Raw genomic sequence first — 56,578 nt, 5'->3', positions numbered from 1 at the left:
CGCCGCGCGATCAGACCGGGCTCCAGCACATGGCGGAAACGAATACCGACGTCGACATCTTCCCTCAGATGGTCCACATTCCGATCCACCATCAGCATCTCCAGATGCACCTGCGGATAACGCGCCATGAAGCTCGGCATCAGCGGCGCCACCACATGCCGGCCAAAAGCCACCGAACAGGACAGCTTGAGCCGGCCCTGCACCGCGTCCTGCAACGCTGACAGTTCGGAATGTGCTTGGGCCAGGCCGTCGAGCAGCGGGCTGACCTGGGCGAAGTAGACCTCGCCAGCCGCCGTCAACGCCTGCGAGCGGGTGGTGCGGCTCAGCAGCCGTGTGCCAAGTTCTTTCTCCAGCCTGGCCAGATTCTGACTCGCGGCTGCAGCGCTAATGCCCAACTGCCGTGCCGCAGCGGCAATGCTGCCACCCTCTACGGTGCGCACAAAGGTCTCTATGCCACGCAGGTTGGACATGGCTGAGATTAGGAATGAGCTACCTGATTCATAAGCCAAGCTTAGCAGTGAAAGTGCTTGCGCCGGGCTAGTGCACAAACGCCGCGGCTTTTACAGTGGCAGCCATCAGATCTAATCCGCGCCCCAAACAAGCCAATGTCTCAGCCATCCCCACTCGCCGCCGCCGCACGTCCGGCTTTCTGGAAGATCCCGAAACGCTTCGCGCCGCTTGTCTTTGCCTTCTACATGGCCGGCATCATGGCTTTTCTGATGTGTGCGGTCATCGTGGCCGCCGGCTCAGGTGTGGCCAACGGCTATTTCTGGCGCGTGCTCACCGCCTATGCACTGGCCATGCCGGTGGCTTTTGTGTGTGTACTGTTTGTGCGCCCCCTGGTGGTGAGGCTGACGGCCGCCAGTCTGCGGGCTTAGAACCCTGGTGCAAGCGCGCGGTGCGCTGGCTGTCAGGACTTTCCTATCAGCAGCGAAAACAGCCCCGCAGCAATCAGCGGCCCCACCGGTACACCGCGGAAGAACGCCACACCAAGCACCGTGCCCACCATCAGCCCGGCCACCACGCCGGGCTGCGCGCCCATCAAGGAAACACCCCGCCCGCCCAGCCACGCCACAAAGACCCCGACCGCAATGGCAGCGGCCGATTTCCAATGGGTGAATGATTTCAGGAGGTCCATGGGCGCGATCTGGCCATTGGCGATGGGCACCATCACCGCGACCATGAGCAGCGCAATGCTGAGATTGAGGCCGTGTTTTTGCACCCATGGAAAATACGCCGCGAGTGGCGTCACGCGGATGACGATCAACACCAGCATGGCAGCCGCCACGGTGTAGTTGCGGGCAAAGATGCTGAGGCCGGCGATGGCCAGCAAGACCAGCACGGTAGGGTCGAAAAAGGGCATGAGAAGAATCGTCGCGTAAAAGCAAAAGCCCTTGATTCCAGAAGGAATCAAGGGCTTGCTGTTCTTGGCGGAGAGGGTGGGATTCGAACCCACGGTACCTTGCGGTACGCCTGATTTCGAGTCAGGTACATTCGACCACTCTGCCACCTCTCCTAGGTGTCGAAGCCTACGATTCTAGCAGGAAATTAGGCTTTCAAAACCGCTAGGCCGCCCATATAGGGGCGCAACGCTTCTGGCACGGTCACCGAGCCGTCTTCGTTTTGATAGTTTTCCAGCACCGCCACAAGTGTGCGGCCCACCGCCAGGCCGGAACCGTTCAAGGTGTGCAGCAACTCATTCTTGCCTTGCGCGTTCTTGAAACGGGCTTGCATGCGGCGCGCCTGGAAGGCTTCGCAGTTGGAGATGGAGCTGATTTCGCGGTAGGTGTTTTGTGCGGGCACCCAGACTTCCAGGTCGTAGGTTTTCGCCGCCCCAAAGCCCATGTCGCCGGTGCACAGCGACAACACGCGGTAAGGCAAGCCGAGCTTTTGCAGCACGGTTTCGGCGTGGCCGGTCATGGCCTCCAGGGCTTCATAGCTTTTCTCGGGATGGACGATTTGCACCATCTCCACCTTGTCGAACTGGTGTTGGCGGATTAGGCCACGCGTATCGCGCCCGGCGCTGCCGGCTTCGGAGCGGAAGCATGGCGTGTGTGCGGTGAGGCGAATCGGCAAATCTGCCTCAGGCACCACGGTGTCGCGCACGAAGTTGGTCAGCGGCACTTCGCTGGTAGGGATGAGGTAGAGCGCGGTGCTGTCGGGCACGGGCTCGCTGTCCTGGCCGCCTTTTTTGGCGGCAAACAGGTCGCCTTCAAACTTCGGCAACTGGCCGGTGCCGCTGAGTGAATCGGCGTTGACGACGTAGGGCACGTAGCACTCGGTGTAGCCATGTTCATTGGTCTGCAGGTCCAACATGAACTGCGCCAGCGCGCGGTGCATGCGGGCGATGGGGCCCTTCATCACGGTGAAGCGCGAGCCCGACAACTTGGCGCCCATTTCAAAGTCCAGGCCCAGGGGTGAGCCCAGGTCAACATGGTCTTTGACGGCGAAGGTTTGGCTGCCGGGCGCACGCTCGCTGGGGTTCCACTTGCGCACTTCGACGTTGCCGGATTCATCGGCGCCCACGGGCACACTCTCGTGCGGCAGGTTGGGCACGGCCACCAGCAAGGCCAGCAACTCGGTTTGGATCTGGTCCAGACGTGCGGCCGAGGTGTCCAGCTCGGTCTTGAGTCCGCCGACCTCGGCCATGATGGCGTCGGTGCTTTCACCTTTGGCCTTGAGCTGGCCAATCTGCTTGGAAAGGCTGTTGCGGCGCGCCTGCAGTTCTTCAGTGCGCGTCTGAATGGTTTTGCGCTCGGACTCCAGCGCGCGGAAGCTGTCCACGTTGAGGAAAGCCTGCGGTTGCTTGCGGGTTTCCAGTCGTTGGATGACGGAGTCGAGGTCTTTGCGAAGAAGGGTGATGTCTAGCATGACGGCATTTTAGGTGGCCGCCCGAGCAGGCGCCCACCAGCTTGGAGATTTAGAGGATGCTGGAGGGATCGACGTTGGCGCCGCAGATCACCAGGCACACATGTTCGTCGGGTTGGGGCTGGTAGGCACCGGTCTGCAATGCCGCCAGACCGAGTGCGGCCGCAGGCTCCACGGCCAGCTTCAGTTCCTTCCACAGCCACTGCTGGGCACGGCGAATCGCTTCGTCTTCCAGCAGCAAGGCATCACGCACAAACTGCTGTGTGACGGGCCACGACAGCGAGCCAATACGCTTGGCACCCAACGAGTCTGCCGCGATGCCCGACACCGCCACGTCCACCGGTTCGCCGGCTTCGCGGGCGCGGAACAGCGTGGGCGCGTTGACCGGCTCCAAGGCCACAACGCGGCTGCGCTGTTCAAACCAGGCCGCAATGCCACCGATCAAACCACCACCGCCGACGCTCACCAGCACGCTGTCCGGCAAGCCGCCCTGCTCTTCAATCTCGGCCGCCAGGCTGCCGGCACCGGCCAACACTTCGGGCTGGTCGTAGGCATGTGTCAACAACGCGCCGGTGGCTGCCTGGCGCGCCAGGCAGGCCTCCAGCGCTTCAGCGTAGGCGTTGCCAACCACCACCACTTCGGCCCCGAGATCGCGCAGGCGTGCACGTTTGGCTTCGGGCGACACACCAGGCAAAAACACTTCGCAGCGCACACCCAGCGCCTTGGCCGCCGCCGCCGTCGCAATGCCGGCGTTGCCACCGGACGCCACAATCACACCGCTGGCCGGAATCGGCTGGGCCAACAAGCGGTTCAACATGCCACGCGCCTTGAAGCTCCCGCCAACCTGCAGGTGCTCGAGCTTGAGCCAGACCTCTGCACACGCAACACCCAAGGCTGCACCCGGCAACTTCAGCAACGGTGTTTTACGCAGAAAACTGCCGTAGTGCTTTTCCAGCCTGCGCAAGGCGCTATCAATTTCTTTTTTATTCATGAGCGTTATTTCAGTAAGAAACGCAGACAAAACGGAGCTCCTGCCTTAACCATGGGATGTCGCGGAACTGGCTTCGCCAGGCCGCAGACATCGCCCCCTGCAAGGGGGTTGGCGCAGCGACACGCAGTGCGCGAAGACTGGGGGTGAGCCTCAGTCCCCGCCAGAGTCCCAGCCAGGCGCCAGGCTCTCAAACTTGGTGATATTGCGCAAGAACGCCAGTTTGACGGTGCCCACAGGCCCGTTACGGTGCTTGGCGATGATGACCTCGGCCACGCCCGGCTCTTTACACGCGTCCTTGGTGTAGTACTCGTCGCGGTAGATGAACATGATGATGTCCGCATCCTGCTCAATGGCGCCGGATTCACGCAAGTCACTCATCATCGGACGCTTGTCGGGGCGCTGCTCCACCGAGCGGTTGAGCTGCGACAAGGCGATCACCGGGCATTGCAGTTCGCGGGCCAGCATCTTCAAGCCGCGCGAGATTTCGCCCAGCTCGGTGGCACGGTTGTCGCCACCGCCGCTGGAGCTGGAGCCGCTCATCAGCTGCAGGTAGTCGACCACGATCAGGCCAAGCTTGCCACACTGGCGCGCCAGCCGCCGCGAGTTGGCACGCAGCTCGCTCGGTGACAGGCCGGGCGTTTCGTCGATGTGCAGCGAGATGGTGCGCAGCCGCTCGATGGCGTCGCTCAGGCGCGGCCATTCCTCGTCGGTCAACTTGCCGGTACGCAAATGCCCCTGGTCGATGCGGCCAATCGAGCCGACGATACGCACAGCCAGCTGAGCGGCGCCCATTTCCATCGAGAAGATGGCGACCGGCAGGCCTTCGTTCAGCGCCACGTGTTCGGCGATGTTCACGGCAAACGCCGTCTTACCCATGGACGGACGCGCGGCCAGCACAATCATGTCGCCCGGCTGCAGGCCAGAGGTCATGCGGTCCAGGTCATGGAAACCCGTGGCCACACCGGTCACGTCGCCAGCGCTGTCGGCCATCTCCTGCACGCGGTCGAGCAGGTCCACCACTAGGGTGTCCATGGACTGGAAACCCTGTTTGTTGCGTGCACCTTCTTCGCCGATATTGAAGATCTTCTGCTGGGCCTCGTCGAGGATCTTCTCCACCGGCCGGCCTTCGGTATTCAGCGCATTGGTGGCGATCTCGTCGCTGGCCGTGACCAGCTTGCGCAGGATGCCGCGCTCGCGCACGATCTCGGCGTAACGGCGGATGTTGCTGGCGCTGGGCACATACTGCGCCAACGAATTCAGGTAGGCCAGTCCGCCAACCTCTTCGGCCTTGCCCGTGCTTTGCAAACGCTCGAACACCGTGATCACGTCAGCCGGTTTGCTGGCGTTGATCAACTCGCGGATGGCCGCAAAAATCAGCCGGTGCTCAAAACGGTAGAAGTCCGTATCCTTGAGCAGGTCGCCCACACGGTCCCAGGCGTTGTTGTCGAGCAGCAAACCGCCCACGACGCTGGACTCAGCTTCAACCGAATGAGGGGGAATGCGCAGTTGCGCGATTTCAGGATCTTGCCCGTAGGCTCCGGGCTCGTCCAAATCAGGGAAAACGGCAGACATTGAAGGTTCCAGGGGGAAAACGTGATGCTACGCCGCCACAGATGTCGCGTCGAGGGATAAGCCTGGGGATAACCACCGCAGGAGCTGTGCATAAGCGACATGAAAGCTGTGCATAAGCCTTGCATAACATGTCGTCGCACCATGAAAAAAGCCGCCAGGGCTAGACACCCAGGCGGCTTTCACGAGAAACGGCTGATTAAGCGGTTTCGCCGTAGACGGACAGGTTGATTTCAACCACGACGTCGGTGTGCAGACCCACGGCAATGGTGGAGTCGCCAACCATCTTCACCGGGCCGTTAGGCAGGCGAATTTGCGACTTGGCCACAGCGTAGCCCAGCTTGTTCAGTTCTTCAGCAACGTCGCCATTGGTGACCGAGCCAAACAGACGGCCGTCAACACCAGCCTTTTGCGTCAGCTTGACGGTCGTGCCGGCCAGCTTTTCGCCTTGGGCTTGTGCTTCGGCCAGCTTTGCAGCAGCAGCCTTTTCGAGTTCGGCGCGCTTGGCTTCGAACTCAGCCTTGGCGGCTTCGGTGGCACGGCGTGCACGGCCGCTAGGGATCAGGAAGTTACGGGCGTAGCCGTCTTTGACCTTGACGATTTCGCCGAGGTTGCCAAGGTTCACAACCTTGTCGAGCAGAATGATTTGCATGGTTGTGGCTCCTTAGACGCGGTGCTGGTCGCTGTATGGCAGCATGGCGAGGAAACGCGCACGCTTGATAGCGGTGTTGAGTTGGCGCTGGAAGATCGCGCGCGTGCCGGTCAGGCGTGCGGGGATGATCTTGCCGTTTTCGGCGATGAAGTCACGCAGTGTGTCGATGTCTTTGTAGTCGATTTGTTCAACACCGGTCACGGTGAAGCGGCAAAAGCGCTTGCGCTTGAACAGCAGCGACTGGGTGTTGCGCTTTGGGCGCTTGTCTTTGTTATTGAAACGTTTTGGTCCGGCCATGATGGACTCCTAATCTTGTTGAAACTCTTGAATATGAAATACGACGTTCTTGCCCATTCGCGGTGTGGCCAGAAAGCCGGCGAATCGCCAGCGACTGCCCAACGGTTGCTGCTGAAGTCTCTCGGCCATTGCGCCTAGCGCGTTGGCCTTGACCACTGCCTTGACCTGCCGGGTCTGCCCTGCGTGCTCCAACATGGATTCATGCTCTAACACGAGATCCAGCATGGGAATGCCGGCGGGGGTGTATCGAAGGGCCTTGGCCTCGGCGATACAGGCGGTCAATTCAACGTGGTTCACTCCAGAACGGTCAAACCGTCGCGATTACTTAGTGGGCAGCGTATTCAGCCTGCTGGGTCTTGCGGGCTTCTTCACGCTCAACCGTCTTCATCATGGACGATGGGCCGGTTTCAGCCTTCTTCGTTTGCACGGTCAGGTGGCGCAGCACGGCGTCGTTGAACTTGAACGCGTGTTCCAGTTCAGCCATCACGGCCTGGTCGGCTTCGATGTTGACGCACAGGTAGTGGGCCTTGGCCAGCTTGTTGATTTGGTACACCAGTTGACGGCGGCCCCAATCTTCTACGCGGTGGATCTTGCCGTTGCCAGCCGTGATCATGCCCTTGTAGCGCTCCAGCATGGCTGGAACCTGTTCGCTTTGATCCGGGTGGATCATCAAAATGATTTCGTAATGACGCATATGCACTCCTTGAGGTTGTAGCCACCCACTGCGTCCGTAGTAGTGTGGCAAGGCAAAGCCGATGATTATAGCCCAGCACCCGGGAATGTTCAAATTGCGGCGCTTCGAGGCGCTGTTTCGGGCGGTGTGAACAGGCTGACCGCCACCACGGCCACGGTTCCGGCCAGGGCGCCAAAGACCCCAGCCGAGACCGGGTAGATGCCAAACCACAGGCCGGAGCCCGTCAAACCCAGGAAAGAACGCACTGCCGCCGCGTTGGCGAGCATGTAGCCCACCGTGATGCCCAGCCCCACCAGCATGCCCGCCACCGCGCCGCTACGTGTGGCGCGTGGCCAGAAGATGCCCAGCACCATGGCCGGGAAAAAAGCCGCGGTCGCCAGCGAAAACGAGGCTGTGACCAGCATCAGGATGTCCGCCGGTTTTTGCGCCGCCACATAGGCCGCCGCCAGGGCCAGCAACATCAGCGCGAATTTCGACAGCATCACCCGCGCCATCGCACCCACACGGTCTTTTTTGCCTTTGAAGTACAAGTCGTAGGCCAGGGCATTGCCCATGGTCAAAAGCAATCCGTCAGCGGTCGACAGCGCCGCCGCCAGCCCGCCCGCCGCCACCAGCCCGGACACCACATAAGGCAGGCCACCCAGTTCGGGCGTGGCCAGCATGATGATGTCAGCCTCCAGCCTGAGTTCGGCGAATTGCAGGATACGGTCGCCGTTCACGTCGCTGACCGACAGCAAACTCGGGTCGACGCGCGACCATTGCGCGATCCAGCTCGGCAATGCGTCAAAACTCTGCCCAACCAGCTGGCTCAATACTTCGTATTTCACCAGCACCGCCAAAGCCGGCGCTGCCAGATACAGCAGCGCTATAAAAAACAGCGACCACGCCACCGAGGTACGCGCCTCGGCCACCGAAGGTGTGGTGTAAAAGCGTGTGAGCAGGTGCGGCAGGCTGGCCGTGCCCACCATCAAGCAGAACACCAGCGCCAGAAAGTTCAGCCGCGAGTTGCTGAACACCGCCTGCTCTTCGGCGCTGCCCTCCGGATCGCCGGCAAACGCTTGCGCGTGGGGCAACATGCCGGCCATGGGTTTGGCGCGCTCCAGGTTTTCCGCCAGCGCACGCGACCAGACCTCTTGTGCGGTTTCGACATCTCGCGGAAGCGCAGCGAGTTCGCGGTTTGCCGCCAGAATCAGCGCCGGGTCTACACGCTCCAACTTCATGCGGCGCAGCTTGGCCTGCACCGCCGCACGCTCACGCGCCAAGGTACCCGGAACATCTTGCAGCATGGCCCGGTACACCTCGGCTCGGCGGGCAAACTCGCGCCGCACCGACAACTCGGCCGGTGCATTCGCCAGCTCGGTTTCCAGCGCGGCAATTTTGGCCAGTTGCTGCCCATACACCACAGGGGCCAGCGGATTGCCCAGTTGTTTGTAGGCCAGCCATGACACGGGAATCATGAAAGCCAGGATCAGAATCACGTATTGCGCCACCTGCGTCCAGGTGACGGCCCGCATGCCACCCAGAAAAGAGCAGACCAGCACCCCGCCCAAGCCCATCAGGATGCCGATTTCGAACTGCACACCGGTCAGCCGCGAAGCGATCAGCCCCACCCCGTAGATCTGCGCCACCACGTAGGTGAACGAGCACAACACACTGGCCGCCGCCGCAATCCAGCGCGGCCAGCGACCGCCATAACGCACACCAAAAAAATCGGGCAAGGTGTAGAGGTTCATACGCCTGAGATGCGGCGCGATCAATAGGGCCACCAGGCAGAAGCCACCGCTCCAGCCCATGATGTAGGCGACGCCGCCCACCTGCGTGGGTGTGCCCGAAAACCCCTGCAGATAAAGCCCGCCGGCCAGGCTGATGAACGAAGCCGCGCTCATCCAGTCGGCGGCCGTGGCCATGCCGTTGTAGATGGCGGGAATGCGCCGGCCCGCGACGTAATACTCCGCCTCGTTCGAGGTGCGGCAATAAACACCAATGCTGGCGTACATGGCCAGCGTGGCAAACAGAAAGGTGCCGCCTATCCAGTAGCGCGAAAGACCGCGCTGCTCGGCGATCGCCATTGCCAGCAGAAAGATCAGCAAGCCCGCCACATAGAGCAGAAAGTTACGGTGCAAGCGGCGGCGGCCGGCGCGGTCTAGCGTGACGCCGGGCGCCAAACCGCTGGGATTTGTACCGTCGAAACGGCGACGCCAGGCGTAGCTGACGATGATCAGGATGTAGCACAGCACCACGCCTTGGGCGCAAAACCAGTAGTTCAGCGGCCAACCGGCGACGGTGACATTCAAGTCACGCGCAAAGTACACCACGCCAAAGGACAACACACTCCAGATGCCCAGCAGGGCAAAGCGCAAACGAAAAATCTGAGCCGGAAGCATTGCGAGTGGGGAGTCGCTAACGTAGAAAAGAAACCTGACACAGCAAAACGCAGAAAAGCCATTGCACTGCCAGATGTGTGCGTTGCATAAACGAGATCGGCGCCATCCTAGCGCAGCCGTTGGGGCCACGCGACAGGTGTTTTCCCACACGACGCAAGCGCGCAGCAAACATGGGTGCGTAGTAGCATGCCTGCGGAGGCGTTTGCATGACATTCATCAAGACCGAGTTGGGGCAGCGTGTTTTCAAAGAGCGATCCCGCCAGTTGGCCACGCACCAACGGGCCGCTTTTATTTTGTTTGACGGGCATAGATCGGTGCAGGATGTGATTGCCGCCACGGCTGGCATGGGCATGACCATGGACGACATCGCGCACATGCTCGATGAGGGCTTGATTGCCGAGGGCACGCCTGCAACCCAGCCGTCTGCAGCGCCCGCTACCACTGGAACACCAGCCACGCCCCCCCTGCTGGCTGATGGTGACGCCCCCGAAGCCCTGTCGGAACAAGACCGCTACAAACGCGCCTACCCCATCGCCACGGCGCTGGTCGCCAGCCTGGGTTTACGCGGCTTTAAGCTGAACCTGGCGGTAGAAAAAGCCAACGGTTATGCCGACCTCGTGGCCCTGGCGCCGCGCCTGCATGAAGCCTTGGGCGCCAAGCGTTGTGAAGCGCTGGACGCTGCGCTGGGCCTTCGCCCTTAATCACAACTAAGACTGCACACACACCAAAAAAGAAAAACCGGAGCCAGGGCTCCGGTTTTTCTTTTGCATCAGCCCGTTATTTCTAACAGCCTCAAACCATCAGCTACCGGCCAAACGTTTCCAGGTGGCCACCACGCTGTCGGGGTTCAGCGAGATCGAAGAGATGCCTTCGTCGGCCAGCCATTGCGCAAAGTCTGGATGGTCGCTAGGGCCTTGGCCGCAAATGCCCACATACTTGCCTTGTGCCTTGCAGGCGTTGATGGCGCGGCTCAGCAAAGCCTTCACGGCCGGGTCGCGCTCGTCAAAGTCGGCGGCCAGCAGTTCCAGGCCGGAGTCGCGGTCCAAGCCCAGGGTCAACTGGGTCAGGTCGTTAGAGCCGACAGAGAAGCCGTCGAAGTACTGCAGGAACTCATCGGCCAGCACCGCGTTGCTAGGCACCTCGCACATCATGATGACCTTGAGCTCGTTCTCGCCGCGCTTCAGGCCGTGTTGCGCCAACAGCTTGGTGACCTTGTCGGCCTGGCCCAGCGTGCGCACAAACGGCACCATCACCTGCACATTGGTCAGGCCCATGTCTTCACGCACACGCTTGAGCGCAGCGCATTCCATCGCAAACGCTTCGCCAAACTCGGCACTCACGTAGCGCGCAGCACCTCGGAAGCCAAGCATGGGGTTTTCTTCCTCGGGCTCGTAACGCGAGCCACCGATGAGTTTGCGGTACTCGTTCGACTTGAAGTCGGACAAACGCACGATCACCGGCTTGGGCCAGAAGGCCGCGGCGATGGTGGCCACACCTTCGGCCACCTTGTCGACGTAGAACGCACGTGGCGAAGCGTGGCCGCGTGCCACCGACTCCACCGCCTTCTTCAAGTCGTTGTCGATGTTGGGGTAGTCGAGAATCGCCTTCGGGTGCACACCAATATTGTTGTTGATGATGAACTCCAAGCGCGCCAGGCCCACGCCCTGGTTGGGCAACTGGCAGAAGTCGAACGCCAACTGCGGGTTGCCCACGTTCATCATGATCTTGGTGTCGATCTCGGGCATGGTGCCGCGCTGCACTTCGGTCACTTCGGTTTCCAGCAGGCCGTCGTAGATGAAGCCGGTGTCGCCTTCCGAGCAACTCACGGTGACCAGTGTGCCGTTGGTCAAACGTTCGGTCGCATCGCCGCAGCCGACCACGGCCGGAATGCCGAGTTCACGCGCGATGATGGCCGCGTGGCAGGTACGCCCGCCACGGTTGGTGACGATGGCGGCGGCGCGCTTCATCACCGGTTCCCAGTTCGGGTCGGTCATGTCGGTGACCAGAATGTCGCCGGGCTGCACTTCGTCCATCTGGCTGATGCTGTGCACCAGACGCACCGGGCCGGTGCCGATCTTCTGGCCGATGGCGCGGCCTTCGGCCAACACACTGCTCTTGCCCTTGAGCTTGTAGCGCAGCTCGGCCTTGCCCTGCTGCTGGCTCTTCACGGTCTCGGGGCGCGCCTGCAAGATGTAGAGCAGGCCGTCGGTGCCGTCTTTGCCCCACTCGATGTCCATGGCGCGGCCGTAGTGTTCTTCGATCACCAGCGCGTAGTGCGCCAGTTGTTCGACTTCGGTTTCAGACAGCGAATAACGGTTGCGCTGCTCGGTGGGCACGTCGGTGGTCTTGACGAGTTTGCCGCTGGCGGCTTTTTCCGCTGCAGTGGAAAACTCCATCTGTATCATCTTCGAGCCCAGGTTGCGGCGGATCACGGCGCGCTTGCCGGCCTTGAGCATGGGTTTGTGCACGTAGAACTCGTCGGGGTTCACGGCGCCCTGCACCACGGTTTCGCCCAGGCCGTAGCTGGAGGTGATGAACACCACCTGGTCGAAGCCGGATTCGGTGTCCATGGTGAACATCACACCGGCTGCACCCAAGTCCGAGCGCACCATGCGTTGCACACCGGCCGACAAGGCCACCACGTCGTGTGCAAAACCCTTGTGGACGCGGTAGCTGATGGCGCGGTCGTTGTAGAGCGAGGCAAACACCTCTTTCATCTTGTGCAGGATGTCGGCCAGGCCGGTCACGTTCAAGAAGGTTTCTTGCTGGCCGGCGAACGAGGCGTCGGGCAAGTCTTCAGCCGTGGCCGACGAACGCACGGCAAACGAGGCCTCGGCATTGCCCGCGCTCAGCGTGGCAAAGGCCTCGGCAATCGCCTGCTCCAGGTCCTTGGGGAACGGTTGCGACTCGACCATGGCGCGGATTTCGGCGCCAGCCTGGGCCAGCGCGCGCACGTCTTCCACGTCCAGCGAAGCCAGGCGGGCGCTGATCTTGTCGGCCAGGCCGTCGTGCGCCAGGAACTGGCGGAACGCATGCGCCGTGGTGGCAAAGCCGGTAGGCACCCGCACGCCGGTGGGCAGCTGCGAGATCATTTCGCCGAGCGAGGCATTTTTACCGCCTACCGACTCGACGTCGCTCATTCTCAGGTTTTCAAACGGTACGACCAGGGCGGTCGGGCTGAATAGTGCAGACATGGGAAGACTCCAAAGGTTGAAACCGGGTCTGGGCACCACGGCCGCGCCAATTGGGCTGCGGCCTCGCCAATGCCTGCAGCACAACTTGCTTGTTGTTCTAGTGGGTGTGTGCAGGGCATTTAAATTTGGGAGCGGATGAATCGCGTTGCGCTGATTGTAGAGGCCTCGGCCACCAGATGGGTTGCCGCAAATGTGACCCCATCCTGCAAAATAGCCACACCATGGCCGAACCTACCACCCCCACCCATACTGTTTTCTTCATCTCCGACGGCACCGGCATCACCGCCGAGACCTTTGGCAACGCCATCCTGGCGCAGTTTGAGTTGCGTCCGCGCCACGTGCGCCTGCCGTTCACGGATACGGTGGACAAGGCCCACCAGGTGGTGCGGCAAATCAACCACACAGCTGAAATGGAAGGTAAGCGCCCGATTGTTTTCACCACGCTGGTGAACATGGAAGTGCTGAAGGTCATCAACGAAAACTGCAAAGGCCTGCTGCTCGACATGTTCGGCACCTTTGTGAACCCGCTGGAAACCGAGCTGGGCATCAAGTCGAATCACCGCATTGGCCGCTTCAGCGACGTGAGCAAAAGCAAGGCCTACAACGACCGCATCGAAGCCATCAACTTCTCGCTGGAGCACGACGACGGCCAATCACACCGCGATCTGGAGCAGTCGGACGTGATTTTGGTGGGTGTGAGCCGCAGCGGCAAAACCCCCACTTCGCTCTACCTGGCCATGCAATACGGCCTGAAAGCCTCCAACTACCCGCTGATTCCCGAAGACTTTGAACGTCGTGAGTTGCCGCCAGCGCTGGTGCCACACCGCCGCAAAATCTTCGGCCTGACGATTCACCCAGACCGGCTGAGCGAGATCCGCAACGAGCGCCGGCCGAACTCGCGCTACGCCTCGTTGGAGAACTGCCGCATGGAGGTGGCCGAAGCCGAATCCATGATGCGCCGCTGCGGCATACGCTGGCTCAGCACCACCACCAAGTCGATAGAAGAAATCGCCACCACCATACTGCAGGAGATTCGGCCCGAGCGGCTGGACTACTGAGCGCCATACATCCGCTACCATTTAGATAGCTGCCATCACTTGCATGGCAAGCATCAAAGGCCTATTTCCCTTGGAAATCTGGCCTTTTCCTGTTTTCAACCCGTCAAACCACTGTCACAAAACAGACATGCATCACCGGTAGCGTACGAGCCAAACCTCCGGCCCTGCCCCGCTTTTTATCCAACACATTCGCCACACCGTCATGGGCCAAAACTATGGGTCGGACCGCCACGGCCTCATCTGCGGCTACCGCTTTTGCGCCGGCGGCATAGGCACGCCCGTCACGCTGGAAGAGGCTCACGCCTGGCTGAAAGACGCACAACCCAGCACGCCACGCGGCGAGGGCGACTTTGTCTGGCTGCACTTCAACCTGGGCGACGCGGCAGCAGAAGCCTGGATGCGCTCACATCTGCCCGTGGTGCCCGAGTTTTTTGCCGCGCTGCACGAAGGCTCGCGTTCGACACGTATTGAAGACGCCGACGACACCCTGGTCGCCGTGGTCAACGACGTGGCCTACTCCTTCGCTTTCGACCCCGGCGAGATCGAAACCCTGTGGCTCAATGTCAGCCCGCATCTGGCGGTGAGCGCGCGCCTACATCCGCTGCGCTCCATAGACGTGTTGCGCCAAGCCGTGAAAGACGGCCTGCGCTTCGCCTCATCGGTTGCCTTTCTGAACCGCCTGCTGCACGACCAGGGCGACGTGTTGGTGCGCATCGTGCGCCAGGCCACCACGCTGGTCGACACCGTCGAAGACCAATTGCTCGTGGGCCGCCTGAAACACAAACGCGCCGAACTCGGCCAGCTGCGCCGTGTACTGGTGCGGCTGCAACGCCTGCTGGCCCCCGAGCCGGGCGCCCTGTTCCGCCTGTTGCGCCGCCCGCCGCCCTGGGTGCCGGTGGACGACCTGGAAGAACTGCGCCAGGCCACGGAGGAGTTCTCACTGGTGCTGCGCGACGCCGCCGACCTGCAAGAACGTATTCGCCTGCTGCAGGAAGAAATTGCCGCGCAGGTGGGCGAACAGACCAACCAAAGCGTCTACACACTGACCGTGGTCACGGTGCTGGCCCTGCCAATCAACCTGGCTGCCGGTTTGCTGGGCATGAATGTCGGCGGCATTCCGCTGGCCGAGAACAGCCACGGCTTTTGGTGGATCGTGGCCTTGGTCATAGGTTTTACCGCGCTGGCCGGTTGGTGGGCCATGCGCAAGAAAGACGACTAGCCCGTTAGAACGTTAGCGCCGCAGCCGCAGCAGTGCGCTCGGCAGGCAGTTGAGCAAGCCAATCAGCCAGCGCATCTGCCAGGGAAAAACACACACCGCCTGGCGCTGCTCTATGGCCCGTGTGATGTGCGCCACGGCTTGCGCCTCCGACAGGATGAAGGGTTTGTGGCGGGCATCGCCACCATTCAAGGCCCGCAGCTTGGCCGTGTCCACATAGCCTGGAACTATGGCCGTGACGGCAATGCCAAACGGCTTGAGCCCCGCACGGTAGCTGTCGCAGACACTCAGCACACTGCGTTTGGTGGCGCTGTAGAGTGAGGCGCCGGGGTAGTCGTGCAGCAAGCCGGCGACGGAAGAAATCGCCACCAGATGGCCACTCTTTTGCGCCAGCATTTTTTCTGCGGCCAACTCGAATGCATGGCCCAGCCCGCCCAGATTGGTTAGCAGCATACGCAGCGTGGTGGCCGCATCCAGCGGTTCGTGGCGGGTGTTGAAGTAGAAGCCAGCACACACCACCAGCAAGTCCAGCCCGTGGGCGGCAAAGCCATTGAGCACACTGGCCAACGCGCCATGGTCGGTGATGTCCAGGGCCATGGCTTGCAGTCGCGGCTGCGCGCCCAGCTCGGCCGGCAAGCGCGACAGATCACGGCCACACACCGCAACCTCTTCGCCGCGCGCCAGGTAGTGCCGCGCCAAAGCCAGGCCAATGCCACTGGTGCCGCCCAGGATCAAGATACGCATGGCGTCAGTTCTTTTGCGCTGTTGTAACGATCGACATGGCGCATCGCGGATTTGTCTGCGGGTTGTGGCCGCTGCAAAGCCTCTTGCACACGCTGGTAACCGTATTGCCACTGGGCATCGATGGCGCGCTGATAGTCGGCATAACTTGGCGGCAAACGCAGGCCAATGCGGTTGCCGCGCCAGTCGAGCTTCTTGCCCACCTGGTTGCGCGCCAGCGCGGTAGAAATGTCGGAAGTGTCTATCCACACGTCCAGCGCCTGGCTGTTGACCTGGCGCAGCCGCTGGTTGCCATCCAAGCCCAATACCGAGCGCCAGGCCGGAATGGAAAAGTTCTGGTCGAACGACTCCTTGAACTCCATCATCACCTCGCCCGCCAGCCGCTGCGCCAGCTCGACGGGGAACAGGTCGACCACACCACCGATGTAGCGCTGGCCAGCATGGGCATAAGGTGGAAAGTAGAAAAAATCGATGATGGACAAGCGCGCCGCAGCGTCCAGCGGCAAGCCCTGCACGGTTAATACCGCGTCGGCCACGGCGTGTGGGCCCCAGCGCGGGTCGTTGAATGGAGACCGCATGCCCTGCAGCAGAGCGGCCACACGCGCATCACCAAACACCGTCTGCACAAACAACTTGCGCGTACCACGTGGCTGGCCCGCATCGGCCGGGCCGAACAACAACTGGCCGCCGACGGTGGCCACGGTCACCTCAGACGTTTCGGCCGGTGGTGGCAACGGCAGATGGTGCGGCACCTCAAACAGGTAGTCGTTGAAAAGATCGGGCACCGTCGGTGCGGCCTGCTGCGCCAGTTTGCGCTGCGCGGCCAGCCACAAGGTGCGTGCAATGGTGGCCTGCGGCGCGGGCTGCAAGCCGCGCCAAAAGTCGTACATCTGCGGCGACGCAAGCCAGGCCTTGCGCTGCGCGTCATCGGGCAAAGCTTGAATCACCGCTGCGGCCAGCGCACCGCCGCATGTGGCCAGCAACAGGTCGGGCGCACGCCCCGCATCGCGCGCGGCGGCCACCATGCCCAGGTAGATGCCAAAACGGAAACCACCACCGGCAAACACCATGCATCGCTTGAACTTTTGAGGCTGATCCATGTTGCTAAGATAACCTAACCCCAGGGCCTGTTAACACTATGAGTGCAAGCGCGAACGTGATTAAAAAGCCACCAATCAAGGCGCAATGTCATAAGAGCTTTGGCGGCCAGGTGTCCACTTGGCCTAGAAGTGCAACGCCGAGTGGCGACTTTTTAACCACGTTCCCTTCGGGTTGCGGCCCAAAAGACCAGCCGCGTCGTTGCAAAGCCTTGCCGGGGTTCACCCCGGCTACGTTTTGCGCCTCGCTGCTGGCCCTTTGGACTCGCAACGCGCCTTGCACTCATAGTGTTAACAGGCCCTAGACAACGCATGACTTCAGCAAACAGCGTGACGACTCAACAGCGTTTGCTGCATGTGTGCGTCAACGCTGCCGTATTCAGCCTCTGTTATCTGCTGGCGAACAGGCTGGCAGAACAGCGCGGTATCACACGCCATGTGGCGCTGACGTTGGACAGCCACATCCCGTTTCTGCCGTGGATGGTGTTGCCCTACCTCAGCAGCGGCCTGTTTTTGGTGGCGGCGTTTTTTGTGCTGCGCAGCCGCGACGACCTGCGGGTGCTGAGCCAACGGTTACTCATGGCCAGCGTGTTGGCCGGGCTGGTGTTTGTGCTGTGCCCGCTGCGCTTCAGCTGGCCGCGCCCAGCGATAGACACACCGTGGCTGGCCAGCCTGTTTGGCCTGCTGGGCCAGATGGATGCACCCTACAACCAACTGCCGTCCTTACACGTGGCGTATTGCGTGATCTTGTGGGTGGCGCTGCGCTCGCTACCCACACACTTTGCGGCGCGTGCCTTGCTCGCGGCATGGCTGGTCTTGACCGCCGTGGCCACCCTGTTCACCTTCCAACACCACCTGCTGGATGTGGTGACCGGGCTCGCCCTCGGCCTTGGCTGTGTGGCCACGATCCGGCCAGGCCGCGCAGAAGCCAATGTGGCTTTTTATTACCTGGTCGCAGGCGGCGTGGCTGTGGTTGTGGGGCTGGCGACATGGCCGCTGCTGTTGACCGTCTACCTGGTCGCCAGTCTCTGGCTCGTGGCCCTGGCCTACTGGCGCGCAGACCGGCACTTTCTGCACAAACACAACGGCCGTCATCCGTGGTGGGTATGGTGTTTGTACGCGCCCTACCTCGTCGGTTACCGGCTCACCTGGCTGGCCGTGGTGTGGCGCGACAAGAACAAACCGGCGTTTAGACAGGTCGCGCCACAACTCTGGACAGGACGACGTTTGAGCCGCGCAGAAGCGGCACAACTGCCCGCCCATTGCACGGTGTTCGACCTGGCCAACGAACTCTCTGAAACCCCTGCCCTGCGAACAAGCTACCCACAGTACCGGCATTTCCCATTGCTCGACATCGTGACGCCCCCGGCCGACGCCATCAACGAAATCGTCACTGCCCTGCAAGACGAAACCCGTGCGGGCCGCACTGTGTACTTGCATTGCGCCATGGGCCAGCGCCGCTGCGCGCAAATCGCCCGTGCTTTCTCAGCGCGTTCCTAGCCACAATCCAGCCATGCCCTTTTCGATCTACCAACTCAAACCGGCCTTTCAGCAACTGCTGCGCCCGCTGCTCACACAGTTGGCACGGTGGCAGGTCACGCCCAACCAGGTCACGCTGCTGGCTTTGGCCCTGAGCGTCCTGTATGGCGCGGCGCTGGCGCTGTACCCTGCGGATTGGCGTCTCTGGGCCGGTGTGCCTTTGTTCATGCTGCTGCGTATGGCGTTAAACGCCATCGACGGCATGCTGGCCAACTTCACGGGGCTCAAAAGCCGACTCGGTGCCGTGCTCAACGAGTTGGGTGATCAACTGTCCGACGTGGCGCTGAGCCTGCCGTTTGCACTGGCAACCGGCATTCACGCCCCGCTGGTCGTGGCTGTCACCGTGGCGGCCTTGCTCGCCGAGTTCGCCGGTGTGTTGGCGCTACAGGTGGGTTCACCCCGGCGCTTTGACGGCCCCATGGGCAAAAGCGACCGGGCGTTTGCCTTCGGCCTGCTCGCACTGATGCTGGTGTTTGATGCCGGCCCGCTGTGGCTCAACGGGCTGTTGTGGGTGGTGCTGGTTCTATTGGTGTGGACGGTATTCAACCGCCTGCGGGCCGCACTTCGCTACGCTGCGCCACCGACACCGTAAAAATCCCCGCCAGCCCGACTTCACTGCGTAACTTGCGGCAGCCGATGCTGGCCACCAGCGCGTCCATTTCGGCCTGCGGGCGTGGGCGCATTTGCCAGGCTTGGCCCAGGTGGTTGTTCAGCGTTTTGGCAATCAACAATAACTGCGGATGCCACGGCTGGCCGGTGTAGACCACGTGGCCGCCGGGCTTGAGCTGCTGCCCAATGCCTTGTAGCGAGGTCAACACCCGTGCATTGTCGCTGAACAATTCATACAGGCCCGACACCACCACGATGTCATACGCGCCCTCATCGGCCGGGTAACTGGCCAGGTCGAACGCATCGCGGCGCTGGTAGGCAATGTGGTTCTTCAACTGCAGCGCCATGCTCAATTCTTGTGCCTGGGCCAGGTTGGCGCCATCCACGTCGCGCAGCGTGAGTTCAACTTCGCGGTCTTGAAAACGTTTGAGTGTTTCCAGCACATAGCGCCCGCCCCCGGCGGCCACGTCCAGAATACGCAGCGGCTGGTCTGCGGGGTGCTGCGCAATCAACTCGCCCAGCAGTTGTTGCAGTTGCGCTTTGCGTTGGCGAATGCCGCGCCAACCAATCGCGTCCAGATAACCCTGGTCAATGACGGCGCCTACGCCAAACCGTCCACCCGCCTGGTTGCGGTACACGTAGTCGAGCGAGGCGCCGGAGTCAAAACCCTGGGTCTGGCCGATGTACATGCCATTGCTCAAGTGGCCCAGGCGGCCGAGCAAAAACTTCTGGAAATCGTAGAACTTGTTTTCCAGCGGCGTGCCCGCCGCGCCCTGCTGCATGGCCTTGAGTTGGCTTGCGCTGGCGCTATCGGTGTCGGCAGTGTGGTGGCGTGTGGGCGATGGCAGCGCCTGCGCAAAACAGGTGGCGATGAACGCCTGGCTGGCCTGAACCGCCTGCTGCACCTGCGCCAGGTCTTCGTAAAAAATCGCGTGGTGGCAGTTGGCAATCACCACGTATTCCTTGCGCTTTGAGGCCAGGCGGTCGAAGAACAAACGCTGCGGCGCAGCCTTCACCACGTAGTCTTTGTCGGCCACCAGCATCAGCACCGGTGTGTCTATGGCCTGGGCGTCGGCCACCACACGCGCGGCCGTGTCGGCCAGGTCTATCAACACCCGTGCCGAGATGTTGCGCGTGATCAGCGGGTCGGCGTCGTAGGCCTGGGCCTGCGCCGCAGAGTGCGTGAGCATGCCCGAGCGGATGTAGCTGGTGATGCGCAGCCCGGGGCTGAAACGCAGCGCCAACCGTAACGCGGGTTTGGCCAGGGGCACATACAGGTTGATGTCGAACGCGGCGGCCGCCATCACCACGCCGCGCACGGGGGCCGCGTAGTCGTGCAGCCAGGTGGCGGCAATCACCGCGCCCACGCTGTTGGCCACGATGACGATGTTTTCAGGCGCAATGCCGTGCGCCGCTTCAATGTGCCGCACAAAGGCCTCGAAGTCGCGCACCAGCGTCACAAAATCGGGCGCATCACCACGCTCGCCGGGCGAATGGCCATGGCCGCGCGCGTCCCAGGCAAAGGCCCAGTGCTGGGTAAAACCAAGTTGCTCGACCAAGGGCTGGATACGGCCCGAATGCTCGTGGCCGCGGTGCAGAAAAATCAGCGCCTGCCTGGGCATGCCCTCGGGCTGCACAACAGGCTGCCAGGCATGGTAGAACAGCCGGGTCTGGTCAAAGCTGTTGAAGCCGGACTCCAGGGTTTGCCAGGCGAATTTCGTTAGGGCCGTGGGGGTAACGGGTGATTTCATGCAATCCTTAAATGAGCAGGCCAAGATACAACATTGGCGCAGTCAAGACCAGACTGTCCACCCGGTCCAGCATGCCGCCGTGCCCCGGAATAAGCGCCGAATAGTCTTTGATGCCCAAACGCCGCTTGCCGGCCGAGTACAGCAGGTCGCCCACAAAACCGGCCAGCGACAAACCCACACCCAGCCCCACCAGCAAGGGCGCATCGGCCAGGCGCAGGTAGCGGCCCAACAGCAGCGAAATCAGCATGCTGGCGAACACGCCCGCGAGCAAACCCTGCCAGGTTTTCTGCGGGCTGATGCGGGCGGCAATCTTGTGCCGGCCAAAACACTTACCACCGATGAACTGCGCGATATCGTTTAACGCGGTGAGCGCCAACAGGTAGAAGAACCAGGCGAGATTGAGCCCCGCCATCGGCGTGTGCTGCAACAGCAGGGGCAGGAAACTCAAACCCAGGCACAGCAACAAAAACAGCAGTAGCAGCAGATGTGAACGCTGTCGGCGCAAAACAAACACCAGCGCCTGCAGCAGCAGCAAACCCGCCAACACCGAAGTGGCCAGCGCCGCATGCCACCACGCCAACGCCATTTGCAGCAGCCACACGGCCGCACCAACACCCCAGAAATAATGGCGCGGTGTCGCATGTAATGCGGCCAGTTCACGCAGCGCCAAAAAGGCGATCAACCACATCAACAACGCTGGCCCCCACGGGTACAACAGCAGGCAGGCGCTGACCACCGGGAAGATAAGCCACCAGGCGTTGATCTGCGCACGCAGGCTGCTGCCACGCCGTGTAGCCCACGCCGCGCCCAGACTGGCCAGCACCAGCACGCCATACAGCACCAGCATGGCCAGCAGCGTGCGCGCGGTTGCGGCAAAAGGGCCCCAGCCGATGGCAGAGAACTCAGACATGGGCAGGCTGCCACAGGTGCACAGAGAGGGATGGGACGGGCGACATCCAAAGAATTCTAGTCCAGCATCTGCCGTGTATGCCGGCCAAAACGCTAGGCTTTTAGTAGCACTCTCCGCACATATGGATTGCCTCAGAGGCCGATAAGACTTAAAGCCGTCTAAAGCCCTTCCGGGCCGTCACAACGCCCCTAACGTTGCCGCCACACCGTCTTCGCTCAAGCGCTGCCAATGCCGCGCCACGGCGTTGACAAACACCGGCGATGCGGCCAGTTCGCCAAACAAGGGCACGCCATGGCAAAACGCGGCCGTGCGTTGCTGCGCTGCCAGCGTGGGTTCTGCACTGGTCACAGCCGCATGCGCCAAGGCCAAAGCATCAGCCAAGGCCGCCGCTTGCGGGTCTTGAATCTCGAACTTGCGCCCGGCCTCGTCCACCCCTTGCAGATGGTGCAGCCAGGCTGCGAGCGCCAGCGCCAGCAAACGGATGCTGCCGCCCGAGGCCAGCCGTTGGCGCACGCTGCCAAGCAGGCGTTGCGGCAGCTTCTGCGAGCCATCCATGGCGATCTGCCGCGTCTGGTGCTGCAGCGCCGGGTTGGCGTAACGCGCCAGCAGGCGCTCGCGGTAGGCGGCCACATCCAGCCCGGGCAAGGCGGGCAACGTGGGTTCGATTTCTTCGGTCATCAGCCGCAGCAGGTAACCGCGCAAGGCGGGCTGGGCGACGGCCACATCCACGGTGGGCCAACCGGCCATCACGCCCAGATACGACAGGGCCGAATGTGTGCCGTTGACCATGCGCAGCTTGAGCAGTTCGTAGGGTTCGGCACGCTCCACAAACCGGGCCCCACCGGCTTGCCAGGCGGGACGGCCAGCGGCAAAGCGGTCTTCGACCACCCATTCGAGAAACGGCTCGGCCAGCACCGGCCAGGCGTCCTCCAGTCCCAAGCGTTCGCTGGTGCGCGCGCGGTCTTCGTCGGTGGTGCGCGGCACGATGCGGTCGACCATGGAATTGGGAAACGTGCAGTCGCGTGCAATCCATTCGGCCAACGCCGGGGCTACGCGGTGCGCAAACGCCAACACCAGGCCCCGCAGCGTGCAGCCGTTGGCGGGCAGGTTGTCGAGCGACAGCAACGTGACCGGCGCCAACCCACGCGCATGGCGCAAGGCCAGGCCACGCACCAGCATGCCGATGGCGCTGCGTGGCTGCAATGGGTGGGCCAGATCATGCGTGATGTCTGGGTCTTGCCAACGCAGCGCCAGCGTGGCGGGGTCGTGGCAATAGCCTTTTTCGGTGACGGTGAGGCTGATGATGCGTGTGTCCACGCTGGCCAGGCGCTCCAGCACCGCGCCCGGGTTTTCCGGGGCCACCAGCACTTCGAGCAGGTTGCCTATCACCTGCAGCAGTTCGCGCGGCTGGCCCTTTTCGTCGGCATCCCGCACGGCCACGGTGTACAGGCCGGCCTGCGGCTGCAGCGCATCGCGCGTGTCGGCCCGGCGCAGCGAGACGCCGACCATGCCCCAGGACATGTCGTTGGTATCGACTACCGCGGCTTCGTTGATCACACCCAGGTGCGCGCGCTGGAATGCGCCCACCCCCAGGTGCACGATGCCGGGCCGCAGCGCCGCGCGGTCGTATAGGGGCCGGATTACGGCACTGGGCAACTGCGGCAAAAGACTGGGGTGCAGGCGTGGCGTGACCATGGCGCTACAACACCTGCCCGGTCTTGAGGTCAAACAAATGCAGCCGCGCCGGGTCCAGCGCCAGGCGCAAATGCGCACCCACTTCGGGCCGCACATCGGGCGCCACACGCGCTTTGATCTCTTGCGCCCCCAGCCGCAGCGTCAGCAGGTTTTCGGCGCCTAACGGCTCCATCAGCTCGACCTCGCAGTCCACCGCCGGCCAATCCGGGCGCGCATCGGCCAGCGCCAGGTTTTCCGGACGAATGCCGAGTTCAACCTCTTGCCCCACATGTGGGCGCCAGCGGCCAGCGGCCTCAGCAGGAATGAGCAACGAAGGCCCGCCGCTGATGTGCAGCGCCAGTTGGCCGGCCTCTGAACTCAAACGCGCGGGCAAGAAGTTCATCGGCGGTGAGCCGGTAAAACCCGCCACAAAGCGGTGTTGTGGTGCGCCGTAGATTTCATCGGGCGTGCCGAACTGCACAATGCGCCCGGCCTGCAGCACCACAATGCGGTCGGCCAGGGTCATGGCCTCTACCTGGTCGTGCGTCACATAGATCACCGTCTTGCCCACACGCCGGTGCAGCTTCTTGATCTCGGCGCGCACCTGGTTGCGCAGCAGCGCGTCGAGGTTGGAGAGCGGCTCGTCGAACAAAAACAGCTTGGGTTGGCGCACGATGGCGCGGCCCATGGCCACACGCTGGCGTTGGCCACCCGACAAGGCCTTGGGCAGGCGGTCCAGCAGGTGTGTGATCTGCAGCGTCTCGGCCGCGCTGTTGACGCGCTTGTTGACCTCGGCCTCGGCCACCTTGCGCAGGCGCAGGCCAAAGGCCATGTTGTCGCGCACGGTTTTGTGCGGGTACAGCGCGTAATCCTGGAACACCATGGCAATGTCGCGGTCGCGCGGCGCCAGGTCGTTGACACGTGTGCCGCCGATGTGCAGGTCGCCATCGGAGATTTCTTCCAGCCCGGCCACCATACGCAGCAGCGTGCTTTTGCCACAGCCCGAGGGGCCGACAAAAACAATGAACTCGCCGCTGTTGATCTCCAGATCAACGCCGTGGATGATCTCCACGTTGCCATAGTTTTTGCGGACTTGCCGCAGCGTCACTTCTGCCATGGCGCCGCCCTAACGCTGCACGGGGATGTTGACCCCAGGCTGCGCAATGCCCTCCAACATGGCGGCCATCACACGCATGGCCTCCACGCCGTCACCGATGGTGGGCAGGTCAGTCTGTACGCCACCCAGTTGCGCGAAGAAGGCCTTGAAGAGCGCGTTGTAGCCCTTGAAGTCTTCATTCGCGGCCGCGGTGAAGTTGGGCTTCCATGACAAGGTATCGACACCGTCGTTCAGCGCCGCGTCCAGGTCGTCGGCCTTGAACGGTGGGTTGCGGAAATGGTTCACTTCGATGACACCGTTCACTTCCACCCGCTGGTGGTCGCCCATGATTTGCAGTCGCTCCATGGGTGTGCCGCGTGATTGGATGGTGCCCATGACCACCGTGCCAATGGCCCCGCCTTCGAAGTTGAAGTGTACGTGTATCAGTTGTTTGCCCGCCGCAATCTCGTTGCGGAACACGGTGACACTGAGCACCGGTGCCACAAAGTAACGCACCAGGTCCATGTAGTGCACACAGTGGTGCAGGTAGAAGCCGGTGTAGTCGACGTTACCGCTGAAGTAGGTGGGCGCGGTCATGTATTCGCCGAAGAAGCCGGCCACGGCGCCGAAGTCCTGGCCCTTCACCACGTTGTGCGCCATGCGATTGGCGGTGGCAAAACGCTTCATGAAACCCACACCCACGGTCTTGCCGGCACGCTGCGCCGCAGCCTGGATGGCCAGCGCATCGGCCACGTTGGCGCCGGTGGGCTTTTCCATGAAAACATGGCAGCCCCGCTCCAACGCGGCGATAGCCATGTCGCGGTGCTGTGTGGGGCCCACGGCCATGCCCACCACGTCGAGGCCTGGCACATCGAGCAGCGCGCGGTAGTCGGTGCCCACGTGAGCCACGCCAAAACGTTTGCCAATCTTTTGCGCGGCTTCGGTATTGATGTCGCACACGGCCACCAGCTCCACGTCATGGCGTGTGAGCTGAGGCAACAACATTTGCTCGGCGTGCCGGCCGCAGCCAATCCATCCTACGCGGTACGTCATTTACGGCCTCCGTTCAAGGTGATCAGGTTTTTCAAGAAGCCGCAGGCGGCGGCGAGTTCGGTTTGTTCGTCGTTGGCGGGGGCTTTCCACTGCGCGAACGGAATGCCAATACGCTCGTCGCGGCGGCGGAAGGGCTCCAACGAAATGGTGCCGGAGTAGCCAATTTCGGCCAGTGTGCGCACCACCGGGTTCCAGTCGATATGGCCCGTGCCCAGGTAGCCACGGTGGTTTTCATTGGCCTGGAAGTGGATCATGTGCGCAGCGGCTTCGCGCAGTGCGGTGCAGATGTCGTCGTCTTCCATGTTCATGTGGAAGGTGTCGAGCACCAGGCCCACGCTCTTGTGCTGCACCATCTGCATCAGCGCCACACCTTGGCGGGTGGTGTTCAGGATGTCGGTCTCGAAGCGGTTAAGCGGCTCCACACCGAACTTGATGCCGCACTTGGCTGCCGCCTCGGCGCCGACCTTCAGGCCCTGCACCGTCCAGTCCACACGCTGCTGGCGCAAAGACTCGGGCACCACGTGCGGCGCACGCCCGGCAAACACCAGCGGGTTGCCGTACAGCGGCCCACCGACAATTTGCGCGCCCAGCGCTTGTGCGGTCTCGGCGCAATACACCAGGTAGTCCTGGCCAGCTTGGCGTTTGGCCGCATCGTCGCTGGTGAGGTTACGGTCGAGGTTGACGCGTGCGGCCAGCACCACACCCAGGCCCGCATCGGCCAGTGCACGGCGTGTGGCGGCCAGGTCCAGCTCGCCGGGCTCGGGCACCAGCAGTTCGGCGAAGTCGTAGCCTGCGGCCTTCCAGCGCTCAAACTGCTTGAAGTCTGCGGCCACAAAGGGGCGGTTGTATTGCATCGAGATGATGCCTATGGGATTCATGGAATGTGTCTCCTTTTTGATCTGCAAACTAGCCTTTGACCGCACCTTGGGTCATGCCCGCAACGAGGCGCTTTTGAATCAGCATGAACAGCAGCGTCACGGGCAGCGCGCCCATCACACCGCCTGACGTGAGCAGGCCCCAGGCGATTTCGTATTCGCCCACCAACGTCTGAATGGCCACCGTGAGCGTGCGCACGTTCTGCCCGCCGAGAATGGAGGCGTACAGGTATTCGTTCCACGAGGTGATGAAGATGTAGATGCCGGTGGCGATGATGCCGGGCACGGTCAGCGGCAACACCACACGCACCATGGCGCCTATGGGTGTGCAACCGTCGACCATGGCGGCCTCGTCCAGGCTGCGCGGAATGGCATCGAAGTAGCTGATCATCATCCACGTGGCGAACGGGATGGAGAACGTGGAATGCGCCAGGATCAGGCCCAGGTGGGTGTCGAGCAGGCCCAGGTTCTTCATGATGATGAACAGCGGAATGATCAGCAGCACGATGGGGAACATGTTGACCAGCAGAAACTGCAGCATCAGCACACGCCGGCCGGGAAAACGAAAACGCGAGAACGCATACGCCGCCGTGATGCTGACCGACAAGCCCAGAAACATGGTGCCTATGGAGATAACGAGGCTGTGGCCCAGGTTGTGCAGAAAGGTGGTTTTCTGGAACAGGCGCACATAGTTCTCCAGCGTGACCACGGCCGGCAGCAGCGTGCGGTCCGGCGAGAACAGCGTCGACTCCTGCTTCAGCGAAGTGATCAGCATCCACAGATAGGGGCCGAGAGCGAACAGCACGATGGCGAGCATCGGCAAGTGCAGCGTGAACAAGCGCCGGATAGGTTGGTGCTTTTGCACGCTCATTCGATGCCCTTCCCTGCGCGGCGCAGATACATGTAGATCGCGCCCAGCAACAGCAGCGAGAAACTCACGGCCAGCGCCGAGCCATAACCAAAGTCCATGCTGGCGTAGGTGCGCTTCAGGGCGTACAGCGGCAGCGTGTGTGTGGCGTAGCCCGGGCCGCCACCGGTCATCACGTAGATCACGTCAATCGAGTTCGCCACCCAGATGATGCGCAGCATCACCGCCGTGACCAGCACCGACTTGAGCGCGGGCAAGGTGATGTGCCAGAACTGCTCCCAGTCGGTGGCGCCATCGATCTCGGCGGCCTCGTAAAGGCTGTGCGGAATGGTCTGCAGGCCGGCCAGAATCATGATGGCGAAGAACGGAAAGCCCTGCCACACCAGCGCGGCGATGATGGCGTAGAGCGAGGTGCCCGGGTTGGCCAGCCAGGGCACTGCCGTTTGCAGCAGGCCCAGGCGCAGCATCAGGTCGTTGAGCAGGCCGACCTGCGGGTTGTAGATCCACGACCACATCAGGCCTATGACCACGCTCGGCAACGCCCAGGGAATCAGGATCAAACTGCGCGCCAGGCTGCGCCAGCGAAAGGTCTGGTTCAGCAGCAATGCTGTCACCAGACCCAGCAGCAACTGCAGCGGCACGGTCAGGCCTATCCAGATGGCGGTGCGGCCCAGCGAGGCCCAGAACACCGGGTCGTGCCAGATGGCGATGTAGTTGTCCAGCCCGATGAACTTGACCGCGCGCGGCTTCCACAAGATGTTGTTGTAGAGGCTGGTGATGACCGCCTGCACCATGGGGTAGAACACCACGATGACGGTGGCCAGAACCGCTGGCGACAACAACACATAGGGCAGGATGCTGGTGTGCTTTTTTTGGCTCACGGCACCTCCTGCCCAAGGCAAGGGCATGGCTTAGAAAGCATGGTCAAGCTACTTGGTGTTGAAGTGTTTATCGATCTCTTGCATCATCTGCGCCGACGTGATTTCGCCGTTCAGCGCGCGCTGCATGGTGGTGGGCCACACGCTGGAGACGAAGTCGGCCGTCTGCGGCACCAGCGGCAGCGGCTTGGCGAAGGCCAGCGAATCCATGGTGGCTTTCACAAAACGCTCGGGCTGCGGCACCTTGGCCGATCCGCTCTTGGTCACGGTGAGCTGGCCGGTGGCCTCGTTGAACCTCAGGTTGTTATCGCCCTCGCTCAGGAAGCTCATCCACTTCCAGGCGGCGTCTTTCACCTTCGAGCTCTTGAACATGGTGGTCGATTCATCGCCGAAATAGGTCCAGCGCGCGCCGCCGCATGAGGGCACGGGCACGGCAGACACCTTGTCGCCCAGCGCATCGGCCATGCTCTTGGCCGAGCCTATGTGGTGGAAGATCATCGCCGTGCGGCCCGATTTGAAGGCGCTGGTGATTTCATTAAAACCATCGTTTGGCGCCGAGGGCGGTGCCACCTTGTGTTTACGCAGCAGGTCTATGTACCAGCTATTGGCGGCCACGGCCTTGGCCGAGGTCATGCCGCCGGGGGTGAAGCTGCTTTGCGGCAGCACAAATGGGCCCCAGTTGTCGTGCCCGCCCTTGCCGCCGCGCATGCCAAAACCATACAGCTCGGTGCCGCCGTTGGCACTGGCCGGCAGCGTGAGCTTCTTGGCGGCTTCGAGGAAGTCTTCGCAAGTAGCGGGCGGTTTGAGGTTGTACTTGGCGAACAGGTCGGCGCGGTAGTAGAGATAGATGGCCACGTACTGCAGCGGCATGTAGTAGTACTCGCCGTCGGACGCCTTGTTGATGTCCAGCAGGTTGGGTGCCAGGTCGGCCTTGCCGGGCCAGGTGGCGAGCTGCTTGGTGATGGGCTCGATGGCATTCATCTCCAGCAACTGCGGCTGCAGCGCCAGGCGCGTCACGGCCACGTCCGGCGCCTTGCCACCGGCAATCGAGATGAACAACTTGTCAAAGTAGTTGTTCCACGGAATGTTCTCGGCCTTGATCTTGATGTTGGGGTTCTTGGTCTCGAAGTTCTTGACCAACTCGTCCATGATCTTGGTGTTTTCCGCGTTGTCCACGTGGTACCAGAAGTTGACGGTTTGTTGTGCCGATGCACCCGCGCTGAGGGTCAAGGCCAAGCTGATCGCACTGAGCGTGCGCAGATAAGGGCGAAACGGGCGACGAGAAGATTGCATGTTTGTCTCCTTTTTATGTGCTTACCAAAACTGGGCAGGTCCAAGCCACCCTACTGACCCAACGACTGAATGGACTCAGAGCGTGCGCAGGTAGGCGGCAGCGTCGTCAAACGCGGCACGCGCCTCGGGCAGTTCACTGCCCATTTGCATGAAGCCGTGCACCACACCGTCAAAAATCTTCAGTCGCGTGGGCACCTTGGCGGCCTCCAGGCGCCGCGCCAGCGCCACGCTGTCGTCACGCAGCGGGTCAAGGCCGGCGGCGTTGAGGTAGATCGGCGGCAGGCCGGCCAGGTCGGCCACATCGGCCAACAGCGGCGACACCCGCGGGTCGTTCGCGTCGTTGCGTTCACCACTCAGATAGTGCGCGCGGTACCAGGCCATTTTTTCGCTAGACAAACCAAACTGCCCACCTCCGCAGCGCATGTGGGACTCGGTTTGGTGGTCGGCCGAAAACACGCCGTAGAACAACAAGGCGGCGTGTGGCAACACCTCGCCCGCGTGGCGCAAGTCGAGCATCAAAGACAGGGCAATGTTGGCGCCCGCAGAGTCGCCGCTCACCACCCAGGGTGCGCCCAGGCGTAGCCCGGCCTGTTCGGTGCGCAGCCAGTGCCAGGCGCGTACGGCGTCATTCAGGCCGGCGGGGAAAGGCGCGTCCGGCGCCAGCCGGTAATCCACACCCACCACCACCATGCCGGTGGCCAGCGCCAGCCGCGCCATCGCCCCCATGTGGGTATTGAGATTGCCGACCACCCAGCCGCCACCATGCAGGTAGACCAGGGTACCCGGCTTGCCGCCCGTTTTCGGGGCTACTCGCACACCGGCGATGCCGCCAGATGGACTGGGAATGGTGAAGTGCTCCACCGCCACGTCCAGGCCATCCAGCCGGTTCCAACGTTCGTTGATGGCATTGAAGTTCAAACGCGCCTGCGCCAGGGGAATGGTCATGGGGTTGGGCAGGTGTGCGTCTTCTTTTTGCAGGCGCAGGAACACGGCCTCCATGCTAGAAGACATGCGTAATTCGGGGGTGGAAGAATTCATATCGTCGGGCTCGCCAATCACACTGGAAACGTGGTGGAACAACACGCGGTCAAGCTCGGCAGCGCGGCCTGACAACACGGCTTCTATGATCTTCCAGTGGCGCAGCGCGGTGTCGCGCAGGGTGCGCCGCGTGGTCGACTGGGTAATCTTGTAGCGGTGGCTGCTGAGCGAGCAGCGGTCGAGAATCGGCACCAGCGCCGGCAGGTTGGCGCGGTCGTAGAGTGCGCGGTGGAATTCCTGGTCGAGTTCGAACAGCGCGTATTCGTCGCCCGCTTCGGCCACCGCCTCCATCTGCTGCACCAGCATGCGCAGCCCCTGGATGTGTTCGGCCGTGAAGTTGCCAATCGACAGGTAGGCCGCACGCGACTCCATACGAGCACGGATGTCCAGCGCCTCCTGCCCCTCGGCCGCCGACACCCCGGCCACCACCGTGCCGCGGTAACCCTGGCGCACGATCAGGCCGTCTTCCTTCAGCCGCATCAGGGCCTCGCGCACGGTGCTCTGGCTGCAACCCATGGCCTTGGCCAGGTCCAGTTCCACCAGTTGCTGGCCCGGCGCGCGCTCGGCCAGAACGATCTGGCGACGCAGGGCCTGGTAGACCTCTTGGCTCTTGCGGCCGGTGGTGCTGGGGATGGCAGACATGGGGCAACTTTATTATCGATAATCGAAAATTTAACTATCGATAACCCTAGACCACAGGCTGTAGAGGCGCATTTTTTGCCGCCTGTTCAGCTGTAGAAAGTCGCTGTACCTGGACCTATGCGCCATTCAACATCGACCTTTGCAATTGCCCGAAAACATGACACCGGAAAGCCACGGAAGCTCGTTTCGGTTTTTGCAGTAACGCCAGGTTGACGCACGCGTATGCATCCAAAAGCCGTTTAATGGCGTATGGACTGCATGCCTTTCCTTTCTAAACTTTCCACACCAATGAACCGCCGCCTAGGCCTCATGGGCATAGGTTCCGCCATCGCGACCCTGGTGTCCGGCTGTTCTGCTGCCCAGGTGCTGGACCATCTGGTGGCCCATGACTCCTACCACGGCCCCACGGGCGTGCCCTACGGGCCCGATCCGCGGCATCTGCTGGATGTGTACCAGCCAGACAGCGGCACGGTGCCCGGCAATGCACCAGTGGTGCTATTTTTTTACGGTGGCAACTGGACGCGCGGCGAGCGGGCCGAGTATCGTTTTGTGGGCGAAGCCCTGGCAGCCAACGGCATCATCGCGGTGGTGGCCGACTACCGGCTGAGCCCCCACGTGCACTACGACGGCTTTCTGGGCGATTGCGCATTGGCCCTGCAATGGACCTTGTCGCATGCAGCCAGCCTGGGTGGCGACCCTGCGCGGGTGATGGTGATGGGCCATTCCGCCGGGGCTTACAACGCCGCCATGCTGGCACTGGACCCGCGTTGGCTGGCGCCTTTGGGTTTAACACCCAATAGCCTTGCGGGCTGGATTGGTCTGGCCGGGCCGTACGACTTTTTGCCGATTGGCGACCCCGAGGTAAGGGTGGCGTTTGGCTGGCCGCAAACCCCGGCGAATTCCCAGCCCATCTTCTACGCCAACACCAAAGCCCCGCGCACCTTACTGCTGGCCGCACGCAACGACACAGTGGTGGACGCGCAACGCAACACCGTCGGCCTGGCGAACCGGTTGCGGGCCGGGGGTACCGAGGTGGCTATACAGCTCTTTGACAATATTGGCCACGTGACGACCGTTGCCGCCCTGGCCCGGCCCCTGGACTGGATAGCCCCGGTACTGCCGACCGTGCTGGCCTTTGTGCGCGGGGAGTCACTGCGTAGCGACAGCAACACATTGATGAATACCACGGCTTGAAGCATGGGTTCAGGCTTGCCCTGGCGGTTCCTCGACCATCACTCATGCGTATTTTGACCAGCCTGCTTGTTGCGCCGACAGCCGCTTTGCAGCGGTTGCGGTCGAGTAAAGCCCCACGCTTTGGTGGCTGCAATTGGCGGCCAATTGCTGTCTTGGCCTTATGCCCCGACACGATCGGCACGTGGCGCCGTGCTGAGACCAGCCCTAAGGCATCAACCGTTTGGCGACTCTATTTGCGCAAAATTCTTGAGACCACGGCTTGAAAGCTCTCCATCACTTCATCAATCGGCTGACCCATCTGGGCATGAACGATAGCGCCATCTATCAATAGCGATACAGGGTGTCCCGCAGACACGGCATCGCCACCAAACAGCTCATCGAGCACGGACGACATCTCTTGCTTGTGGCGACGGACAGTGTTGAGGATTTCGGGATCGGAAGAGCCGAGTTCAGCGGCTGCATTGAGAAACGCGCAACCCCGGAAGTCGGGTTGGCTGAACCAGGTCTTGAGGGTCTGTGCGAGCGCGTTCACCGCTGGTAGACCAGTGGCGCTGGCTTCAGCCAAGCTGGTCTGGAACCAGGAAATCCACTTTCCATGGCGGTAGTCGAGGTAAGCACGGATCAGATCGTCTTTGCTTGCGTACTGACGGTAAAAGGTGACCTTGCTGACAGACGACCGCTCAATGATCTTGTCAACACCTGTAGCCCTGATGCCTTCTCCGTAGAACAGAGCATGGGCTGCCACCAGGATGCGCTCCCGCGGCGGCAATGACTCCAAAGATTGTTCAGAAGTTTTCATGCAGACATTGTAGACAGGTCGTTCCACCTGCGCTACATTTCGTACGTAGACAGATCGTTCCACATCACTTCAAGAGGTCACATCATGGAAACTCGCCCACCCCTTCCCCCGTTCTCACTCGCAACCGCTATTGAAAAAGTCCGCTTGGCCGAAGACGGCTGGAACACGCGGGACGCGGCCAAGGTCGCGACGGCCTACACCCTGGACACGAAATGGCGCAATCGGGCGGAGTTCGCGAACAGTCGAGCCGAGGCCCAGGCTTTCCTTGAGAGAAAGTGGAAGAAGGAGCTTGACTACAGGCTCATCAAAGAGCTTTGGTTGTATGGAGAAAACCGCATCGCAGTTCGCTATGCCTATGAGTGGCACGACGACGCCGGGAACTGGTTCCGTTCGTATGGGAACGAGAACTGGGAATTTGAGGCCGACGGCCTCATGCGCCGACGATTCGCATGCATCAATGACATGCCTATCAAGGAATCAGAGCGGAAGTTCCATTGGCCCCTGGGTCGTCGGCCAGATGACCACCCTGGATTGTCTGACCTTGGTCTGTGAGAAAAAGCCTTATGCCGCAAGGAACAAAAAGCGCAATGCAATCAAGCAGGGTCCGTGCGGGAGAAGTTAAGGCTTGGTAACGTTCTGCAGCAGCGCAAAGTCGCTGGACTTTGACCTGGAACCACGCAACTTTGCCCCATCAGCCAGACCTACACCCTGTGCCATCTGCCGGAGCCGCAATCCGGCCGTTGGCGCTAGGGTAAGTTCTAGGACTTGTCTCCTTGACCGAGCAAATGTTATCGATCACTATCAGCCAAGTGAAGACTAGAAAGTCAGCTTGATCTGCCGATCAATCCCTTGTCTTTTGCTGAAACCAACGGGTTGATGAATATCGATAACAGTTGCGGCACGTGTGAAAGGCGCAAGGTTTTCCTGAATACCGATTACATCGGTTTTCAGGGCCGACTCGTACGAATCCAGCTGCCACCTTGGCCAGCAGCGCCGTCTTGCAGTGTGTGGCTTGGGGCCGCCTTAGAGCCAGCAGCACCCCCTACCTGGAGTTGAACGGATGATCACTTTCGGAGTTGTTGGCGCCGACCACAGGCATATCTACCACCTCATCGAGGGGCTGCTGCGCGAGGGTGCACACTGTGCCGGTTATCTGTCTACGTCCACCGATGCCAAGGTACTGGAGGGCATTCAAAGCCGGTTTCCGCAACTTCGCGCAGTCGACTCCGCAGCGCAACTTTATGAAGACCCGAGCATTGCGCTGATCGTGACAGCGGCGGTCCCAGCGCAGCGGGCGGAGATCGCAATAAAAGCCATGCGGCATGGCAAGGATGTGCTCAGCGACAAGCCCGGCGTGACGGACCGCAACCAGTTGCAGCAGGTAGAAGCGGTTGTGAAAGAGACCGGCCGGCGCTTTGCTATCTGTTTTTCAGAGCGCATGATTGTGCCCTCGGTTGCGATGGCGCAAAGACTGATCACACAGGGCGCGATTGGTCAGGTGGTCCAAACCCTGGGCTTGGGCCCACATCGCCTGAACGCATCGATTCGTCCCGACTGGTTCTTCGACAAGTCCCATTACGGCGGCATTCTGGTCGACATTGCCTCGCATCAAATCGACCAGTTCCTCACACTTACCCACTCGGCCGATGCCGAGATCAGCCACGCCGCAGTGGCGCACTTCGGCCATGCCACGCGGCCGGACTTTCAAGACTTCGGCGAAGTGGCGTTGAAATCCAAGACCAATCTCTCACGCGGCTATGTTCGTGTCGACTGGTTCACACCGGACGGCCTGCCGACCTGGGGCGACGGTCGTTTGTTCATCACCGGAACCGAGGGCTACATCGAGCTGCGCAAGTACCTGGACATTCAGGGACGCAGCGGCACGGACCACTTGTTTTTGTGCGACCGCCAGGGCACACGCCATATCGACTGCCAGGACGAGCCCATCACCTTCTTCAAGAAGCTGATCCAGGATGTGCAGGAGCGCACCGAAACGGCAATCTCGCATACACACGCCTTCACCGTGTGCCGGCTGGCACTTGAAGCGGACGCACTGGCATCAAAAGGAAATACGTGATGAAAAAAATTGGCGTCGCGCTGGTGGGTCTGGGCCCCGGCGCAGAACCGCATCTGGCGAGTTTCAGTGCCTTGCAAGAGCGCATGGATCTGCGCTGGTGTGTGACCCGAGACATCGCCAAAGTGGGCCAGGTGCATCAGAAGCGCCAGAGCTTGCTGCTGGCGAACGTGCGGCTGACCAGCGATCTGAACGAGGTTCTGGCAGACGCGGCCGTGCAGGCCGTGGTGTTGGCGACGCCGGCCAACACCCATCTGGCGATTGCCAGACAAACACTTGCGGCAGGCAAACACACACTGGTTGAAAAGCCGCTCGACGTCTCGCTGCAACGCGCAGAAGAATTGGTGCAGATCGCCGATGCCAGCGGGCTGTGTTTTGGGGTGGTGTTGCAGCATCGCTTCCGCCCCGCAGCGGTGCGCCTGCGTGAGTTGCTGAACGCAGGCGAACTCGGCCCGTTGCAGGCCGGCATTCTCCAGGTGCCGTGGTGGCGCTCGCAAGCCGGTTACTACGACCAGCCGGGACGCGGCACGCTGGAGCGCGACGGCGGCGGTGTGTTGCTGACGCAGGCCATCCACTCGATTGATCTGTTTCGCAGCCTTGTGGGGGTGCGCAAAGTCGTGGCTGCACAAGTCGTGACCACAGCCACCCACCAGATGGAAACCGAGGATTTTGTGTCCGCATTGCTGACCCTGGGCAACGGTGCACCGGGCAACCTCATGGCCAGCACCGCCATGTACCCCGGTCGCCCGGAGTCGATGGAACTGGTGTTCAGCCACGCCAATGTGTCTTTGGTCGGCGGCCGTTTGCAGGTGCAGCACCACGATGGGCGAACCGAGGTGGTAGAGGGCGACGCCAAGACCGGCAGCGGAGACTCCATCATGGACTTTTCGCCCGAGGCCCACACCGCGCTGCACCGCGATTTCCTGGACGCCATCACCCATGGGCACGCACCCACCGTCAGCGGACGCGAAGCACTGCTGACCCATCGCCTCATAGAAGAAATTCTCTCCGCAGGAGCAGAAGAGCCGCAGCGGCACCACGCCGCATCCCTTTAGCCACCGATACCTACAACGAGGAAGACATGAGCACATTGACCCGAAGGATGATTGCATGGGTAGCGTTGTCAGCCTGGGCCACACTGGCCGCCGCCGCCGACTACCCCACCAAGCCGGTGAAGATTGTGGTGCCTTATGCGCCGGGGGGCACAACCGATGTGCTGGCGCGCTTCTTGGGCCAGCGGCTATCGGAGAATCTGAGCCAGCCGGTCGTGGTCGACAACCGCCCCGGCGCCGCCGAAGCCGTGGGTGCCGGCGCCGTCGCCAAGTCGCCGGCCGACGGCTACACCCTGCTGCTGGTCACGCTCACAACGCAGGCCATCAACCCCACGCTGTTCCCCAAACTGCCGTTCGATGCGACCAAGGAACTGACCGCCGTGGGCCGCGTGGCCGACGTGCCGGGCATGATCGCCGTCAACCCCAACGTGCCCGCTAAAAACCTGGCCGAGTTCCTCAGCTACCTGAAGGCCAACCCTGGGCGTAACTACGCGTCGCCGGGCGCAGGCACACCCAACCATCTCGCCACCGAACTGTTTTTGAAAGCGGCCGGTGTGCAGGCCGTGCACATCCCCTACAAGGGCGGTGCGCCGGCCGTCCAGGACCTGATGGCAGGCCACGTGGACTTCATGCTGATCCTGGCCCCCGAAGCCATGCCGCTGATCGCATCCGGCAAGCTGCGCGCCATCGCCATGACGTCGCTGCAGCGCTCGCCCATGTTCCCCGACCTGCCCACCGTGAGTGAATCAGGCCTGAAGGATTTTGAAATGGTGGTCTGGTACACGCTGCTGGTGCCAGCCGGCACACCCGCAGACGTGACCGGCAAATTGAACAAGTCGCTCAACTACGTGCTGAACGAGAAACAGACCAAGGACAAACTGGCCGAGCTCAGCATCAAACCAGCGGGTGGCACGGCAGAAGAAGCGATGGCTTTCGCCGCAAAAGAAGCGGCAAAGTGGAAGAAGGTGATAGAAGACGCGAACATTCGCGCCGAGTAAACCAGCCAGCGCCGTGTGCCCAGGCCGGTGCGTTCATCACGCCCGGATCACCCCCGGCACACTGGCGCGGCCAGCCGCTTGATACAAGGCCAGGTTACTTGACCAGGCGTTGCCACAAACGTTGCATGAAGCCCGCGCGCTCCACATCCGCCTGCGCGATCAGCGGTGTTTCGCCAATCGGCTTGCCGTTGGACTCTGCGATCACCTTGCCGATCACGGCGCCCTTGGCAATCGGCGCTTCCAGATCGGCCTTCAACTGCACCGAGGTCTGCACCTTCTGACCGCGTGGCACGGTCAGCGTCCATGGCGCTCCCAGGCCGGCGGCCACGGTGTCGGCCTTGCCGTAGCTGATCTTGGCATTCGTCACCAAGGTGTTCGGCTGGAACGGCGTGGCCTTCTCGAATTGGCTGAAACCCCAGCTCAGCAGCTTGCGGCTTTCGTCGGCGCGCGCCTTGGCGCTGTTGGTGTTGAGAATGACCGTGATCAGGCGCATGTCGTTGCGCTTGCTGGAGGTCACCAGGCAGTAACCGGCTTCCTCGGTGTGGCCGGTCTTCAAGCCATCAACCGTGGGGTCGGTGTAGAGCAAGGCATTGCGGTTGCCTTGTTTGATGCCGTTGTACTTGAACTCACGCTCGGCGTAGATCGAGTAGTAGTCGGCGCTGTCGCGGATGATGGCGCGCGCCAGGATGGCCAGATCTCGGGCAGAAGCCTTGTGCGCTGGATCGGGCAGGCCCGTGGGGTTGACGAAATTTGTGTTCGTCATGCCAAGGCGCTTGGCTTCGGCGTTCATGAGCTTTGCGAAGCCGGCTTCGGAACCCGCCATGTGCTCGGCGATGGCCTTGGAGGCGTCGTTACCCGACTGGATGACGATGCCACGCAGCAGATCAATCACCGTCGCCTGGCCATTCAGCGGCAGGTACATACACGACTCGGTGCTCGAACCGCGGCACCAGGCGTTCTCGCTGACGGAAACCAGCTCGTCCTTCTTGAGCTTGCCCGAACGAAGGGCCTGCTCGACCAGGAAGCTGGTCATCATCTTGGTGAGCGACGCTGGCGGCAGCGCTTCGTCGGGGTTGGCCCAGGCGAGTACCTCTCCGGAGTCGGCGTCCATCACCAGCCAGGCCTTGGCGGGGATGGCTGGCGCACCGCTGGCCACAGCGGATTGCCCGGCCAATGGCGGCAGGGCCTCAACTGCGGGCTTTTTGCTCGCAGCCGGCTTGGCTGCGCGGCGCTCGGCTGCAAAAGTGGGTGCATTGGGCACCAGGGTGCCTGCGGCTATGGCGAATACGAGGGGCAGGAGGGCAAATTTCGTGGATGACATGGGATTTCCGGTGGTGACCCCTTATTGTCGCGGAGCCCATAGCACTTTTTTAAGGCTACATGTAAGAGATTTTCACCAATAGGAATCGGGGCAGTGACAATGCCTGGGTACAAAGCCCACACCTCACATGCCGCCCATCGTTGTGCCAGAAGAAGTCGAATTCACCGCCATGCGCGCCCAAGGCCCGGGCGGGCAGAACGTGAACAAGGTGTCGAGCGCCGTGCATCTGCGCTTCAATATCCACGCCTCGTCGCTTCCAGAAGCCATCAAAAACAACTTGCTGGCACTGCCCGCCTCGCGCGTGACCAAGGACGGCGTGTTGTTCCTCAAGGCGCAGGAGTCCCGCAGCCAGGAGGAAAACAAGGCTGCGGCATTGGCGCGGCTGCAAGCATTTGTCGCCGCCGCTGCACACGTCCCCACCACCCGCAAACCCACCAAGCCGACCTATGGCTCCCAGCAGCGGCGCTTGAAGAGCAAGTCCACACGGTCCGACATCAAGGCCGGGCGGGGCAAGGTACACGAGTAGCGCTGGCGCCAGCCAGAGGCGCAACAGGTGGTGCAGGCGTAAAGCTGCGTGCCCGCAAAATCAAGCCGTGATCAGCAACTGCCCCATGCCATCCTGCGCAACCACCGGTTCGGCGTGCACACCCCATACATCGGCCAGGCGCTGCGGTGTCAGCACTTCGCGTGCCGGGCCTTGGCAGTGGATGGCGCCCTGGTGCAGCACCACGGCCTGGTCGCAGTAACGCAGCGCGAGGTTCACATCGTGCAGCACCGCCACCACGCCCACGCCCTGCTCTACCGCCCACGAACGCACGGCTTGCAGCACTCCGTGCTGGTGTGAGAAGTCGAGCGCGGCGGTGGGCTCGTCGAGCAGCAGCCAGCGCGGCTGGCCATCGGCGCGCGGCAGCCAGATCTGCGCCAGCACACGGGCCAATTGGGCGCGCGCCTTTTCGCCACCCGAGAGTGAATTCAGCACCCGGTGCTGCAGCGCGTAGACATCGGTCAAACGCAGGGCGTCGTCGATGATGCGGGCCTCATCCACACTCGGTTGACGGCGGTGCGGAAAACGTCCCAGCTCGACCACGTCGCGCACCGAGAAGTCGAATGCGGTGGCGGTGTCTTGCGGCAGCAGCGCGCGGCGCAGTGCCCATTCGGCGGCGGAGCGCTCGCCCAGCGCAGTGCCGTTGATGCGCACCGTGCCCGACTGCAGTGCGCGCTGGCCCGACAACAAGCTCAGCAGGCTGGATTTGCCCGCTCCATTGGGGCCCAGAATGGCGGTAACCTGCCCCGACGGGATCACCAGGCTGCAGGGCTGCAGCACCGTCTTGCCGCCCAGACGCAGGCCTACGCGGTCGGCTTGCAGGCTGCCACCCAAGCTTTGCCGGGGTAATGATTCAGACATCACGGCCGCCATCACACCCGCCCCTTGAACTGACGCAACAACAGCAGGAAAAACGGCACACCCACAAACGCGGTCAACACACCCAACGGCAACTCGGCCGGCTGCACGATGGTGCGCGCCACGGCGTCGGCCAGCAGCACCAGGGCCGCCCCCAGCATGGCCGAGCCGGGCAGGACGATGCGGTGGTCGGGCCCGGCGATCAGGCGTATGCAGTGCGGCGCCAGCAGGCCGACAAAACCAATGATGCCGGTGGTGGCGGTGATGGCTCCTACCGCCATCGCGGTGACCAGCACAACGCGCCGCTTGATGCGCTCCACATCCACCCCCAGCAACGCCGCTTGCGCCTCACCCAATGCAATCGCATTCAGCGGCCTGGCGCAGAACAGGCCTGCGGAGATAGCGATCAAAACAATACTGAACACCAGCAGCACAGCACTCCAGCGCCCGCCGCCCAGGCTGCCCAGCATCCAGAACTGGATGTTGCGCAATTGCTCGTCTGTGGCCAGGAAGTTGAGATAGCCCAGGCCCGCGCCCGCAAGGGCGTTGATGGCGATGCCGGCCAAAAGCATCAGGCTGATGCGGGTGCCGCCCTCGGACTGCGACAACATGTAGATCAGCAACGTGACCGCCATGCCGCCGCCAAAGGCCATGAGCACCAGCGGCCAACTGCCCACCGTGCGTGGCAGGTCGGGGAAATAGCTGCTGCCCAGGACGATGGTGACGCCTGCAGCGAGCGCGGCGCCGCTGCTCACACCAATGAGGCCGGGATCGGCCAGGGGGTTGCGAAAGATGCCTTGCATCAACGCCCCCGACAGGCCCAGGCCGGCGCCTGCGGCCACGCCCAAAAGCAGCCGCGGCAGGCGAATGTTCATGAAGACGAGCTGCTCGGGCGAACCGTCTAGCCCGCCAAACAGCGCGCCCCAAAGGGTTTTCAGGATATCCAGTGGCGCAATGGCGTAGGCGCCCTGCGCGCTGGCCGCGACCAGGCTGGCCAGCACCAGTGCGGCCCCCAGCCAGAGTACGGTTTTGCCCGTGAGCCGCCGGGTGTTTGGCACAGCGGCTTGGTTGGCGATGGCGTTCATACGGTCTGCGCCTTACGCCGCCGCAGGGCCGGATGCCGGCCGCTGTGGCCCACGCATCGGCTGCCACACGGAGGAAATGCGGGCTGAAGACGGGCGCGCCGCCAAGGCACGCGCCACCTGCAGATGGTTGACATCATGGGGCCATTGCACCAGCTGCAGGCTGTTGCCATCGCGGTCCAAAAGGCTGAATTCCCACGAACCCAGCGGCGTACGCTGCGGCGCGCCAGACAGCGGTGTGCAGGCCTGGTAGGCCAGGCGGCTGTGCAGGTGAAACACATCACGCACCACCACGCGCAGCTGCACGGGCTGCAGCAGCGGCTGGTCGGCCAGTTGCTGCCAGAGCTGCACCCGTAAGCCACCACAGGCGAGCATGGCCCACACGCCGGGAATGTGCTGCCGCAAGGTAAAGCCTAGGTTTTGTTGCCAGTCCTGCAGTGCGGCAGCCAGCGCTGGTGTAGGCAAAGACAGGCCGCCCTGGCTGCCATCACCCCAGGCCAGGAATTCACCTACCCGCGCAGCACTCATGCCAACACCAATTGTTGGCACAGGGTACGCACGGTTTGCGGCAGGCGCGGGCCGAAGCCTATGAGCTCCAGCGCATCCAGCTGCACCAGGGCGCGCTTCTTGAAAGCCGGGGTGAGTGCCAGCTCAGGGCGCGCCCAGAACTTTTCCAAACCGCCCTGGGCTTCAATGCCCTGTGTGCTGGTGAGCACAAAGTCGGGCGCGGCGGCGGCCATGGCCTCGGCCGTCATCGCGCGATAACCATTAAAGCCGGTCATCACGTTGATGCCGCCCGCAAAGTTGATCATGGCGTCTGCAGCCGTTTTGCCGCCTGCCACCTGCGGGCTGGCACCATGCGCCAGAATGAACAACACCTTGGGTTTGCGGCCACGCGACTTCACCGCATCGGCCACTTCCTTTTGCACGACGGCCCAATCGGCATCCAGCTTGGCCTGCAGCGCTTTCGCCTGTGGCTCGCGCGCGGCGCTGCGGCCCACCGCCTGGATCTTGCGTTGCACTTCGGCCCAGCTGTGGTCGGCCTCGATCAGGTCTACACGTACACCTGCGCTGCGCAATTGGTCGAGCACCACCACCGGGCCGGCCTCGGTGGTGCCGATCACCGCATCGGGTTTAAGCGACAACAGGCCCTCTGCCGACAGGCTGCGCATGTAGCCGACCTTGGGTGTGTTCAACGCTGCAGGTGGGAACAGGCTGGTGGTGTCGGTGCCCACCAGTTGGCCTTCTGCACCCAGTGCGTAGACCACTTCGGTGATGGCGCCACCCAGCGTGACCAGGCGCGGCAGCTTGGCGGTCTGGGCATGGGCTGGCAGCCAAAGGCTTGCGCCCACGGCGCCAGCCGCCGCCAGCAGTTGGCGGCGCTTGATGGGAAACGGAGCTTGGGCGTGGGGGGTGTTCTTCATCTTCAATACTCGTTCTGAACTTCAGGAAGCTGCATCAGCGGCATGGGCCACGGGCGGCCCGAGGTTTTGTGCGATGCGCCACAACACACCGCTGGGGTCGTGCAGCACAAACTCGCGCATGCCCCAGGGCTGGTCCGTCAGCGCGCCGACCTTGACCTGGTAACGCGCCGCCAAGTCGGCCTGCGCCACGTGTTGCCACCAGGCCTTCACGTCGGGCACCAGCAGGTGCATGACAAACTGTTCGGCAAAGCCTGCCTGCTCGCAGGGCTGCAGCAGAAAGCTGCAGTCGCCGCAGTAGAAATAGGCCACGCCATGCCCTTCAGAGGCCTTGGTGAAGCCCAGCTCCTGGTAGAAGCGCATGGCCAGCGCAAAGTCGCGCGCGGGCACAAACGCCTTGATCTCTACCGTCTCCAGTGCAGACATGGGACGCTGGCTTTAAGCGGCGGCGGTGGCGGCTTCACGCGGCAAACGCGCCACCAGCTCGCGCCAGGTTTGCAGCTCGGGCGTACCGGGCTTGCGCGAGCCAAAGAACATCACCATCAACTCACCCGTGTGGTCAAACACTTCGACCGAGGTGACGATGCCGTCCGACGTGGGCTTTTGCACGGCCCACACATGGGCCACCATGTCTTCACGCAGGTGCAGGTTGAAGCCGGCGTCGAGCACATTGATCCACTGCGCAGTGGGCGTGACCATGGGCTCGATGCGGCGCACCGGGCCGCTGTGGATCTGTATGCAGCCGGCGCTGCCAACAAACACCATGATGCTGGTCTCGTCCATCGCCGCTTCGTCGAGCAAAGTGCGCACCGTGTTCAGCGGCAGCGGCTGGCTGAACTGGCCGTTCATCAGGCGGAAGGATTGCTGGCGCTCCACCGCATGTTTCTTCAGCAGGCCGAAGAAGTCGTGGGTGTCTTTCATCGCGCCCCAGTCGGCCGCCAGGGCCGCAGCGTCTATGCTGCTGTCCGCCGCAATGGCCGGCTTGGCTTCGGCGGCCCGGTATTGCACAGGCGCAGCATTGGCATCGGCGAAGCGCTCGACCAAAGCATTGAACGCGGCACGGTCACTGGCGTCACGCACAAAAATCTTGTGCACGGCAATGCCTTGTGCGTCATAAAACTGCAGGCTTTGGCTGGGTGGGTTGGCAGCCGAAGCTGCAGGCTCGAACACCGCAAAACCAGCGTGCCATTTGGTGAAGAACAAGCGCAGGTCGATGTCTGGATCCAGGGCCAGGCCCATGGCGGCGCTGCCGCTGACCTTGTTGTAGACACCGGTTTTTTCGTGCACGGTGGATTCGTTGCGCGTGAGTGCCAGCACCGGGCCGCAGGCTTGTACACCTTGCAAGATTTCCAGCCACTGGGCACGCAGTGGCGTGGCCTTGATGAGATTGTCATGCGCGCCCACGTGGGCGGCGATGGCCATGCCTTCGGTCAGGCCAAGGCTTTCGGCGGCGTCTTTGTGGCGTTTGCCGGCTTGGCGCAGTTCGGCAAAACGGGCGCGGATCTCGGCAGGCTGGGACAGGAGTGGGTTGGCGGTGTTCATGGTGGGTTGCGGTGGTGGTTTTAGTGTGAAGAAATAAACAAAAAATCAACAACAAAAATCGGCTTTTCGCCCATGGAGGAAGCGCAAGCCGCTATGTTTTTCATTGCACAAGCTCGGGTGTGCTGTGCCACAACACACGTTGCTCCTCAGGCACCAGCAGCGGCTCGGCTGTGCCGCTGTGGTGCGCCAGGCTGTGCAGGTGTTGCACCCAGCGTGTGTGCAGGCTCCAGACCACCGACTTGAAGTCGGGCGACAACATGGCGTGCTGCGACAGCGCCGACAGGTTGTCGACAATCTTGCGCGCCAGTTCGTCGCGGTGGTGGTCGCAGCACGCTTGCGCGTGCCCGGTCATCAAAGCCAGCGCACCGGCCAGCAAGGCCTCGGCGCAAGGCATTTCGTACTCCTCGTCGCGTGTGGCCTCGGCTGAGTTGTCGGCACGCGGAGTGGAATCTTCGGGCTTGTCCATGGCGCTGGCCTCCGGTGACTGTTTTAGAAATCAGCGATCAGCGCCACGCGGTAGTTACGCCCGGGTTGGGTGTAGGCGTCTATGGTGCTGCTGGTCGCGGACTGGCCAACCACGGTGGACCATTGCCAGTATTTCTTGTCGGTCAGGTTGTAGACACCGGCGGTCAGGCGCAGGTCTTTGCTGATGCGCCATTGACCGCTCAGGTCAACAATGGTGGCCGAGGGTGGCAAGAAGGGGTTGGCCTGTGCAGCCAGGTCCACGTCAGACTTGTCTTTGCCGCCGTAGTAGTGCACGTTGAGTTTGGTGCTCCACACCGGCGTGGCGTACTCCAGGCCCACCAGCAGGCTCTCGGGGCTGACCGAGTTCAGGCCCACACCGGTGTCGCTGTTTTCGCCCTTGGTCTGGCCGTAGGCAAATGGTGTGGACAGTTGACCGTCACCCACCTTGCCCCAGTCGGCGCGACCCTTGATCTCGAAGCCGCTGATACGCGCCTTGCCGATGTTGATGGACTGGTAGATGCCCGGGTTGGCGGCCGTGAAGTTGCCACCCACCTGCTGGAAGTCTTCAATGAAGTCTTTATAACGACCGGTGAAAGCGGCCACATCGAGCGACAGATTGGCCAGGCGACCACGGGTGCCGATCTCAAAATTCTGGCTCTTCTCAGGCTTCAGATTCGGATTCGGAATGCTGCGGTAGTTGGCTTGCGGGTTGGCAAAATAAGCATTCACCTGCCCGGCATTCGGTGCCTTGAAACCCGAGGCATAGTTGCCGTAGACGCTCCACACCTCATTCGCACGGAACAGCGCGCCCAGCTTAGGCGAGACGGCGGTGTCGGACATGGACGTCACCGGGTTGCTGAAGCCCTGCTGGCTGGCGTCGATCTTGAAGTGGTCCACACGCACACCCGGCGTGATGCTCCACGCGCCCATCACGATTTCATCCTGGCCATACAGCGCGGCGCTAGATTCGGTGGTGTCCGGGAAGCGCTTGAGCGGATAGGTTTCGCCGGCTGCCGGCGTGGTGCCGGTTTGCAGGTTGCGGATCTTGCTGTTGACGTAATCAAAGCCGTAGGTGATCTTTTGCACCGCATCCGTGCCCATGCGAACTTGTTTGTTCGCCTGCAGGTTCAGTTGCCAGCTTTTCTCGCTGTAGTCGGTGATACGTGAACGGTCGGCGCTGCTGTAGCGGTCCTGAAAGAAGTATTCCCTGGACTGGGCGTCCTGGTAGCTGACCACGGCGCGCAGCCTGTCGGCGGCAGCGCTATCGAGTTGCCAGCTGCCATCCCAGGTCAGGCGGTCGCGCTGCATTTCGGTATTGCCGTTGGAGGCGATGGTGGAATTCGCCAGCGCAGTCCCGGTCAATGGCGGCGTGGACGGTGCGGTAATGTTGGACAACAGGTTGTAGTCCGCCTTGTGGTCCACATGTTCGAAGGTGAACACGTGTTTTTGTCCGCCACCCGGGGTGAACACCAGTTTGCCGAGCAGCGATTGGTCTTTGTCTTTTTCGGGGTTGGGTGTGGTGCGGTTGCTATTAGCAGCGTCGTTTGTGCCCATGTTGTCAATCGCATCACCGCCGCTCAGGTTGCCCGAGAACAACCACGACAACGTATCGTTGCCGCGGCCCGCCATGGTGACGCCGGTTTTCCAACCGTCGCGGTCGCTGCTGTAGCCCACATTCGCAGAGCCACCAAAGGTTTTGCCATTGGCCAGGTAGTCGGCCGGATCCTTGGTGATGAAGTTCACCAGGCCGGCAACACCGTCAGAGCCATACAGCGCAGAAGTGGCGCCGCGCACGATTTCCACACGCTTGAGCAAGCCGATATCGATGTAGTCGCGCCCTACCGCGCTTTCGCTGGGGAAGGTGTAGCTCAGCGGTTGGCGGATGCCGTCCACCAGCATCAACACCCGGTTGCCGCCCAGGCCACGGATGTTGAAACCGGAGTTCTGGTCGCGGCCAGTTTGCGCGCCAATGGCGAAACGCGCCGGGGCGCGTGGCACGGTCACGTTGGGCAGGTCGGCAGCCACGTCGCGAATGTCTTGGATCTGGCCGTTTTCCAGGTCCTTGAGATTGAACACGTCAATGCTCATGGGCAACTCATCCGGGTCTTGTTCCGTGCGCGAACCGCTGATGACCACTTCTTTTAATGCAGGCGCCATCGCTGGTGAGGCCGTTTGGGTTTGTGCGGTCGCCATGGCGGAGACACACAAAAGCCCGACGATGAGGCAGGTTTCGCGCAGCGCGAAGGGCGCCGAAAATTGAGAAGGCAGACGAAGTGAGGCCACGTGGAGTCCAGCAGTGCAGTTGAAAAAATCAAGGCTGGCTGCAGGTACTAGACAGGCGCTTGGCTTGTCGTGACGCGATGGTGGCTAGCTACGGATCGCCGCAGTATATGCGAACAATTCTCATCCCATAAATTGTAAGGATTAATTTTGTTACATCTTTGCCGGCAGTTTTAGATCGCGCTCATAGGTGAGAGCATAGAGTTTAATAGTTATTTTCTATTGAAACTAGTTATTCAAGAGCTATACAATATCAACTCGTTACCGATTTCATCAACCACTAAGGAAGTTACATGTCCCTGATCAACACCCAAGTCCAGCCCTTCAAGACCGAAGCCTTCCACAACGGCAAGTTCGTGACCGTCAGCGACGAAAGCCTGAAGGGCAAATGGTCTGTCTTGATCTTCATGCCGGCAGCCTTCACCTTCAACTGCCCCACCGAAATCGAAGACGCAGCCGACAACTACGCTGAATTCCAAAAGGCCGGCGCCGAGGTCTACATCGTGACCACCGACACACACTTCTCGCACAAGGTGTGGCACGAAACCTCCGCCGCAGTTGGCAAGGCCAAGTTCCCACTGGTGGGCGACCCAACCCACACGCTGACCAACGCTTTCGGCGTGCACATCCCCGAAGAAGGCCTGGCACTGCGCGGGACGTTTGTGATCAACCCAGAAGGCACGATCAAGACCGCTGAAATCCACTCCAACGAAATCGCCCGCGACGTGAAAGAAACGCTGCGCAAGCTGAAGGCAGCCCAATACACCGCCGCCCACCCAGGCCAAGTGTGCCCAGCCAAGTGGAACGAAGGCGCCGCCACGCTGACGCCATCGATCGACCTCGTCGGCAAGATCTAAGCGACCACCATCGCCCTAAACCCGGGCGCTGTGCGCTCGGGTTTTTTTTCCCCTAAACGTTTGCAATGGAAGTTCATCATGCTTGACGCCAACACCAAAGCCCAATTGAAAAGTTACCTCGAACGGATCAACCAGCCGCTCGAAATCGTCGCGTCTGTCAACGACAGCAAGGCCTCTGGTGAAGTGCTGGAGCTGCTGAACGACGTTGCCGAAACCTCCTCTCTGGTCACCGTGATCGAGAGCCGAGACGACAGCCACCGCAAGCCATCGTTCTCCATCAACCGCCCGGGCGAAAGCCACGGCCCGCGTTTCGCCGGCCTGCCCATGGGACATGAATTCACCTCGCTGATCCTGGCCCTGCTGCAAACCGGCGGTTACCCACCCAAGGTCGAAGACGCCGTGCTGGAACAGATCCGCGCACTCGACGGCGACTTCGAGTTCGAGGTCTACGTCTCGCTGACCTGCCACAACTGCCCGGACGTGGTGCAGGCACTCAACCTGATGGCGATCCAGAACCCGCGCATCAAGGCGACGATGATCGACGGCTCGCTGTTCCAGGCCGAAGTGGCCGAGCGCCAGATCATGGCCGTGCCTACCGTGTTCCTGAACGGCACCGAATTCGGCCAAGGCCGCATGACGCTGGAAGAAATCCTGGCCAAGATCGACACCAGCGGCGTCGAACGCGAAGCCAAGAAGATCAGCGCCAAGGAAGCCTTCGACGTGCTGATCGTCGGTGGTGGGCCAGCCGGTGCCGCAGCCGCCGTGTATGCCGCACGCAAGGGCATACGCACCGGCGTGGCGTCGGAACGTTTTGGCGGCCAGGTGCTGGACACGCTGGGCATTGAAAACTTCATCTCGGTGAAAGAAACCGAAGGACCAAAGTTTGCCCACGCACTGGAAGAACACGTGCGCAACTATGACGTGGACATCATGAACCTGCAGCGCGCTGCAGCCCTGGTGCCGCAAGACGGTGTGCTGGAAGTGAAGCTGGAAAGCGGCGCCACCTTGAAGAGCCGCTCGGTCATCATCTCCACCGGCGCACGCTGGCGCAACATCAACGTGCCCGGCGAAAAGGAATACAAGAACAAGGGTGTGGCCTACTGCCCGCACTGCGATGGCCCGCTGTTCAAGGGCAAGCGCGTGGCGGTGATCGGCGGCGGCAACTCCGGTGTCGAAGCAGCGATTGACCTGGCCGGCATCGTGGGCCACGTCACGCTGATCGAGTTTGGCGACCAACTGCGCGCCGACGCCGTGTTGCAACGCAAGCTGACCAGCCTGGCCAACGTGACCGTGCACGTCAATGCGCAAACCACGGAGATCACCGGCGACGGCCAAAAGGTCAACGGCCTGGTGTTCAAGGACCGCATCAGCGAGCAAGTCCACACGGTGGAACTCGAAGGTGTGTTTGTGCAGATTGGCTTGGTGCCCAACACCGACTGGCTCAAGGGCACGGTCGAGTTGAGCAAACACGGCGAGATCATCGTCGACGCCAAGGGCCAGACCTCGCTGCCCGGTGTGTTTGCCGCAGGCGACGCCACCACGGTGCCGTTCAAGCAGATCATCATCGCCGCCGGTGATGGCGCCAAGGCTGCGCTGGGTGCGTTTGACTACCTGATCCGCGAGTCGGCTCCGGCCTGATTCGCTGCTGTGTAGCAAAGGGCGCTGGTCGAAAGGCTAGCGCCCTTTTTTCATGGCGTTTTGCTGCGCATGGGCAGCGCGACAAGAACGCCTATCAGTCCCGTTCGCAGTCCGAGCGCATGAACAGGGCTATTGCTTCGGCCACCTTGGAAAATGCCAGGCGGTGGACGAAAATCCCGCCGATAGCCGAATAACAAACACTGCGAGGAATCCACTATGCAAGGCGATCCCAAAGTCATTGAGCACCTGCAAGCTCAACTGAAAAACGAACTCACCGCCATCAACCAGTACTTCTTGCACTACCGCATGTACAAACACTGGGGTCTGGACAAGCTGGCGAAGAAGGAATATTCGGAGTCTATAGGCGAGATGAAACACGCCGACAAGCTGATGGACCGTATCTTCATGCTCGACGGCCTGCCCAACCTGCAAGACATGGCGAAAATCCTGGTCGGTGAAAACGTGCCCGAAGCCTTGGCCTGCGACCTGAAAGCCGAGACTGGTGCACAGGCCACCATCAAGGCCGGCATCGCCTACTGCGAATCGGTACGTGACTACGTTTCGCGCGACCTGCTGCAAGAGATCCTGGACGACACCGAAGAACACATCGACTTCCTGGAAACCCAGATCGACCTGATCGACAAGGTGGGACTGCAGAACTACCTGCAAAGCCAAATGGGCGAAGTGAGCTGATCGCCGCACTCCACCAAAGCCTTATCGGGCGCATATGCGCTATAGAAAAGCGTAGTTGCCTACTGCTTATGTAGCAACCTTCAAATAGCGCAAGAGCGAAATCCGACAAAGCGCACATCATCGCCGGGCATGGCAAAACCGCGGAACTTGGGGTGCTTCATGCGCGCCCGGGTCGCAAACGATGCGCCGCGCAAGGTGCGCGCACGCTGAAACCAGGGGGCCGAATACGTCTCCCAAGGGTCGGCCTTGAAGCCCGGCCAGGGCATGAAGAAATCGGCCGTCCACTCGTGCACATCGCCCCAGCGGAAACCACGGCGCCCCGCCGTCATCGCGGCCATCTCCCATTCGGCCTCGGTCGGCAGGCGGCGGCCGGCCCAACGGCACCAGGCGTCGGCTTCCCACCAGCTCATGTGCATGGCCGGCTGTGCTGGCGCCAAACGCACGGCGGCACCAAAGCGCCGCTGCAGCACGGCACCGGTGCTCACGCCGATTTGCTCCACATAACGGGGCCCGCGCCGGCCGGTGCGCGCCACATGCGCCTTGAGCCAGGACCAGCCTTCTGGGCGCCAGTAGTCGGGGTTTTCATAACCGCCGTCGTCGACAAACTCCACATACTGCGCCCAGCTCACCGCCTGGGCGTCGATGTCGAACTCGGCCACGGCTTGTGGGTGTGTCCACTTCTCGTTGTCAAACACAAACCCGCCCACGGGCGAGCCCAGTTGCCATTCAGCCGCAGGCATGGGCAGGGTTTCACGCGCCACCATGGTTGGCGGCGGCAGCACCTTCAGCGGCACACCACGCGCCTGCGCCAGCGTGATGAGTTGCTCGCCGCGCATGTCTTCATGGAACAGCGCCAGACGGTAGAAGTAGAGTGCGTTGTCGTCTTCGGGCGACTTTTCCAGCAGCTCGAGCGTGCTCTCCAAAGTCTCTAACAAGAAATTCTTGGTGATCGCCATGTCGGGCGCGGGCGGATGCATTTGCTCCGGGTTCCACCAGCGGTCGGCATTGGGCGCAATCGACGCCAGGCGCGTGGGCTGGGACGGGCATTCCGGGCCTTGGCTGCGCTGGGTGTTGCGGCCTATCCAGGCTTCGGCCATCCAGCCCACGTGGCCAGCCAGCCACAGCGGCGGCGGCACCACTTCGTTGACCGCGCCGGTTGGGGCCACCTGCGGCTCAAACTGGTCGAGCAGATGCAGCGTGTGGTTGCGTGCATCCATCAACGCCAACGACAGCAAGTCGCGTCCGGCACGACGCATATCCGGTGAGTCGATGGCGGCCGGTGTGGCAGGTAAAGTGAACGTGAAGGACATGAGCCCATTATTCCCATCTCGCCTGCAAAGCGCTACAGCGCGACCGCTGCAGCAAGCCGAAAGTAAAGATGGCTAAGCGGACCTTTACGGTCGACAAAACACGGGTTTACCCGTGTGATTCGATGATTTTCAGACACTTACACCCCCCTACAATCGACGCCTTGCAGTTCCAACACGCAGCCCTTCGCCTCTGTGCGCGCGCTGCGTGTTTCTGTATGTGCGCTGTGTTTTTTCTGACGCACGCCTTACACGGCTGTGATGCCAATGGATGCCACTTCATGCGTGCAGCGCAGAAGTTCTCCGGCGGCCTTTGAGGCTTCACTTTCGCTTTTTGGAGATTTACTGTGTCCGTACTCCTCAAACTCGCGCTTGGCATGGATTGGATCAGCCAGCAGTTAGGCAAGCTTGCCGCGTGGACGGTGTTGGCCGCCGCACTGATTTCGGCTGGCAATGCTTTTGTTCGTTATGGGCTGGATATCAGCTCGAACGGCTGGCTGGAGATCCAGTGGTACATGTTTGCCGCCACCGTGATGCTGGGCGCCCCCCTGGTGCTCAAGCTCAATGAACACGTGCGCGTCGACATCATCTACGGCCGCCTCAAGGGCAATGGCTCGGTGTACGTCGATCTGTTCGGGCTGATCTTCTTCCTGTTGCCGGTGATGCTGACCATCGCCTACCTGAGCTGGCCGCTGTTCATTGGCATGTTCCGCTCGGGCGAAATGTCGAACAACGCCGGCGGCCTGATCCGCTGGCCCGCCATGATGCTGCTGCCGCTGGGCTTTGGCCTGATGTTCTTGCAAGGCCTGTCAGAGGTCATCAAACGCATCGCCTACCTGCAAGGCAAATTCAAGATGGACATGCACTACGAGAAACCCGTGCAGTGAACCGCCCAGCCAATCTGATTTAACGCTTTTCGGAATACAACATGCAGATGGAAAATTTTGCGCCGATGATGTTCGGCGGGCTGGTGCTGATCATGCTGATCGGCTTCCCGGTGGCCTTCTCGCTGGCCGCGCTGGGCATGGCCTCGGGTTTGTTTGCGATCCAGATGGGCTGGTTCCCGGCCGTGTTCATGGAGAACCTGCCGATCAACATCTTCGGCATTTTGTCGAACGACTTGTTGCTCGCCATTCCGTTCTTCACCTTCATGGGCGCTATTCTGGAGAAGTGCGGCCTGGCTGAGGACATGCTCGACTCCATGGGCCAGCTGTTCGGCACGGTGCGCGGCGGTTTGGGCTACTCGGTCATCATCGTGGGCTTTATCCTGGGCGCCATCACCGGCACCGTGGCTGGCCAGGTGATCGCCATGGCGCTGATCTCGCTGCCCGTGATGATCCGCTACGGCTACAACATGCGTTACGCCACCGGCGTGTTGGCGGCCTCGGGCACCATCACGCAGTTGGTGCCACCTTCACTGGTGCTGATCGTGATGGCCGACCAACTCGGCCGCTCGGTGGGCGACATGTACCGCGGCGCCTGGGGCCCGTCGATTCTGCAGGTGCTGATTTTTGCGGGCTACACCTTCTTGCTGGGCGTTTTCAAGCCCCACCACATTCCGGGCATTCCAAAGTCTGCACGCACGCTGAGCGGCGCCAAGCTGTGGGCCAAGTGCCTGCGCGGCATCATCCCATCGGCGATTCTGATCTTTGCGGTGCTGGGCTCCATGGGCGGCCTGCCAGGCATAGACACCGCCATCGCAACCCCCACCGAAGCCGGCGCCATGGGCGTGGTCGGCGCCCTGGTGCTGGCCGCCATGCACAAGCGTTTGACACTGGCCTTGATCTGGGAAGCCATGGTCGGCACCATGCGCCTGACCGCCATGGTGGTGTTCATTCTGATTGGCGCACGTGTGTTCTCCATGGTGTTCCAGGGTGTGGACGGCGCCAAGTGGGTGGAACACATGTTGACCGGTTTGCCCGGTGGCCAGATCGGCTTCCTGATCGCCGTCAACATCTTCATCTTCTTCCTGGCGTTCTTCCTCGACTTCTTTGAGATCGCCTTCATCATCTTGCCCATGCTTGGCCCCGTGGCGGCAAAGCTGGGCATAGACCTGGTGTGGTTTGGTGTGCTGCTGTGCGTGAACATGCAAACCAGCTTCATGCACCCGCCGTTCGGTTTTGCGCTGTTCTACTTACGCGGCATTGCCGATACCCTGTTCAAAGAGAAACGCATAGACAAACCCATCAAGTCGAGCGACATCTACATGGGCGCGATTCCCTGGGTGTTGATGCAGGTGATTCTGGTGGCCATCGTGATTTTCGTACCGCAGACAGTGACCATGTTCCTGCCCAAGGAAGAGAAGATAGACACCGAGACCATACAGATTGTGGTGCCCGACAACGAACCTGCGGAAGCCGCCAGCGGCGACAAAGATGGTGACGCCGAAAGCAAGGGCGAGAACCCCTTTGGCGATGCCCCTGCTGCCGACGCCAAGCCCGATGCCGCAGCACCCGCTGAAGCCGAGAAGAAATAAGCTTGGGTCCCGCTCCTTTTCGCTTTGTGCCACAGTCCGGTGGCACGATTGAAGCGCCCGCGTTTTCACGGGTCTTCAAACTGTTTGCCACCGTCATCGTCGGCGGCTGTGCCTTGTGGCTGGCGCAGTTGTTCACCAGCGGTGTATTGGGCACCGGCCGCACCACAGGCGTGGTCTGGTTCCTGGCCGGGCTGGTGATGATGCTGTGGACCTGGTGGCACATCATGCGCAGCCGCACCCGCATCACCAGCGAAGGCCTGCACCAGCGCTGGATCTGGGACAAGGATATGGCGTTCGACGACCTGGCCTACGGCAAACTGATACGGGTGCGTGGCCTCGAGTGGCTGATTGCGCCACGCCTGTACGTGCGCACGCTGATGGGCAAGTTCACCGTGTTCTACGGCGCCACGCCAGAGCTGATTGCCGAGTTTGAACGCATCGTGCGCGAGCTGCGCGAGTTTCGCCAGCTTTAAATTCGTCCGGCGACATGCCATAAAAAAACCGCGCCGAGGCGCGGTTTTTTATTAGGCGTGACCGCTTACAGCTTCACGCTTTGCATGTAGCTGTCGAAGCGACCTTCGGCCACACGGAACCAGGCCACCTGGTTGCGCTGGAACGCACGGAAGTCGGCGAAGATCTTCTTCCACTCGGGGCTCTTGGCATCGTTCTCGGCATACACGGCTTCGGAAGCCTTGAACGACGCGTCCATGATTTCCTTGGAGAACGGCAACAGCTTGATCTTGGAACCGATGAGCTGCTTCAGCGCTTCAGGGTTGCGCGCGTCGTACTTGGCCAGCATGTCGACCGAGGCCACGGTGGTGGCGGCTTCGACGATGGCGCGGTTTTCAGGCGACAAGGCTTCCAGGGCTTTTTTGTTGATGAAGAAGTCCACTTCTGGACCACCTTCCCACCAGCCAGGGTAGTAGTAGTGTGGCGCAACCTTGGCAAAGCCGAGCTTTTGATCGTCGTACGGGCCCACCCATTCAGCCGCATCGATCGTGCCCTTTTCCAGCGCCTGGTAGATTTCGCCGCCAGGAATGCTTTGTGGCACCACACCCATCTTGGCCATGACCTCGCCCACCAGACCGCCGCCCAGGCGCATCTTCAGGCCCTTGAGGTCGGCAACCGTCTTCACTTCCTTGCGGAACCAGCCGCCCATTTGCGTGCCGGTGTTGCCGCCGGCGTAGCTGACCATGCCGTAAGTGGCATAGAACTCGTTCATCAGCTTGCGGCCGTTGCCGTGCATCATCCAGGCGTTCATCTGGCGTGCGTTCATGCCGAAAGGAATGGCCGCGCCGATGGCGAATGCGGGGTTCTTGCCGTAGAAGTAGTAAGGCACGGTGTGGCACATTTCCACCGAACCTTGCTGCACGCCATCAACCACACCGAAGGCGGGCATCAACTCGCCAGCGGCGTGCACCGAGATTTCAAACTTGCCGCCCGACATGGCCTTGACCGCGTTGGCAAACACTTCAGCGCCACCGTAAATCGTGTCCAGCGGCTTGGGGAAGCTGGAAGCCAGGCGCCAACGGACGGCAGCCTGGGCGTGCACGGCGGGCGCAATACCGGCGGCGAGCACACCAGCGATACCGGAATGTTTGATAAGAGAACGACGATCCATTGCACTACCTTCCGAAGATCAAAAAACAAAACCCGCCCCTCTGGAACGAGAGACGGGGACTCATTAGTTCGCTATAAATTGTACGGAGGCCGCTACCCCGAAACGTTGGGGGTTTACCCCCGAAAAACAGCGCGTTTCTCGTCAGAAAAACGTAAGAAATGGGTCGTTTTTTCGGGCCGGAATTGGTGTTAAAAAAACCCAAAACAAAGGCGCCTAAACAACCTGTGTATAGGCGCCCTAAAAGGCCATCAAGAGACTCGGTAGCGATGGGCGCAAAGAGCCCATCCGCAAAACCCTTAACTACGCGTTAAGCCGCAAGCCGAGGCTGCTGTTCAGGAAAAGCTTTCGCGATCGACGCGGCAATGCCTGCCGCATCCAGACCTTGCATGGCCATGAGTTTGACCGGGTCACCGTGTTCGATGAACTGGTCTGGCAGGCCCAGGCACAACACCGGCATGGCCACACCATTGGCTTGCAGCGCTTCGAGCACGGCGCTACCCGCGCCGCCCATCAAGGCACCATCTTCCACCGTCACCAGGGCTTCGTGTCTGGCCGCCACTTGCAGCAGCGTGTCCACATCCAGTGGTTTGGCCCAACGCATGTTGACCACGGTGGCATCGATTTTCTCAGCCACTTCGAGTGCCGGGTACAACAAGGTACCGAAGGCCAGAATCGCCACACCGGCTTTGCTGTTGGCCGCAGCGCCACTGGCTTGACGACGGATCTCGGCCTTGCCAAAAGGCAAAGCGTCCAGGTTGGGCAAGGTGGCCACTCCCGTGCCTGCGCCGCGCGGGTAACGCACGGCCACGGGTTGTGATTGCGCAAACGCCGTGCTCAGCAGTTGGCGGCATTCACGCTCGTCGGCCGGGCAGGCAATCGCCATATTCGGCACACAGCGCATGAACGGAATGTCGTACGCACCGGCGTGGGTCGCGCCGTCTGCGCCGACCAGACCGGCACGGTCCAACGCAAACACCACGGGCAGGTTTTGCAAGGCCACATCGTGGATCAGTTGGTCGTAGCCGCGTTGCAGGAAGGTGGAGTAAATCGCCACCACGGGCTTGAGTCCTTCGCAGGCCAGGCCGGCGGCAAACGTCACCGCGTGTTGCTCGGCAATGCCGACGTCGTAATAACGCTCGGGAAAACGCTGCTCGAACTCCACCAGGCCCGAACCTTCGCGCATCGCCGGTGTAATGCCGACCAGGCGTTTGTCCTGCGCGCCCATGTCGCACAGCCACTGGCCGAACACCTGGGTGAACGTGGGCTTGGACGGTGCGGCAGCCTTCTGCAAGCCCACGGCAGGATCAAACTTGCCCGGGCCATGGTAGGCCACGGGGTCGGCTTCGGCACGGCTGTAGCCACGGCCTTT

Annotated in this window: 54 protein-coding genes and 1 tRNA gene (1 of these 55 cut by a window edge); 18 read left to right on the top strand and 37 right to left on the bottom strand. The window is 61.8% G+C overall.

The genetic code is table 11. The features are described 5' to 3' along the window. Positions 1-470 carry the 5' portion of a LysR substrate-binding domain-containing protein gene (locus ACFQ95_RS19650; RefSeq protein WP_422833671.1) on the bottom strand. 469 nt of this gene lie to the left of the window's left edge, so the window shows 470 of its 939 coding nt (coding positions 1-470); it begins with the start codon at positions 468-470; its stop codon lies beyond the left edge, outside the window. 135 nt (positions 471-605) lie between these two features. On the opposite strand from ACFQ95_RS19650, the gene ACFQ95_RS19645 reads away from it, so the two are divergent. Further along, positions 606-878, top strand: a complete 273-nt coding sequence (locus tag ACFQ95_RS19645) for a DUF2798 domain-containing protein (protein ID WP_422833669.1) — start codon at positions 606-608, stop codon at positions 876-878. Positions 879-910: 32 nt separating this feature from the next. Here the strand turns inward: ACFQ95_RS19645 and ACFQ95_RS19640 are convergent, their stop codons facing one another. The 10 genes from ACFQ95_RS19640 to ACFQ95_RS19595 all read right to left on the bottom strand — a co-directional run bounded on the left by ACFQ95_RS19640 (position 911) and on the right by ACFQ95_RS19595 (position 9,455). Beyond that, a complete protein-coding gene (locus ACFQ95_RS19640; protein ID WP_422833667.1) occupies positions 911-1,363 on the bottom strand; it encodes a DUF441 domain-containing protein in 453 nt (150 codons plus the stop codon). 65 nt (positions 1,364-1,428) lie between these two features. Further along, positions 1,429-1,516: transfer RNA gene (locus ACFQ95_RS19635), tRNA-Ser, on the bottom strand. A gap of 32 nt (positions 1,517-1,548) precedes the next feature. Beyond that, positions 1,549-2,871 carry a serine--tRNA ligase gene (gene serS / locus ACFQ95_RS19630; protein WP_422833666.1) on the bottom strand — a complete coding sequence of 441 codons (1,323 nt, stop codon included), beginning with the start codon at positions 2,869-2,871 and terminating at the stop codon, positions 1,549-1,551. A gap of 49 nt (positions 2,872-2,920) precedes the next feature. Next, positions 2,921-3,859, bottom strand: coding sequence for a threonine/serine dehydratase (locus tag ACFQ95_RS19625; RefSeq protein WP_422833664.1), 939 nt, complete (start codon positions 3,857-3,859; stop codon positions 2,921-2,923). A gap of 150 nt (positions 3,860-4,009) precedes the next feature. Continuing rightward, positions 4,010-5,431, bottom strand: a complete 1,422-nt coding sequence (gene dnaB / locus ACFQ95_RS19620; RefSeq protein ID WP_422833662.1) for a replicative DNA helicase — start codon at positions 5,429-5,431, stop codon at positions 4,010-4,012. Positions 5,432-5,627: 196 nt separating this feature from the next. Then, positions 5,628-6,080 (bottom strand): 50S ribosomal protein L9, encoded by a 453-nt coding sequence (gene rplI, locus ACFQ95_RS19615; RefSeq protein ID WP_422833661.1) that lies wholly within the window; start codon positions 6,078-6,080, stop codon positions 5,628-5,630. Between the two features lie 12 nt (positions 6,081-6,092). Further along, positions 6,093-6,377: a 30S ribosomal protein S18 gene (gene rpsR, locus ACFQ95_RS19610; RefSeq protein WP_076201760.1), complete on the bottom strand. Its 285-nt coding sequence runs from the start codon at positions 6,375-6,377 to the stop codon at positions 6,093-6,095. 9 nt (positions 6,378-6,386) lie between these two features. After that, entirely contained in the window at positions 6,387-6,674 is a 288-nt protein-coding gene (gene priB, locus ACFQ95_RS19605) for a primosomal replication protein N (protein WP_422833659.1), read from the bottom strand. Between the two features lie 28 nt (positions 6,675-6,702). After that, positions 6,703-7,071 carry a 30S ribosomal protein S6 gene (gene rpsF / locus ACFQ95_RS19600; protein WP_422833657.1) on the bottom strand — a complete coding sequence of 123 codons (369 nt, stop codon included), beginning with the start codon at positions 7,069-7,071 and terminating at the stop codon, positions 6,703-6,705. An 89-nt stretch (positions 7,072-7,160) separates the two neighbouring features. Then, the gene (locus ACFQ95_RS19595) at positions 7,161-9,455 is read right to left on the bottom strand and encodes a VC_2705 family sodium/solute symporter (protein WP_422833656.1); all 2,295 of its coding nucleotides are present in this window, start codon (positions 9,453-9,455) and stop codon (positions 7,161-7,163) included. Between the two features lie 206 nt (positions 9,456-9,661). On the opposite strand from ACFQ95_RS19595, the gene ACFQ95_RS19590 reads away from it, so the two are divergent. Further along, positions 9,662-10,156: a hypothetical protein gene (locus ACFQ95_RS19590; protein WP_422833655.1), complete on the top strand. Its 495-nt coding sequence runs from the start codon at positions 9,662-9,664 to the stop codon at positions 10,154-10,156. A gap of 99 nt (positions 10,157-10,255) precedes the next feature. Here ACFQ95_RS19590 and ppsA read toward each other — a convergent pair whose 3' ends face one another. Continuing rightward, the gene (gene ppsA / locus ACFQ95_RS19585) at positions 10,256-12,649 is read right to left on the bottom strand and encodes a phosphoenolpyruvate synthase (protein ID WP_422833653.1); all 2,394 of its coding nucleotides are present in this window, start codon (positions 12,647-12,649) and stop codon (positions 10,256-10,258) included. Between the two features lie 221 nt (positions 12,650-12,870). On the opposite strand from ppsA, the gene ppsR reads away from it, so the two are divergent. After that, entirely contained in the window at positions 12,871-13,707 is an 837-nt protein-coding gene (gene ppsR / locus ACFQ95_RS19580) for a posphoenolpyruvate synthetase regulatory kinase/phosphorylase PpsR (RefSeq protein WP_422833651.1), read from the top strand. Positions 13,708-13,909: 202 nt separating this feature from the next. Next, the gene (locus ACFQ95_RS19575; protein ID WP_422833650.1) at positions 13,910-14,926 is read left to right on the top strand and encodes a transporter; all 1,017 of its coding nucleotides are present in this window, start codon (positions 13,910-13,912) and stop codon (positions 14,924-14,926) included. Between the two features lie 12 nt (positions 14,927-14,938). Here ACFQ95_RS19575 and ACFQ95_RS19570 read toward each other — a convergent pair whose 3' ends face one another. Further along, positions 14,939-15,667 (bottom strand): SDR family NAD(P)-dependent oxidoreductase, encoded by a 729-nt coding sequence (locus ACFQ95_RS19570; protein ID WP_422833648.1) that lies wholly within the window; start codon positions 15,665-15,667, stop codon positions 14,939-14,941. Continuing rightward, positions 15,655-16,764, bottom strand: a complete 1,110-nt coding sequence (locus tag ACFQ95_RS19565; protein ID WP_422833646.1) for a patatin-like phospholipase family protein — start codon at positions 16,762-16,764, stop codon at positions 15,655-15,657. The genes ACFQ95_RS19570 and ACFQ95_RS19565 overlap by 13 nt, the downstream gene beginning before the upstream one ends. A 309-nt stretch (positions 16,765-17,073) precedes the next feature. On the opposite strand from ACFQ95_RS19565, the gene ACFQ95_RS19560 reads away from it, so the two are divergent. Together ACFQ95_RS19560 and ACFQ95_RS19555 are read left to right on the top strand one after the other, a co-directional pair. Next, entirely contained in the window at positions 17,074-18,261 is a 1,188-nt protein-coding gene (locus tag ACFQ95_RS19560) for a phosphatase PAP2 family protein (protein ID WP_422833644.1), read from the top strand. 13 nt (positions 18,262-18,274) lie between these two features. After that, entirely contained in the window at positions 18,275-18,892 is a 618-nt protein-coding gene (locus tag ACFQ95_RS19555; protein ID WP_422833642.1) for a CDP-alcohol phosphatidyltransferase family protein, read from the top strand. Here ACFQ95_RS19555 and ACFQ95_RS19550 read toward each other — a convergent pair. The 10 genes from ACFQ95_RS19550 to ACFQ95_RS19505 form a co-directional block, all read right to left on the bottom strand. Then, the gene (locus ACFQ95_RS19550) at positions 18,843-20,660 is read right to left on the bottom strand and encodes a bifunctional alpha/beta hydrolase/class I SAM-dependent methyltransferase (RefSeq protein ID WP_422833640.1); all 1,818 of its coding nucleotides are present in this window, start codon (positions 20,658-20,660) and stop codon (positions 18,843-18,845) included. The genes ACFQ95_RS19555 and ACFQ95_RS19550 overlap by 50 nt on opposite strands. Positions 20,661-20,667: 7 nt before the next feature. Continuing rightward, positions 20,668-21,570, bottom strand: coding sequence for a phosphatidate cytidylyltransferase (locus ACFQ95_RS19545; protein ID WP_422833638.1), 903 nt, complete (start codon positions 21,568-21,570; stop codon positions 20,668-20,670). Between the two features lie 177 nt (positions 21,571-21,747). Beyond that, the gene (locus ACFQ95_RS19540) at positions 21,748-23,265 is read right to left on the bottom strand and encodes a mannitol dehydrogenase family protein (RefSeq protein WP_422833636.1); all 1,518 of its coding nucleotides are present in this window, start codon (positions 23,263-23,265) and stop codon (positions 21,748-21,750) included. 4 nt (positions 23,266-23,269) lie between these two features. Continuing rightward, complete coding sequence (locus ACFQ95_RS19535; RefSeq protein WP_422833635.1) at positions 23,270-24,361, bottom strand: ABC transporter ATP-binding protein; 1,092 nt, start codon at positions 24,359-24,361, stop codon at positions 23,270-23,272. Positions 24,362-24,370: 9 nt separating this feature from the next. Next, complete coding sequence (locus tag ACFQ95_RS19530; RefSeq protein WP_422833633.1) at positions 24,371-25,393, bottom strand: Gfo/Idh/MocA family oxidoreductase; 1,023 nt, start codon at positions 25,391-25,393, stop codon at positions 24,371-24,373. Next, positions 25,390-26,271 carry a sugar phosphate isomerase/epimerase family protein gene (locus ACFQ95_RS19525; protein WP_422833631.1) on the bottom strand — a complete coding sequence of 294 codons (882 nt, stop codon included), beginning with the start codon at positions 26,269-26,271 and terminating at the stop codon, positions 25,390-25,392. Before ACFQ95_RS19525 ends, ACFQ95_RS19530 begins: the two co-directional genes overlap by 4 nt. A 28-nt stretch (positions 26,272-26,299) precedes the next feature. Continuing rightward, on the bottom strand, positions 26,300-27,133 hold the full coding sequence (locus ACFQ95_RS19520; protein ID WP_422833629.1) for a carbohydrate ABC transporter permease: 834 nt from the start codon (positions 27,131-27,133) through the stop codon (positions 26,300-26,302). Positions 27,134-27,135: 2 nt separating this feature from the next. Continuing rightward, complete coding sequence (locus ACFQ95_RS19515; protein ID WP_422833627.1) at positions 27,136-28,017, bottom strand: carbohydrate ABC transporter permease; 882 nt, start codon at positions 28,015-28,017, stop codon at positions 27,136-27,138. A gap of 48 nt (positions 28,018-28,065) precedes the next feature. After that, entirely contained in the window at positions 28,066-29,307 is a 1,242-nt protein-coding gene (locus ACFQ95_RS19510) for an ABC transporter substrate-binding protein (protein WP_422833625.1), read from the bottom strand. A gap of 75 nt (positions 29,308-29,382) precedes the next feature. After that, the gene (locus tag ACFQ95_RS19505) at positions 29,383-30,987 is read right to left on the bottom strand and encodes an alpha/beta hydrolase fold domain-containing protein (protein WP_422833623.1); all 1,605 of its coding nucleotides are present in this window, start codon (positions 30,985-30,987) and stop codon (positions 29,383-29,385) included. Between the two features lie 288 nt (positions 30,988-31,275). Here ACFQ95_RS19505 and ACFQ95_RS19500 point away from each other — a divergent pair, with 288 nt between their 5' ends. Then, entirely contained in the window at positions 31,276-32,181 is a 906-nt protein-coding gene (locus ACFQ95_RS19500) for an alpha/beta hydrolase (RefSeq protein WP_422833621.1), read from the top strand. A 229-nt stretch (positions 32,182-32,410) separates the two neighbouring features. Here ACFQ95_RS19500 and ACFQ95_RS19495 read toward each other — a convergent pair whose 3' ends face one another. After that, positions 32,411-32,980: a TetR/AcrR family transcriptional regulator gene (locus ACFQ95_RS19495; protein ID WP_422833619.1), complete on the bottom strand. Its 570-nt coding sequence runs from the start codon at positions 32,978-32,980 to the stop codon at positions 32,411-32,413. 84 nt (positions 32,981-33,064) lie between these two features. On the opposite strand from ACFQ95_RS19495, the gene ACFQ95_RS19490 reads away from it, so the two are divergent. The 4 genes from ACFQ95_RS19490 (at position 33,065) to ACFQ95_RS19475 (ending at position 37,104) form a co-directional block, all read left to right on the top strand. Continuing rightward, on the top strand, positions 33,065-33,532 hold the full coding sequence (locus ACFQ95_RS19490; protein WP_422833617.1) for a DUF1348 family protein: 468 nt from the start codon (positions 33,065-33,067) through the stop codon (positions 33,530-33,532). 508 nt (positions 33,533-34,040) lie between these two features. Beyond that, on the top strand, positions 34,041-35,057 hold the full coding sequence (locus ACFQ95_RS19485) for a Gfo/Idh/MocA family protein (protein ID WP_422833615.1): 1,017 nt from the start codon (positions 34,041-34,043) through the stop codon (positions 35,055-35,057). Then, a complete protein-coding gene (locus tag ACFQ95_RS19480) occupies positions 35,057-36,109 on the top strand; it encodes a Gfo/Idh/MocA family protein (protein WP_422833614.1) in 1,053 nt (350 codons plus the stop codon). The genes ACFQ95_RS19485 and ACFQ95_RS19480 overlap by 1 nt, the downstream gene beginning before the upstream one ends. 26 nt (positions 36,110-36,135) lie before the next feature. Continuing rightward, complete coding sequence (locus tag ACFQ95_RS19475) at positions 36,136-37,104, top strand: tripartite tricarboxylate transporter substrate binding protein (RefSeq protein WP_422833612.1); 969 nt, start codon at positions 36,136-36,138, stop codon at positions 37,102-37,104. 94 nt (positions 37,105-37,198) lie between these two features. Here the strand turns inward: ACFQ95_RS19475 and ACFQ95_RS19470 are convergent, their stop codons facing one another. Then, entirely contained in the window at positions 37,199-38,425 is a 1,227-nt protein-coding gene (locus tag ACFQ95_RS19470; protein WP_422833610.1) for a D-alanyl-D-alanine carboxypeptidase family protein, read from the bottom strand. 127 nt (positions 38,426-38,552) lie between these two features. Between ACFQ95_RS19470 and arfB the strand changes: the two genes are divergently transcribed. After that, positions 38,553-38,951 (top strand): alternative ribosome rescue aminoacyl-tRNA hydrolase ArfB, encoded by a 399-nt coding sequence (arfB, locus tag ACFQ95_RS19465; protein ID WP_422833608.1) that lies wholly within the window; start codon positions 38,553-38,555, stop codon positions 38,949-38,951. 60 nt (positions 38,952-39,011) lie between these two features. Here the strand turns inward: arfB and ACFQ95_RS19460 are convergent, their stop codons facing one another. The 8 genes from ACFQ95_RS19460 to ACFQ95_RS19425 form a co-directional block, all read right to left on the bottom strand. After that, complete coding sequence (locus ACFQ95_RS19460; RefSeq protein WP_422833606.1) at positions 39,012-39,830, bottom strand: heme ABC transporter ATP-binding protein; 819 nt, start codon at positions 39,828-39,830, stop codon at positions 39,012-39,014. 11 nt (positions 39,831-39,841) lie between these two features. After that, positions 39,842-40,912 (bottom strand): FecCD family ABC transporter permease, encoded by a 1,071-nt coding sequence (locus ACFQ95_RS19455; RefSeq protein ID WP_422833604.1) that lies wholly within the window; start codon positions 40,910-40,912, stop codon positions 39,842-39,844. A gap of 12 nt (positions 40,913-40,924) precedes the next feature. Beyond that, positions 40,925-41,437, bottom strand: a complete 513-nt coding sequence (locus ACFQ95_RS19450) for a hypothetical protein (protein WP_422833602.1) — start codon at positions 41,435-41,437, stop codon at positions 40,925-40,927. Further along, positions 41,434-42,333 carry a heme/hemin ABC transporter substrate-binding protein gene (locus tag ACFQ95_RS19445; RefSeq protein ID WP_422833600.1) on the bottom strand — a complete coding sequence of 300 codons (900 nt, stop codon included), beginning with the start codon at positions 42,331-42,333 and terminating at the stop codon, positions 41,434-41,436. Before ACFQ95_RS19445 ends, ACFQ95_RS19450 begins: the two co-directional genes overlap by 4 nt. A gap of 21 nt (positions 42,334-42,354) precedes the next feature. After that, positions 42,355-42,756: a VOC family protein gene (locus ACFQ95_RS19440; protein WP_422833598.1), complete on the bottom strand. Its 402-nt coding sequence runs from the start codon at positions 42,754-42,756 to the stop codon at positions 42,355-42,357. A gap of 12 nt (positions 42,757-42,768) precedes the next feature. Beyond that, positions 42,769-43,872: a hemin-degrading factor gene (locus ACFQ95_RS19435; protein ID WP_422833597.1), complete on the bottom strand. Its 1,104-nt coding sequence runs from the start codon at positions 43,870-43,872 to the stop codon at positions 42,769-42,771. 100 nt (positions 43,873-43,972) lie between these two features. Further along, positions 43,973-44,338, bottom strand: a complete 366-nt coding sequence (locus tag ACFQ95_RS19430; protein ID WP_422833595.1) for a hypothetical protein — start codon at positions 44,336-44,338, stop codon at positions 43,973-43,975. 23 nt (positions 44,339-44,361) lie between these two features. Beyond that, positions 44,362-46,620 (bottom strand): TonB-dependent hemoglobin/transferrin/lactoferrin family receptor, encoded by a 2,259-nt coding sequence (locus ACFQ95_RS19425; protein WP_422833593.1) that lies wholly within the window; start codon positions 46,618-46,620, stop codon positions 44,362-44,364. Positions 46,621-46,910: 290 nt separating this feature from the next. On the opposite strand from ACFQ95_RS19425, the gene ahpC reads away from it, so the two are divergent. The 3 genes from ahpC to bfr all read left to right on the top strand — a co-directional run bounded on the left by ahpC (position 46,911) and on the right by bfr (position 49,805). Then, positions 46,911-47,474 carry an alkyl hydroperoxide reductase subunit C gene (gene ahpC, locus ACFQ95_RS19420; RefSeq protein WP_422833591.1) on the top strand — a complete coding sequence of 188 codons (564 nt, stop codon included), beginning with the start codon at positions 46,911-46,913 and terminating at the stop codon, positions 47,472-47,474. Positions 47,475-47,552: 78 nt separating this feature from the next. After that, on the top strand, positions 47,553-49,112 hold the full coding sequence (gene ahpF, locus ACFQ95_RS19415) for an alkyl hydroperoxide reductase subunit F (protein ID WP_422833589.1): 1,560 nt from the start codon (positions 47,553-47,555) through the stop codon (positions 49,110-49,112). A gap of 216 nt (positions 49,113-49,328) precedes the next feature. After that, entirely contained in the window at positions 49,329-49,805 is a 477-nt protein-coding gene (bfr, locus tag ACFQ95_RS19410; protein WP_422833587.1) for a bacterioferritin, read from the top strand. An 80-nt stretch (positions 49,806-49,885) separates the two neighbouring features. Here bfr and ACFQ95_RS19405 read toward each other — a convergent pair whose 3' ends face one another. After that, positions 49,886-51,115, bottom strand: coding sequence for an SUMF1/EgtB/PvdO family nonheme iron enzyme (locus ACFQ95_RS19405; protein ID WP_422833585.1), 1,230 nt, complete (start codon positions 51,113-51,115; stop codon positions 49,886-49,888). Between the two features lie 344 nt (positions 51,116-51,459). Here ACFQ95_RS19405 and ACFQ95_RS19400 point away from each other — a divergent pair, with 344 nt between their 5' ends. Genes ACFQ95_RS19400 through ACFQ95_RS19390 form a run of 3 tightly spaced genes read left to right on the top strand, consistent with a single transcriptional unit; the run spans position 51,460 to position 54,061 of the window. Further along, positions 51,460-51,999, top strand: coding sequence for a TRAP transporter small permease subunit (locus ACFQ95_RS19400; protein WP_422833583.1), 540 nt, complete (start codon positions 51,460-51,462; stop codon positions 51,997-51,999). Positions 52,000-52,040: 41 nt separating this feature from the next. Continuing rightward, on the top strand, positions 52,041-53,588 hold the full coding sequence (locus tag ACFQ95_RS19395; protein ID WP_422833582.1) for a TRAP transporter large permease: 1,548 nt from the start codon (positions 52,041-52,043) through the stop codon (positions 53,586-53,588). Positions 53,589-53,590: 2 nt separating this feature from the next. Then, complete coding sequence (locus tag ACFQ95_RS19390; protein WP_422833580.1) at positions 53,591-54,061, top strand: hypothetical protein; 471 nt, start codon at positions 53,591-53,593, stop codon at positions 54,059-54,061. Between the two features lie 65 nt (positions 54,062-54,126). On the opposite strand, the gene ACFQ95_RS19385 is transcribed toward ACFQ95_RS19390, so the two are convergent. Both ACFQ95_RS19385 and ACFQ95_RS19380 read right to left on the bottom strand, forming a co-directional pair. Further along, the gene (locus tag ACFQ95_RS19385) at positions 54,127-55,209 is read right to left on the bottom strand and encodes a TRAP transporter substrate-binding protein (protein ID WP_422833578.1); all 1,083 of its coding nucleotides are present in this window, start codon (positions 55,207-55,209) and stop codon (positions 54,127-54,129) included. 307 nt (positions 55,210-55,516) lie between these two features. Next, a partial coding sequence (locus ACFQ95_RS19380) for a transketolase C-terminal domain-containing protein (RefSeq protein ID WP_422833576.1) occupies positions 55,517-56,578 on the bottom strand: 1,062 nt, incomplete at its 5' end.

Origin of the sequence: Variovorax sp. HJSM1_2, from assembly GCF_049316285.1 — a bacterium.
GTDB lineage: Bacteria > Pseudomonadota > Gammaproteobacteria > Burkholderiales > Burkholderiaceae_C > Rhodoferax_B.
The sequence above is the reverse complement of the archived record's forward strand: the minus strand, read 5'-3'. Positions and strand labels throughout refer to the sequence as shown.

Bases quoted from the DNA above. Each gene is read 5' to 3' on its own strand.
- ACFQ95_RS19645 (WP_422833669.1), top strand. From the start codon at position 606: ATGTCTCAGCCATCCCCACTCGCCGCCGCCGCACGTCCGGCTTTCTGG.
- ACFQ95_RS19640 (WP_422833667.1), bottom strand. From the start codon at position 1,363: ATGCCCTTTTTCGACCCTACCGTGCTGGTCTTGCTGGCCATCGCCGGC.
- serS (WP_422833666.1), bottom strand. From the start codon at position 2,871: ATGCTAGACATCACCCTTCTTCGCAAAGACCTCGACTCCGTCATCCAA.
- ACFQ95_RS19625 (WP_422833664.1), bottom strand. From the start codon at position 3,859: ATGAATAAAAAAGAAATTGATAGCGCCTTGCGCAGGCTGGAAAAGCAC.
- dnaB (WP_422833662.1), bottom strand. From the start codon at position 5,431: ATGTCTGCCGTTTTCCCTGATTTGGACGAGCCCGGAGCCTACGGGCAA.
- rplI (WP_422833661.1), bottom strand. From the start codon at position 6,080: ATGCAAATCATTCTGCTCGACAAGGTTGTGAACCTTGGCAACCTCGGC.
- rpsR (WP_076201760.1), bottom strand. From the start codon at position 6,377: ATGGCCGGACCAAAACGTTTCAATAACAAAGACAAGCGCCCAAAGCGC.
- rpsF (WP_422833657.1), bottom strand. From the start codon at position 7,071: ATGCGTCATTACGAAATCATTTTGATGATCCACCCGGATCAAAGCGAA.
- ACFQ95_RS19595 (WP_422833656.1), bottom strand. From the start codon at position 9,455: ATGCTTCCGGCTCAGATTTTTCGTTTGCGCTTTGCCCTGCTGGGCATC.
- ACFQ95_RS19590 (WP_422833655.1), top strand. From the start codon at position 9,662: ATGACATTCATCAAGACCGAGTTGGGGCAGCGTGTTTTCAAAGAGCGA.
- ppsA (WP_422833653.1), bottom strand. From the start codon at position 12,649: ATGTCTGCACTATTCAGCCCGACCGCCCTGGTCGTACCGTTTGAAAAC.
- ppsR (WP_422833651.1), top strand. From the start codon at position 12,871: ATGGCCGAACCTACCACCCCCACCCATACTGTTTTCTTCATCTCCGAC.
- ACFQ95_RS19575 (WP_422833650.1), top strand. From the start codon at position 13,910: ATGGGCCAAAACTATGGGTCGGACCGCCACGGCCTCATCTGCGGCTAC.
- ACFQ95_RS19570 (WP_422833648.1), bottom strand. From the start codon at position 15,667: ATGCGTATCTTGATCCTGGGCGGCACCAGTGGCATTGGCCTGGCTTTG.
- ACFQ95_RS19565 (WP_422833646.1), bottom strand. From the start codon at position 16,764: ATGGATCAGCCTCAAAAGTTCAAGCGATGCATGGTGTTTGCCGGTGGT.
- ACFQ95_RS19560 (WP_422833644.1), top strand. From the start codon at position 17,074: ATGACTTCAGCAAACAGCGTGACGACTCAACAGCGTTTGCTGCATGTG.
- ACFQ95_RS19555 (WP_422833642.1), top strand. From the start codon at position 18,275: ATGCCCTTTTCGATCTACCAACTCAAACCGGCCTTTCAGCAACTGCTG.
- ACFQ95_RS19550 (WP_422833640.1), bottom strand. From the start codon at position 20,660: ATGAAATCACCCGTTACCCCCACGGCCCTAACGAAATTCGCCTGGCAA.
- ACFQ95_RS19545 (WP_422833638.1), bottom strand. From the start codon at position 21,570: ATGTCTGAGTTCTCTGCCATCGGCTGGGGCCCTTTTGCCGCAACCGCG.
- ACFQ95_RS19540 (WP_422833636.1), bottom strand. From the start codon at position 23,265: ATGGTCACGCCACGCCTGCACCCCAGTCTTTTGCCGCAGTTGCCCAGT.
- ACFQ95_RS19535 (WP_422833635.1), bottom strand. From the start codon at position 24,361: ATGGCAGAAGTGACGCTGCGGCAAGTCCGCAAAAACTATGGCAACGTG.
- ACFQ95_RS19530 (WP_422833633.1), bottom strand. From the start codon at position 25,393: ATGACGTACCGCGTAGGATGGATTGGCTGCGGCCGGCACGCCGAGCAA.
- ACFQ95_RS19525 (WP_422833631.1), bottom strand. From the start codon at position 26,271: ATGAATCCCATAGGCATCATCTCGATGCAATACAACCGCCCCTTTGTG.
- ACFQ95_RS19510 (WP_422833625.1), bottom strand. From the start codon at position 29,307: ATGCAATCTTCTCGTCGCCCGTTTCGCCCTTATCTGCGCACGCTCAGT.
- ACFQ95_RS19505 (WP_422833623.1), bottom strand. From the start codon at position 30,987: ATGTCTGCCATCCCCAGCACCACCGGCCGCAAGAGCCAAGAGGTCTAC.
- ACFQ95_RS19500 (WP_422833621.1), top strand. From the start codon at position 31,276: ATGAACCGCCGCCTAGGCCTCATGGGCATAGGTTCCGCCATCGCGACC.
- ACFQ95_RS19495 (WP_422833619.1), bottom strand. From the start codon at position 32,980: ATGAAAACTTCTGAACAATCTTTGGAGTCATTGCCGCCGCGGGAGCGC.
- ACFQ95_RS19490 (WP_422833617.1), top strand. From the start codon at position 33,065: ATGGAAACTCGCCCACCCCTTCCCCCGTTCTCACTCGCAACCGCTATT.
- ACFQ95_RS19485 (WP_422833615.1), top strand. From the start codon at position 34,041: ATGATCACTTTCGGAGTTGTTGGCGCCGACCACAGGCATATCTACCAC.
- ACFQ95_RS19480 (WP_422833614.1), top strand. From the start codon at position 35,057: ATGAAAAAAATTGGCGTCGCGCTGGTGGGTCTGGGCCCCGGCGCAGAA.
- ACFQ95_RS19475 (WP_422833612.1), top strand. From the start codon at position 36,136: ATGAGCACATTGACCCGAAGGATGATTGCATGGGTAGCGTTGTCAGCC.
- ACFQ95_RS19470 (WP_422833610.1), bottom strand. From the start codon at position 38,425: ATGTCATCCACGAAATTTGCCCTCCTGCCCCTCGTATTCGCCATAGCC.
- arfB (WP_422833608.1), top strand. From the start codon at position 38,553: ATGCCGCCCATCGTTGTGCCAGAAGAAGTCGAATTCACCGCCATGCGC.
- ACFQ95_RS19460 (WP_422833606.1), bottom strand. From the start codon at position 39,830: ATGTCTGAATCATTACCCCGGCAAAGCTTGGGTGGCAGCCTGCAAGCC.
- ACFQ95_RS19455 (WP_422833604.1), bottom strand. From the start codon at position 40,912: ATGAACGCCATCGCCAACCAAGCCGCTGTGCCAAACACCCGGCGGCTC.
- ACFQ95_RS19450 (WP_422833602.1), bottom strand. From the start codon at position 41,437: ATGAGTGCTGCGCGGGTAGGTGAATTCCTGGCCTGGGGTGATGGCAGC.
- ACFQ95_RS19445 (WP_422833600.1), bottom strand. From the start codon at position 42,333: ATGAAGAACACCCCCCACGCCCAAGCTCCGTTTCCCATCAAGCGCCGC.
- ACFQ95_RS19440 (WP_422833598.1), bottom strand. From the start codon at position 42,756: ATGTCTGCACTGGAGACGGTAGAGATCAAGGCGTTTGTGCCCGCGCGC.
- ACFQ95_RS19435 (WP_422833597.1), bottom strand. From the start codon at position 43,872: ATGAACACCGCCAACCCACTCCTGTCCCAGCCTGCCGAGATCCGCGCC.
- ACFQ95_RS19430 (WP_422833595.1), bottom strand. From the start codon at position 44,338: ATGGACAAGCCCGAAGATTCCACTCCGCGTGCCGACAACTCAGCCGAG.
- ahpC (WP_422833591.1), top strand. From the start codon at position 46,911: ATGTCCCTGATCAACACCCAAGTCCAGCCCTTCAAGACCGAAGCCTTC.
- ahpF (WP_422833589.1), top strand. From the start codon at position 47,553: ATGCTTGACGCCAACACCAAAGCCCAATTGAAAAGTTACCTCGAACGG.
- bfr (WP_422833587.1), top strand. From the start codon at position 49,329: ATGCAAGGCGATCCCAAAGTCATTGAGCACCTGCAAGCTCAACTGAAA.
- ACFQ95_RS19405 (WP_422833585.1), bottom strand. From the start codon at position 51,115: ATGTCCTTCACGTTCACTTTACCTGCCACACCGGCCGCCATCGACTCA.
- ACFQ95_RS19395 (WP_422833582.1), top strand. From the start codon at position 52,041: ATGCAGATGGAAAATTTTGCGCCGATGATGTTCGGCGGGCTGGTGCTG.
- ACFQ95_RS19385 (WP_422833578.1), bottom strand. From the start codon at position 55,209: ATGGATCGTCGTTCTCTTATCAAACATTCCGGTATCGCTGGTGTGCTC.